We start from the raw sequence: 41246 nt of genomic DNA, 5'->3' as shown, positions 1-41246 counted from the left end.
AATTATTCAAAAAGGTCGGATCCTGAACTTCGGTTCGGGGTCCGGCCTTTTTACGTTTTCCTTAACGTGTCGTTCATGTCGCGCACCCAGCATCCAGCACATGGGAACTGCTGCAATGCTCAGGGCCGCCGGCGTCGGCCTCGGTGACGAGGTCGTCGTACCCGCCTTCGGGAACGTCGAAGTCGCCGAGGCCGTGACCCTGGCCGGTGCGCAGCCGGTGTTCGCCGACATAGACCCGGTGACCTACTGCCTCGACCCCGTCGCCGTAGAGGCAGCCGTAACTCCGCGTACCGCCGCGGTCGTTGTCGTACACCGCTTCGGACGGCAGGCCGACCTGCGGCGGTTGCACGGGCTCGGGCAGCGGCACGGCGTGCTGGTGCTGGAGCAGGGCGAGTCCGAGGTGCCGTACGACGAGATAGCCCAGCGCAGGGAGCGGGCCGCCTACCTCGACGGCAAGCTCAAGGGCGTACGGACGCCCGACGGCGGTGACGGCCACACCTACCAGCAGTACGTCGTGCGGGTGCCGGGCAACGGCCGGCCGGACCGGGACGCCTTCGCGATGGCCCTGCGGGCCAAGGGAGTTGAGTGCCGGGTGCCGGTCAAGACGCCCGTGCACCGGCTGCCGGAGTTCCGCCGCTGCGTGTCCCTGCCGCAGACGGAGCTGGCCGCCGACGAGACGCTGACGCTGCCCGTGGACGCCGCGCTCACCAAGCGGGAGATGCAGCGGATCGTGTCCGCGTGCAATGCGCTCGGCGGACTGCTGCAGCCCGCCTACTGAGCGGGTTCCGAACGAATTTGGGAAGTCGGGCCTGCTCGGGGTACAGTTTCTCCGTCGCCGCGAGGGAAACCTCGGAAACGACAGGCCCCTATAGCTCAGTCGGCAGAGCGTCTCCATGGTAAGGAGAAGGTCAACGGTTCGATTCCGTTTGGGGGCTCAACAAGAAAGACCCCGCCCTTCCGGGCGGGGTCTTTCTCATGCTCTCACGCGTCCTTGTGGATTCCCGGGACGCGCATCGCCAGGATAGCCATGTCGTCCGACGGGGCGTCCGACGCGAAGCGTTCCACCGCCCGCATGATGCGTGCCGCGACCGCGCCCGCCGTCAGACCCGTGCAGGTGGTGAGGACGTCGGCGAGGCCGTCGTCGCCCAGCATGCGCGCGCCCTCACGGCGTTCCGTGACGCCGTCCGTGACGCAGAGCAGTACGTCACCGGGATCGAGGGTGACGGTCTCCTCGTGCAGCTCCAGGTCCTCGATCACGCCCAGCAGCGGCTGCGGCTCGGCGGCCGGCGTCACCGTGCCGTCCTGGCGCAGGCGCAGCGGAAGCGGGTGGCCGGCGCAGACCACCTTCAGCTCGGCGCTGCCGTCCTCCTGCGGGCGCATCTCGCCGTAGAGCAGGGTCAGGAAGCGGCTGCGGTCGCCCTCGTCGAGGATCGCGGAGTTCAGGCGCTGCAGGACCGCCGGTCCGGACAGGCCCTCGCGGGCCAGTAGGCGCAGGGCGTGCCGGGCCAGGCCGGTGACCGCCGCCGCGTTCGGGCCCGTACCGCAGACGTCGCCGATGGCGAAGCCGTAGGCGCCGTTGCCGATCGGGAAGAGGTCGTAGAAGTCGCCGCCGACCTCGTTGCCCTCGCCGGCCGCGCGGTAGATGACCTCGACCTCGACGCCGTCGATGTTCGGGGTGCCGGGCGGGAGCAGACTGCGCTGGAGGGCCTGGCTGATGGCCGTGCGCTCCGAGTACAGGCGGGCGTTGTCCAGGGCGAGCGCGGCCCGGCGGGACAGGTCCTCGGCCAGTTCGAGGATTTCCTGGCGGAAGTGTTCGTCGGTGGGCTTGCCGAGGACGAGCATGCCGATGACGCGGTTGCGGGCCACGAGGGGCAGGACGACCGTCTCGCCGCCGACCGCGGAGGCCGTGGCGAGGGTCGGGCCGATGCCCGAGGAGATCTGGCGCGTGGGCCCGCCGGACAGGCCGAGGCTGCGCATGGAGCTGCGCAGGGCCGCCTGGTGCGCCACCTCGCCCGGGGTCGTCCAGACCCGGGCGCCGGGGGTCGGTACCGGGTCCGGCGGCGGGACCTTCGACAGCAGCGCCTTGATGCCGTCGATGAGTTCCTCGTCCTCGTGCAGGACGTACGACAGATACGGCTCGGAGGCCTGGTCGGCGATCGTATAGACGGCGCACCAGGTGGCCAGCGTGGGGACCGTCATCTGGGCCATCAGGGCCAGCGTCTGGTCGCGGTCCAGGGTGCCCGCCAGCAGGTCGGAGGCCTCGACCAGGAAGCTCAGGGAGCCGCGGCGCAGCCGCTCCAGCTCGCCCAGGCGGGCCGACTCGACGGCCAGGGCGATCCGGTCGGCGGCGAACTGCAGGCGCAGCGCCTCCTCGTTGGAGTACCGGCCCGGTGCCTCGGCCGCGACGCCGAGGGAGCCGGTGAGGCGGCCCTCGACCTTCAGCGGGACGGTGACGACCGAGCGCATGCCGGTGCCGGACAGCAGGGGTACGGCGCCGGGAACGGCGGTGAGGTCGTCGTGGACGGCGGGCATGCGTGCGGAGCCGTAGCGGCCGGGGCCGGCCTCGACGGGCACGCGCGCGAAGCGCTGGCGCGCGGAGGGCAGGCCGGTGGAGGCGCGGACCTCCAGCTCGGTCTCGTCGTCGGTGGCCAGCAGCAGGAACGCGGAGTCGCCGTCGAGCATGTCGCGGGCGCGCTCCACCGTGCGCTGCAGGAGGCCGTCGAGGTCGTCCGGGGCGGGGGAGCCGATGAAGACCTCGAAGGGGTCGGCGCCCTGGCCGTCGGAGGACTGGCCCTGGTCGCCGGCCGGGACGCGCGGCGGGGTCTGGAGTACGGCGCGCTCGTGCTCGCGGACCAGGAGACAGACGGTGGAGGGTTCGCCGCCGGTGTCGCGGACCCGGAGATGCGAGGCGTAGACCGAGGCGACCCGGCCGTCGGCGCCGCGGATGCCGTAGCTGCCCTCCCAGCGGGAGAGCTGCAGGGCCTCGGCCACGCCGGTGCTGGTGCCCGGGGTGTGCGGCCAGGCCGCCAGCTCGGTGAGGGGCCTGCCCATGACCTCGGCGGCCGGATAGCCGAACAGTTCTTCGGCGTCCTCGTTCCAGGAGGTGATGGTGCCCTTGCGGTCGACCTGGATGACGGCGACGCGGACCCGGCCGTCGGCCAGCGGGAGCAGGTCGGCGGGGAGGGACGGGCCGGCGGTGCGGGTGCCGACGGGGCGTTCGGGGAGGTTGAGCTGGAACCAGACGTTCTTGTGGGTGGGCGTGTAGTCGACGCCCCAGCGGGTGGCCAGGGCCGCGCACAGCTGCAGGCCGCGGCCGCCCTCGCGGTCGGGGCTGCCCATGGTGGCCGCGGCGTTCTGGAGGGGGACCTCGCGCTCGGGGTAGCGGTCGGAGACCTCGATGCGCACGCCGTCCTCGGCGCGCAGGCACAGGACGTCCGCGTGCGTGCCCGCGTGGACGACCGCGTTGGTCACCAGCTCGCTGGTGAGGACCACGGCGTCGTCGACGATGTCGGCGAAGCCCCAGCCCTGGAGGGTGTCGCGGACGAAGGACCGGGCGGTCGCGACCGATCGCCCGACGGGCTCGAAGGTGGCGGCCGCGCGCGCGGTGATCACAGAACTCCTCGGCCTGTTGTCGACGGGCAGGGCTGCCTGGCCGGCCGGCTCGCTGCGCTGCTGAGGCAACAGCTCGCCTGTCGGCTGTGGCTCCGGGGGCTGTCCCCCGGGGATGACTCCGGTGGTCATGGTCTGCGGCCGCCCCTCCGATGCCCGCTCGTTCTCGTGCCACCGCCCAGACCGGTCGCACCGGTGCGGCTGGACAGCCGCATGCAAGGTTACTTACCTTCGCCGTCCGAGCGGATGCCGGTCGCCGGTGTTCACCCCCCGAGGGGTGTGCGGACGATGTGCGAAGCTGCCGAACTGTTATGGCCTGGTTGGGCCGGGGTGAAACACTGGGCAAGCTTCTGATGAAGGTCGGGTCAGCCTGCGTGTGTTCCGTGTACGGCGGGCAGCAGCCTCTGGTGTGGCCGGATCTCGTCTGGCAGAAATACGCAGCAGTAACCGGTACGCGGAAGTATCCGGTATGCCGATGACGGGCATGCCGGGCCGAAGCGGTCGAGTACGGCAGTAACGGTCTACCCCTCCGGGAGGGACACAGTGGAGTCTGGCGCGGCGACGCGTGGCACGAAGACGCGCGCGAAAGGCGGACCGTCCCTGGGCAAGCGCGGCGACACCACCGCCGTGGACACGGCTGCCCTGAACCGGCTGCTGGCGGCTCTCGTCTCGATGCGTGACGGAAACTTCCGCAAGCGGCTCACGGTCTCCGGGGACGGCGTGATGTCGGAGATTGCGGCCGTCTTCAACGAGGTGGCCGACCGGAACCTGCATCTGACCGGTGAGCTGTCCCGGGTACGGCGCATGGTCGGCCGTGAGGGAAAACTCACGGAGCGGCTGGAGACGGGGGCCTGCGAGGGCTCCTGGGCGTCCGCGATCGACGCCTCCAACGCGCTCGTCGACGACCTGGTGTGGCCGGTGTCGGAGGTCGGCCGGGTGCTCACGGCGGTCGCCGAGGGTGATCTGTCGCCCCGGATGGAGCTGCGCACGCAGGCCCTGGACGGTGGCACCGGGCATCCGCTGCGGGGCGAGTTCCTGAAGGTCGGCCGTACCGTCAACAACCTGGTCGACCAGCTGTCGACGTTCACGGACGAGGTCACGCGCGTGGCCAGCGAGGTCGGCACCGAGGGCAAGCTCGGCGGTCAGGCCCGGGTGCGCGGAATGTCGGGTTCGTGGAAGGACCTGACCGAGTCCGTCAACACCATGGCGCGGCAGCTGACCGCCCAGGTGCGCGACATCGCGCTGGTGACGACGGCCGTGGCCCGGGGTGACCTGTCACGCAAGGTGACCGTGCAGGTCGCCGGCGAGATGCTGGAGCTGAAGAACACCGTCAACACGATGGTGGAGCAGCTGTCGTCCTTCTCCGTCGAGGTGACCCGGGTCGCCCGTGAGGTGGGCACCGAGGGCATCCTGGGCGGTCAGGCGCAGGTACCGGGCGTGGCCGGCGTGTGGAAGGAGCTCACCGACTCCGTCAACACGATGGCGGGCAACCTGACCGCTCAGGTGCGCGGGATCTCGCAGGTCACGACGGCGGTCGCCAACGGTGACCTGTCGCAGAAGGTGACGGTTCCGGCGCGCGGCGAGGTGGCGCAGCTCGCCGAGACGATCAACCAGATGACCGAGACGCTGCGGATCTTCGCGGACGAGGTCACGCGCGTGGCGAACGAGGTCGGCGCGGAGGGCCGGCTGGGCGGCCAGGCGAACGTGCCGGGCGCCGCCGGTACGTGGAAGGACCTGACGGACTCCGTCAACACGGTCTTCCGGAACCTGACCATCCAGGTGAGGGACATCGCGACCGTGACGACCGCCGTGGCCAACGGTGACCTGTCGCAGAAGGTCACGGTCGACGTGGCCGGCGAGATGCTGGAGCTGAAGAACACCGTCAACGGGATGGTGGACCAGCTGTCGGCGTTCGGCGCCGAGGTGACGCGGGTCGCGCGGGAGATCGGTGTCGAGGGCGAGCTGGGCGGTCAGGCGCAGGTGCCCGGTGCGGCCGGTGCGTGGAAGGACTTGACCGACTCCGTCAACACCGCGTTCCGCAACCTGACCGGGCAGGTGCGCAACATCGCCCAGGTGACCACGGCGGTGGCCAACGGTGACCTGTCGCAGAAGGTCACGGTCGACGTCTCCGGCGAGATGCTGAAGCTGAAGAACACCGTGAACACGATGGTGGACCAGCTGTCGAGCTTCGCCGACCAGGTCACGCGGATGGCCCGGGACGTGGGTACGGAGGGCCGGCTGGGCGGTCAGGCCCGGGTGGACGGCGTGTCGGGCACGTGGAAGGAGTTGACGGACTCCGTCAACTTCATGGCCGGCAACCTGACGTCCCAGGTACGGCAGATCGCCCAGGTGACGACGGCGGTGGCCCGCGGCGACCTGTCGCAGAAGATCGACGTTGACGCGCGCGGCGAGATTCTTGAGCTGAAGAACACGATCAACACGATGGTTGATCAGCTGTCCGCCTTCGCCGACCAGGTGACCCGGGTGGCGCGTGACGTGGGTACGGAAGGGCGGCTCGGCGGTCAGGCGCAGGTGCCCGGTGTGGCCGGTGTGTGGCGGGACCTGACCGACTCCGTGAACGGCATGGCCGGCAACCTGACGGCCCAGGTGCGCAACATCGCGCAGGTTGCCACCGCAGTGGCCCGCGGTGACCTCTCCCAGAAGATCACCGTGGACGCGCGCGGCGAGATCCTGGAGCTGAAGAACACCCTGAACACGATGGTGGACCAGCTGTCGTCGTTCGCCCAGGAGGTCACGCGTGTGGCCCGTGAGGTGGGTACGGAGGGCATGCTCGGCGGTCAGGCCGAGGTGCAGGGTGTCTCCGGCACCTGGAAGGACCTCACGCAGTCGGTGAACTTCATGGCGAACAACCTGACGATCCAGGTGCGCAACATTGCCGAGGTCACGACCGCGGTCGCCAAGGGCGACCTGTCGAAGAAGATCACTGTTGACGCCAAGGGTGAGATCCTTGAGCTCGTCACGACGGTCAACACCATGGTTGATCAGCTGTCCAGCTTCGCCGAGCAGGTGACCCGGGTGGCCCGTGAGGTGGGCACCGAGGGCATCCTGGGCGGCCAGGCCCATGTACCGGGCGTCACCGGTATCTGGAAGGACCTCAGCAACAACGTCAACCTGATGGCCAACAACCTGACCATGCAGGTGCGGAACATCTCCCAGGTCGCGGCGGCCGTCGCCAACGGTGACCTGACGCGGCAGGTGACGATCGAGGCGCGGGGCGAGGTCGCCCAGCTCGCCGACACCATCAACATCATGGTCAAGACGCTGAGTTCGTTCGCCGACCAGGTCACCAAGGTGGCCCGTGAGGTGGGCACGGACGGCATCCTGGGCGGCCAGGCGCACGTACCGGGTGTGGCCGGCACCTGGAAGGACCTCACCGAGTCCGTGAACCAGATGGCCTCCAACCTGACCGGTCAGGTGCGGAACATCGCCATGGTCACCACGGCCATCGCCAAGGGTGACCTGACGAAGAAGATCGACATTGACGCGCGCGGCGAGATCCTCGAGCTGAAGACGACGATCAACACGATGGTCGACCAGCTGTCCAGCTTCGCCGAGGAGGTCACCCGCGTGGCCCGCGAGGTGGGCACGGAAGGACAGCTCGGCGGCCAGGCACGCGTGCGTGACGTCGACGGCACCTGGCGGGACCTCACCGAGTCGGTGAACGAGATGGCCGGGAACCTGACCCGGCAGGTGCGTGCCATCGCGCGCGTGGCGACCGCGGTGACCCGTGGCGACCTGAACCTGAAGATCGACGTCGACGCGTCCGGCGAGATCCAGGAACTGCAGGACTACATCAACAAGATGATCGCCAACCTGCGCGACACCACGATCGCCAACAAGGAGCAGGACTGGCTCAAGGGCAACCTGGCCCGTATCTCCGGACTGATGCAGGGCCGCCGGGACCTGGAGGACGTGGCCTCGCTGATCATGAGTGAGCTGACGCCGGTGGTGTCCGCGCAGCACGGCGCGTTCTTCGTGGCGATGCCGCTCATGGAGGGCAAGGACGCCCCCGACGGCGAGGACAACTACGAGCTGCGGATGCTGGGCTCGTACGGCTACTCGATGGGCTCCATGCCGACGTCGTTCCGGCCCGGTGAGGCGCTGGTCGGCACGGCCGCCGAGGAGAAGCGCACGATCCTGGTGGAGAACGCGCCGAGCGGCTACCTGAGGATCTCCTCCGGCCTCGGCGAGGCCCCGCCGGCGCAGGTGATCGTGCTGCCGGTGCTGTTCGAGGGCAACGTCCTCGGCGTGATCGAGCTGGCCTCCTTCACGCCGTTCACGCAGATCCAGAAGGACTTCCTCAACCAGCTCGCCGAGATGATCGCGACGAGCGTCAACACCATCTCGGTCAACACCAAGACCGAGCAGCTGCTGAAACAGTCGCAGGAGCTGACCGAGCAACTGAGGGAGCGGTCGGCCGAGTTGGAGAACCGGCAGAAGGCGCTGCAGGCCTCCAACGCCGAACTGGAGGAGAAGGCCGAGCTGCTGGCCCGGCAGAACCGCGACATCGAGGTGAAGAACACCGAGATCGAGGAGGCCCGCCAGGTCCTGGAGGAGCGCGCCGAGCAGCTCGCGGTGTCGATGCGCTACAAGAGCGAGTTCCTCGCCAACATGTCGCACGAGCTGCGCACGCCGCTCAACTCGCTGCTGATTCTGGCCAAGTTGCTCGCCGACAACGCCGAGGGCAACCTCTCGCCCAAGCAGGTGGAGTTCGCCGAGACCATTCACGGCGCCGGTTCCGACCTGCTCCAGCTGATCAACGACATCCTCGACCTGTCGAAGGTCGAGGCGGGCAAGATGGACGTCTCCCCGACGCGTATCGCGCTCGTACAGCTCGTGGACTACGTGGAGGCCACCTTCCGCCCGCTGACCGCGGAGAAGGGCCTGGATCTGTCCGTACGGGTCTCCCCGGAACTGCCCGCGACCCTGCACACCGACGAGCAGCGGCTGCTGCAGGTGCTGCGCAACCTGTTGTCGAACGCGGTGAAGTTCACCGACTCCGGGTCGGTGGAGCTGGTCATCCGGCCGGCCGGCGCGGACGTGCCGATGGGCATCCGGGAGCAACTGCTGGAGGCCGGCTCGCTGACCGATCCGGACGCGCCGCTGATCGCGTTCTCGGTGACGGACACCGGCATCGGCATCGCGGCCAGCAAGATGCGGGTGATCTTCGAGGCGTTCAAGCAGGCGGACGGCACGACCAGCCGCAAGTACGGCGGCACCGGCCTCGGCCTGTCGATCTCCCGGGAGATCGCTCAGCTGCTCGGCGGTGAGATCCACGCGCAGAGCGAACCGGGCCGCGGCTCGACGTTCACGCTGTACCTGCCGCTGCACCCGAGCGAACTGCCGCCGCAGGGCTACCAGCAGTCCGTGCCCCCGCTGGAGGCGGGGGAGCTGCTGGCCTCCGAGGCCGAGCGGTCCTCGAAGCTGTCCGCCGTGGAGATCGAGACCCCGGCCGAGGTGAAGTCGTACCACGAGACGCAGAACGGCCCGGCGGCGCTCTTCCGGCGTCGGCGCAGGGGCCTGCCGCAGGGCGAGCAGCGGCCGGAGCACTGGGCGGCGGTGCCCGAGCAGGAGAGCACGCCGCACTCCGCGCGCGGTGTGCGGTTCGGCGGCGAGAAGGTGCTGATCGTCGACGACGACATCCGCAACGTGTTCGCCCTGACCAGTGTCCTGGAGCAGCACGGTCTCTCGGTGCTGTACGCCGAGAACGGCCGCGAGGGCATCGAGGTGCTGGAGCAGCACGACGACGTGGCGGTCGTGCTGATGGACATCATGATGCCGGAGATGGACGGGTACGCCACGACCACGGCGATCCGCAGGATGCCGCAGTTCGCCGGGCTGCCGATCATCGCACTGACCGCCAAGGCGATGAAGGGCGACCGGGAGAAGGCGATCCAGTCCGGTGCCTCCGACTACGTGACCAAGCCGGTCGACCCGGATCATCTGCTGGCCGTGATGCAGCAGTGGATGGGTGGAAAGTGACGAGATCCGGCCACCGGGATGTGAACACACCGGGAACCCTTGGCATGGTTCGGGAGTTGCCCACTTGAGGTGATGGCGAACGTTCGACTTGAGGTGGCGTGCGAACGTATGGGAATGCCGGATTCCGGGAACCATCCCGGCCCCCGCCGCGTTTCCGGTACGTGCACAGTGACATCGCGGTGACAGGGTGTGGCGACAGGCGGGGTGCGGCTACGATGACCGGCACAAGGACGGGCGGCGAAAGGGAGTCGTCCCCTGGGGCGGCGCCCGGTGTACCGCCGGGGCGAGGAGGGCGGGCCATGGTGCAGAAGGCCAAGATCCTCCTGGTCGATGACCGGCCGGAGAATCTGCTGGCGCTGGAGGCGATCCTCTCGGCGCTCGATCAGACGCTGGTGCGGGCATCGTCCGGGGAGGAAGCGCTCAAGGCACTGCTCACGGACGATTTCGCGGTCATTCTGCTCGACGTCCAGATGCCGGGCATGGACGGGTTCGAGACCGCCGCGCACATCAAGCGGCGCGAGCGGACCCGGGACATTCCGATCATCTTTCTCACGGCGATCAACCACGGCCCGCACCACACCTTCCGGGGCTATGCGGCGGGGGCGGTCGACTACATCTCCAAGCCCTTCGACCCGTGGGTGCTGCGCGCGAAGGTCTCGGTGTTCGTCGAGCTGTACATGAAGAACTGTCAGCTGCGGGAGCAGGCGGCGCTGCTGCGGCTGCAGTTGGAGGGCGGCGGCAAGGGCGCGGTCGGCGGCAAGGAGTCCGCCGGGCTGCTCGCGGAGCTGTCCGCGCGGCTCGCGGCAGTCGAGGAACAGGCCGAGGCGCTGTCCAAGCAGCTGGACGACGATTCGGCGGACGCGGCCGCGGTGGCCACGGCGGCCCATCTGGAGCGCAAACTCACCGGGTTGCGGCGCGCCCTCGACGCCCTGGAGCCGGGTGCCGGCCCCGGCGGCTCGTCGGTGTCGGCGCAGAACTGACGTACACCCGGGCGGCGGTTGCCGATGAGCGTGCGTCAGTTCCGGTCCCCGTCAGGGGCGACACGAACGGGTGAAGCTGTGGGCACACGTGTCCGCTGTCGTCTCCCCCGGTAACCTCACACCCATGGCCTCACGTCCCTCCGCAGCCAAGAAGCAGCCCGCGAAGAAGGCGGCTGCTCCGGCGAAGGCTCCGGCGAAGAAGGCCGCAGCGAAGAAGGCCCCGGCAAAGAAGGCGCCCGCCAAGAAGGCCCCGGCCAGAAAGGCCGCGCCGCCGAAGCCGGCGCCCAGCCCCACCGGGGGCGTGTACCGGCTCGTGCGCGCCCTCTGGCTGGGCCTCGCGCACGCCGTCGGCGCCGTCTTCCGCGGCATAGGGCAGGGCGCGAGGAACCTCGATCCGGCCCACCGCAAGGACGGCATCGCGCTGCTGCTGTTCGGCATCGCGCTGATCGTCGCCGCCGGCACCTGGGCCGACCTCAAGGGTCCCGTCGGCGACCTCGTGGAGATCCTCGTCACGGGCGCATTCGGCCGGCTCGACCTGCTGGTGCCGATACTGCTCGCGGTGATCGCCGTACGGTTCATCCGGCACCCGGAGCAGCCCGAGGCCAACGGCCGGATCGTGATCGGCCTGTCCGCGCTCGTCATCGGCGTGCTCGGGCAGGTCCACATCGCGTGCGGCTCGCCCGCGCGCAGCGAGGGCATGCAGGCCATAAGGGACGCCGGTGGCCTCATCGGATGGGCGGCGGCCACCCCGCTGACGTACAGCATGAGCGACGCGCTCGCCGTACCGCTGCTGGTGCTGCTGACGATCTTCGGGCTGCTCGTGGTGACGGCCACCCCCGTCAACGCCATCCCGCAGCGGCTGCGGTCGCTCGGTGTGCGCCTGGGCGTGCTGCACGACCACGAGGCGGAGGAGTTCACCGAGGAGGACGCGCGCTACGACGAGCAGTGGCGCGAAGCGCTGCCCGCGCGCCCCCGAAAGCGCTCGTCCGCCCCCAAGGCGTACGACCCCGACAGCGCCGAGGAGGAGGCCCTCTCGCAGCGCCGTGGCCGCCCCAGGCGCTCCGCGGTGCCCCAGCCGGATCCGCAGCGCCGGATGGACGCCGTGGACGTCGCGGCGGCCGCAGCCGCGGCGCTCGACGGCGCGGTGCTGCACGGCATGCCGCCCTCCCCGCTGGTGGCCGACCTCACCCAGGGCGTCAGCGTCGGCGACCGTGAGGAGACCACTCCGGTGCCCACTCCGGCGCCGGCTCCCGAGCCCGCCCCGGCGCCGGTCCCGGCCGCCCGCCCCAAGCAGGAGAAGCTCAAGGCGGGGGTCGTCCCCGACCTGACCAAGCAGGCCCCCGAGGAGCCGCGCGACCTGCCGCCGCGCGCGGAGCAGCTCCAGCTCTCCGGGGACATCACCTACTCGCTGCCGTCGCTGGACCTGCTCACGCGCGGTGGGCCCGGCAAGGCGCGCAGCGAGGCGAACGACGCGGTCGTCGCCTCGCTCACCCAGGTCTTCACCGAGTTCAAGGTCGACGCCGCCGTCACCGGCTTCACCCGCGGCCCGACGGTCACCCGTTACGAGGTCGAGCTCGGCCCCGCCGTGAAGGTCGAGCGGATCACCGCGCTGACCAAGAACATCGCGTACGCCGTGGCCAGCCCGGACGTGCGGATCATCAGCCCGATCCCCGGCAAGTCCGCGGTCGGCATCGAGATCCCGAACACCGACCGTGAGATGGTCAACCTCGGCGACGTACTGCGCCTCGCGGAGTCCGCCGAGGACGACGACCCGATGCTGGTCGCCTTCGGCAAGGACGTCGAGGGCGGGTACGTGATGCACTCGCTGGCGAAGATGCCGCACATGCTGGTCGCCGGTGCGACCGGCTCCGGCAAGTCGTCCTGCATCAACTGCCTGATCACCTCGGTCATGATGCGGGCGACCCCCGAGGACGTCCGGTTGATCCTGGTCGACCCCAAGCGCGTCGAGCTGACCGCCTACGAGGGCATCCCGCACCTGATCACGCCGATCATCACCAACCCCAAGCGGGCCGCCGAGGCCCTCCAGTGGGTCGTACGCGAGATGGATCTGCGCTACGACGACCTCGCGGCGTACGGCTACCGGCACATCGACGACTTCAACCAGGCCGTCCGCGACGGCAAGGTCAAGCCGCCCGAGGGCAGCGAGCGCGAGCTGCAGCCGTACCCTTACCTGCTGGTGATCGTGGACGAGCTGGCCGACCTGATGATGGTCGCCCCCCGGGACGTCGAGGACTCGATCGTGCGCATCACCCAGCTCGCGCGCGCGGCCGGCATCCACCTGGTGCTCGCCACCCAGCGCCCGTCGGTCGACGTGGTCACCGGCCTCATCAAGGCCAACGTGCCCTCCCGGCTGGCCTTCGCCACCTCCTCGCTCGCCGACTCCCGGGTCATCCTCGACCAGCCCGGCGCCGAGAAGCTGATCGGCAAGGGCGACGGCCTGTTCCTGCCGATGGGCGCGAACAAGCCGACCCGTATGCAGGGTGCGTTCGTCACCGAGGCCGAGGTCGCGGCCGTCGTGCAGCACTGCAAGGACCAGATGGCGCCGGTCTTCCGGGACGACGTCACGGTCGGCACCAAGCAGAAGAAGGAGATCGACGAGGACATCGGCGACGACCTGGACCTGCTGTGCCAGGCGGCCGAGCTGGTCGTCTCCACCCAGTTCGGGTCGACCTCCATGCTCCAGCGCAAGTTGCGCGTCGGCTTCGCCAAGGCCGGGAGGCTCATGGACCTCATGGAGTCCCGCAACATCGTGGGCCCGAGCGAGGGATCCAAGGCACGTGACGTTCTTGTGAAGGCTGAAGAGCTGGACGGCGTGCTCGCCATGATTCGCGGGGAGTCTGAGGAGTAGGGCGAAGGGCCGTCCGGCGGACGCCGGTCACGCCGGGCGGCGGTGCGTCGTGATCCACCCGTTAGAGAACGGCGAGCAACCGTTTCCCTTCGTCGTACGTCCAGTTGAGCGAAAGGACAGATAGGCATCCCACCATGGGGTACCTGCCTGTCGAATCATAGGAATGTCCGGCCATTCCTATGGTGTCAAAGTCCGACCGCCCGGTTGCCCCACCCTTTCGTACCCCCCCTAGACTGAGCTTCCAGCACAGGTGGCTACACGCTCGAAAGGCGCCCCCGTGTCCATCGGCAACTCCCCTGAAGACGAGCGTCCGTTCCAAGACGAGTCCCAGGAACCCCGTGTCTCCGTGGGCCGCGCCCTGCAGCAGGCGCGGATCGCGGCCGGGCTCACCGTGGACGACGTCAGCACTGCCACTCGTGTCCGTATCGCCATCGTCCACGCCATCGAGGCGGACGACTTCGCGCCCTGTGGCGGCGATGTGTACGCCCGCGGGCACATCCGCACGCTGGCCAGGGCCGTCCACCTCGACCCCGCACCCCTGATCGTCCAGTACGACGCCGAGCACGGCGGCCGCCCCGCTCCCACCCCGGCAGCGCCCCTGTTCGAGGCCGAGCGGATCCGGCCCGAGCGGCGCGGGCCCAACTGGACCGCCGCCATGGTCGCCGCGATCGTCGTGGTGATCGGCTTCGTGGGCTTCACCGCGGTCAAGGGCGGTGGCTCCGGAAACGATGCGAAGTCGCAGGTCGCCGGGGGCGGCGGTACGCCCGCCGCGAGCAAGTCCGCCTCGCCGAGGCCGACGAAGGACAAGCCCGTCGCGCCGAGCCCCGCGCCCTCCGACAGTGCCATCGCCGCCGCGCCCCAGGACAAGGTGACCGTCCAGGTCAGTGCGCCCAACGGACGCAGCTGGATCTCGGCCAAGGACCACAACGGCCGGATGCTCTTCGACGGGCTGCTGAACAAGGGCGAGTCCAAGACGTTCCAGGACAGCTCGAAGATCAACCTGATCCTCGGTGACGCCGGCGCCATCGAGCTCTACGTCAACGGCAAGAAGATCGACGACAACTTCCAGCCGGGCCAGGTGCAGCGCCTCACCTACACGAAGGGCGACCCCGTCGCGGGGTAGGCCGTTTCCGGGGCGGAACGGATGTGACGGGGTCGGCCAAGATCGGCCAACCCCGTCGACGTGGGCTGTCAGTGAGACGAAGTACTCTTGAGCCCATGCCTGAACGCCGCACCGTCGCACTCGTCACTCTCGGCTGCGCCCGTAACGAGGTGGACTCGGAGGAGCTCGCAGGCCGTTTGGAGGCGGACGGCTGGCAGCTCGTCGAGGACGCCGCGGACGCAGACGTCGCCGTGGTCAACACCTGTGGCTTCGTCGAGGCCGCGAAGAAGGACTCCGTCGACGCCCTCCTGGAGGCCAACGACCTCAAGGACCATGGCAGAACCCAGGCCGTCGTGGCGGTGGGCTGCATGGCCGAGCGGTACGGCAAGGAGCTGGCCGAGGCGCTGCCCGAGGCCGACGGCGTTCTCGGCTTCGACGACTACGCGGACATCTCCGACCGCCTGCAGACCATCCTGTCCGGCGGCATCCACGCCTCCCACACCCCGCGCGACCGTCGCAAGCTGCTCCCGATCAGCCCGGCCGAGCGGCAGGAGTCGGCCGCGTCCGTCGCCCTGCCCGGACACGGTCCCGCAGACCTCCCGGAGGGCGTCGCGCCCGCCTCCGGCCCCCGCGCGCCCATGCGCCGCCGCCTGGACGGCTCCCCGGTGGCCTCGGTGAAGCTCGCCTCCGGCTGCGACCGGCGCTGCTCCTTCTGCGCCATCCCGTCCTTTCGCGGCTCCTTCATCTCCCGCCGCCCCAGCGACGTGCTGAACGAGACGCGGTGGCTGGCCGAGCAGGGCGTGAAGGAGATCATGCTGGTCTCCGAGAACAACACCTCCTACGGCAAGGACCTGGGCGACATCCGCCTGCTGGAGTCCCTGCTGCCCGAGCTGGCCGAGGTCGACGGCATCGAGCGGGTGCGGGTCAGCTACCTGCAGCCGGCCGAGATGCGCCCCGGCCTGATCGACGTACTGACCTCCACCCCGAAGGTCGCCTCCTACTTCGACCTGTCCTTCCAGCACTCCGCGCCCGGCGTGCTGCGCGCCATGCGCCGCTTCGGCGACACCGACCGCTTCCTGGAACTGCTCGACACCATCCGCTCCAAGGCGCCCGAGGCCGGCGTGCGCTCCAACTTCATCGTCGGATTCCCCGGCGAGAGCGAGGCGGACCTGGCCGAGCTGGAGCGCTTCCTGAACGGCGCCCGCCTGGACGCCATCGGTGTCTTCGGCTACTCCGACGAGGAGGGCACGGAGGCGGCGACCTACGACAACAAGCTCGACGAGGACGTCGTGGCCGAGCGCCTGGCCCGGGTGTCCCGGCTGGCCGAGGAACTCGTCTCGCAGCGCGCCGAGGAGCGCGTCGGCGACACCGTGCGCGTCCTGGTCGAGTCCGTCGACGAGGAAGAGGGCGTGTACGGCCGTGCCGCGCACCAGGCGCCCGAGACCGACGGCCAGGTCCTGCTCACGAGCGGCGCCGGGCTGAGCGTCGGACGTATGGTCGAGGCGAAGGTGGTCGGTACGGAAGGTGTCGACCTGGTGGCCGAGCCGCTGACCGGCTCGCTCGCGTGTAGTGAGGAGGCGGGCAGATGACCGGAGTCCCGGCATCCGCCGCGGGTGGCTCCTCCGGCGCGCACGGGGCCCGGGGTTCCGCCGCTGCCGACGACGCCCGGTCCGAGGTCTCCGGTTCTGCTCCAGGTCCCGACAGCGGCGGCAAGGCCCCGCGCGGCGGGAAGATCGCGGCCGCGGCCGTCAACCAGGCGAGCGTCTGGAACGTTGCCAATCTGCTGACCATGCTCCGGCTGGTCCTGGTGCCCGGCTTCGTGGCGCTGATGCTGGCGAACGGCGGCTACGACCCGGCCTGGCGCTCGCTGGCCTGGGCGGCCTTCGCCATCGCCATGATCACCGACCTGTTCGACGGGCATCTGGCGCGCACCTACAACCTGGTCACCGACTTCGGGAAGATCGCCGACCCCATCGCCGACAAGGCGATCATGGGGGCGGCGCTGATCTGTCTGTCGGCCCTGGGCGATCTGCCGTGGTGGGTGACCGCCGTGATCCTCGGCCGGGAACTCGGCATCACGCTGCTGCGTTTTCTGGTCATTCGCTATGGCGTGATCCCGGCCAGCCGTGGAGGCAAGCTGAAGACCCTCACCCAGGGGGTGGCGGTCGGGATGTATGTCCTGGCGCTGACGGGATGGCTGGCCACGCTGAGGTTCTGGGTGATGGCCGTGGCGGTCGTCCTCACCGTCGTCACAGGACTCGACTACGTAAGACAAGCCATTGTGCTGCGCAGGCGGGGAATCGCCGAGCGCGCGGCGGCGTTGGAGGAGAAGGAAGCGTGAGCTCACAGGCCACCGAACTGGTGCGACTACTGACCGTGAGGGGCGAGACCCTCGCTGTCGCCGAGTCGCTCACCGGTGGTCTGGTGGCGGCGGAGATCACCTCTGTCCCCGGGGCGTCCAAGGTGTTCCGGGGCTCGGTCACCGCCTACGCCACCGAGCTGAAGCACGAGCTGCTCGGCGTCGACGCCGCCCTGCTCGCACAGCGAGGAGCGGTGGATCCGCAGGTCGCGGGCGACATGGCGGCCGGCGTACGGAAGGCCCTGGGAGCCGACTGGGGCGTCGCGACCACCGGAGTCGCCGGCCCCGAACCACAGGACGGCAAGCCCGTCGGGACGGTCTTCGTGGCCGTCGACGGGCCGCTCACCGACCGCCCCGGTTGCGCCGGTGGCGGAAAAGTGGAGGCTCTGCGGTTGAACGGCAGCCGTGCGGAAATTCGTATGGAGAGTGTACGGAGCGTGCTCGCAGTGCTCCTCGAGCAGCTTGCGGGCGAACAGACCGGTAATGAGCGGGCACAGGATACGGAACGGAACGGGGGGTTTTGATGTTTGCAGCCCTGAGTGAACACGACATCGCTCCCCGCACGGCCGCAGCGCGAGGCGGTACGGTGGGGCGAGAAGGATGCGGCTACGCGGTCCGAGGAGGGAGCCACCGATGATTCTGCTCCGTCGCCTGCTGGGTGACGTGCTGCGTCGGCAGCGCCAACGCCAGGGCCGTACTCTGCGCGAAGTCTCCTCGTCCGCCCGAGTCTCACTCGGCTATCTCTCCGAGGTGGAGCGGGGGCAGAAGGAGGCTTCCTCCGAGCTGCTCTCCGCCATCTGCGACGCGCTGGACGTACGGATGTCGGAACTCATGCGGGAAGTGAGCGACGAGCTGGCGCTCGCCGAACTGGCCCAGTCCGCCGCGGCCACCGAGCCCGTGCCCACGCCGGTCCGTCCGATGCTGGGTTCCGTCTCGGTGACCGGTGTGCCACCGGAACGGGTGACCATCAAGGCGCCCGCCGAGGCAGTGGACGTGGTCGCCGCGTGACGTACGCGTGCGCGGCTTAGCGAACGTGTGAAGCCCCGGCCGGCCTTCTCTGATGAACCCGAGAAGGTCGGCTGGGGCTTTCGTTTTGCCGACCGCATGTGCGATGTGCGTCACTTTTGTGCCCGTTTGCCGGGCTCGCTCGGTGCGGTCATGGTGGAGGGACGTGACGGCGCCGAAGCACCGGAGGAAGCGGATGTACGTCGTGAAGAGCCCGTTGGCCGACGCGGACCTGAAGACCGTGTCCGAGGCGCTGCAGGGCGCCCTCGTCGACCTGGTGGACCTCTCCCTGGTCGCCAAGCAGATCCACTGGAACATCGTCGGACCCCGTTTCCGCTCCATCCACCTCCAGCTCGACGAGGTCGTCGCCTCCGCGCGCACCCACTCCGACACCGTGGCCGAGCGGGCCTCGGCCCTGGGTGTACCGCCGGACGGGCGCGCCGCCACCGTGGCCTCCGGCAGCGGCATCGGCACCACTGCGGCGGGCTGGGTCAAGGACGGGGACGCGGTCCGGGCGATGGTGGAAGCGCTCGGCGCGGTGATCACCCGGATGCGGGAGCGGGTGGCGGCGACGGGGGAGCCGGATCCGGTGACCCAGGACATCCTCATCGGGATCACGGCGGATCTGGAGAAGCACCACTGGATGTTCCAGGCCGAGAACGCGTGAGCGGTTCGGCCGGTGGCGGCTGCCGGTGCCCCCCTCGGCGGGGGTGCCGGACTCGTCTTCGTGCACCGGTGAGCCCGAGATGCGCCTCCCGTGCGGTTCGGGCGGCGGTCTAGCGTCCCGCAGGAGGTGGTGGCGGCCATGGTGGGACGGATAGCGAGCTGGACGGTCGGGCTGGGACTCGGAGCCCTGTGGTGGTGGGCTGTGCTGCGGATCACCCTGGGGCAGGGCGCAGGCGTGCTGGAAGGCGCCGTCGCGGCCGGCGGCTGGGGGCTCGGCCTGCTGCCCGTGCACTGCGTTCCCGAGGGGCAGGCCGTGGGTGCCGTGCGGAAGGGGCGCTGGGCGGCCGCCTGGCGGGCGGGGGACGCTACCAGGGCATCGCGACGCCTCCGTTCGGGCGAAGTATCTGGCCCGTGGTGAACGCCGAGGCGTCCGACGCCAGGTACAACACCGCGTGAGCGACGTCGTCCGGCTCACCGACCCGGCCCAGCGGCGCCATCCGGGCCATCACGCCCTCGGTGTGCGCCTGCGCCTCGCGGTCGTGGCGGTCGGTCATGGGGGTGCGGATCCAGCCCGGCGCGATCGCGTTGACCCGGATACCGTGCCGGCCGACCTCGGTGGCCAGCGTCTTGGTCAGCTGGACCACGGCCGCCTTCGCCACGCCGTAGCAGAGCAGCCCCGGCCCGCCGGTGTCGACCGCGCCGGAGGCCATGGTGACGATGCTGCCCCGCGTGTCACGGGCCAGCATCGAGCGGGCCGCCTCCTGGCAGGCGTACAGCACGCCCTTGAAGTTGACGTTCAGCACCCGGTCGAGATCCTCGTCGCGGGTCTCCAGCACGGGGCTGCTGTGCATGATCCCGGCGATCGCCGCCATCACGTCCAGGCGCTCGCAGGACTGGACGGCCTCGGCGAGCCGGGCCCGGTCGGTGACGTCCAGGACATGGGTACGGGCCGTGCCGCCGCGTTTCTCGATCAGCTCCGCCGTGCCCTGCAGGCCGAACGTGTCCCGGTCGGCGCAGTGCACCGTCGCCCCCGCCTCGGCGAGCAGCACGGCAGAGGCCCGGCCGATACCGCCGGCGGCTCCGGTGACGAATGCGGTGCGTCCGGTGAGGTCGTACGCCGTGAGGGGCATGTAGCGACGGTACGAGGGTTTCTGACGGATCGTCAATTCCTGTGCGGGGACTGGCTCGGCGTGCGCGCACAGGCCGGGGTCGCGGGTGTCTCCGGGGTTGTCGCCGGAGTGCGGACCGGCTGTCGCCGGGGCCTGGGACGGGGGACGACCGGGGTGCGGGCGGCGCGGATCCTGGTTGCCTCGGCGTCGTCGGCTCGGGAGTCGGCGGGCTCGGGTGTGGGAGCTCGGGTGTGGAAGGGCTCGGGTACCGGGTGACTTGGGGTACTGGGCGGCTCGAGGCACAGGAGGGCTCGGCGTACGGGAGGGTGGGCGTAGGCGGCTTGGGTGCGCCTGGCCGGGGTCGGGCGGGGGCGTGGATGTGACGGGTGGGTGCGGGGTGGGGCGTCAAGTGGTGCGGCGGGGCCGGCGGTCTCGGCGGTGTTGCGGTGAGCCGGGGCCCGGGGCGGGGCCCGGCTGGCAGGTGGGGCACCAGTAGGTGGGGCGTTCCCGGGAGCCGTCGCCCTGGTCGGCCATGCGGACCGGGGTGTGGCAGCGCAGGCAGGGGCGGGGCGCGCGGCCGTAGACGAACAGGTCGTGCCGGTGCAGGCCCGTGGTCTGGCGTACCGGGCGGTCGCGGTTCGCCTCCAGGAGTCTCTTGGCGAGCGCGGGCAGCTTCTCGGCGCGGTCCGCGGGCAGTGCGCCGACCGGCAGCCACGGGGTGACGCCCAGCAGGAAGCACAGCTCGCTCTTGTAGATGTTGCCGATGCCGGCCAGGTTGCGCTGGTCGAGCAGGGCCTCGCCGAGCGGGCGGGCGGGGTCGGCGAGGAGGTTGGCGAGGGCGCGCTCGGGGTCCCAGTCCGGGCCGAGCAGGTCGGGGCCCAGGTGGCCGACGACCCGCTCCTCCTCGCTCGTGCGCAGCAGCTCCAGGACCTGGAGCCGGTAGCCCACGGCCGTGCGGTCGGCGGTGCCGAGGATCGCCCGGATCTGGTGTGCCGGGCCGCCCCGCCAGCGCTCGCCGGTGCCGTACACCTTCCAGGTGCCCTCCATCCGCAGATGCGTGTGGAGGGTCAGACCGCCCTCGAACCGGGTGAGCAGGTGTTTGCCGCGCGGGACCGTGCTGAGCACCGTACGACCGGTGAGGTCGACCGTGGCGTACTTCGGCACCCGGAAGTCGCTGCGGGTCAGCGCCTTGCCCGCGAGGGCCTCGTGCAGCCGCCTCGCGGCCTGCCAGACCGTGTCACCTTCGGGCATGGGTCAAGGGTGCCACGCGCAGCGCGTCAAGCGGCGGGGGACCTTGTCGATGTGCGGCTCCGCCGCGCGGGCCTGACCAGCGACGATGGTGCCGCAGGCAGACGACGGCACATCGCGGCAGGTGCACCAGCCGAGGCACTTGGCGGAGCGTCACGCTCTCAGCCGCAGGCCGCGCGGCGTGGCCACGAAGCCCGCTGCTTCGAGCAGGGTGCCTATGGGTGAGGTCAGGGCCTGGGCGCCGTTGATCCGCTCGACGGTGACCGTGCCGAGGGAGCCCGCGCGGGCCGCCGCGGCCAGGGCTTGAGCGGCCGTACGGAGACGGGCGTCGTCCGGGGCCGCGGTGTCCGGGCCGGCGGGCCAGGCCAGCAGGGTCTTGCCGCCGCGCTCCATGTACAGCGTCAGCTCGCCCTCCACCAGGACGACCAGCGAGCCCGCCTTGCGGCCCGGCTTGTGCCCGGCACCCGTCGGTGGCTCGGGCCAGGACAGGGCCGCGCCGTACGCGTTGGCGGGATCGGCCGCGGCGAGGACCACGGCACGCGGGTCGGGTGGGGTCGTGCCTGTACGACCGCTGCCGTACCCCCTGTGCACCGGTGAGCCGTAGGCGCCGGCCCCGCCTCCTCGGGGGCCGCCGTAGCCGGGGGAGGCGAAGGGGTCGGCGAGGTCGCGGGGCGAGACGTAGTCACCGGGGGCGGGCCGGGGGTCCGCCGGCGGCCAGGTGAAGTCGCCGTCGAGGCCGGGGTGGGCGAAGCCGCCGTCCGCCCCGTCGAAGGTGCCGGGGAGGGGGTGTTCGTGGGGTGCGCCGTCGCTGCCGCCGAAGTCGTTCGGGAACGCCGGTGCGACAAAGCCGTTCGAGGAACTCGGGAAGCCGTTCCCGGGAGCCGCGGCGGACAGGCTCTCGCCGCGCTCGCGGGCATTGGACACCGCGCGGAGCCGGTCCACCGCACCGTCCATGGCGAACTGGGCCGCGCCCAGGCCCTCGACCACATAGCCGCGCCGTGCCTGGCCGCTCTCCTCGAACGCGGTCAGCACGCGGTACACCGCCGAGAAGCCGCCCTCGACCCCCTCCGCGGCGACCGCCCCCCGGGTGACCACGCCGTGCCGGTCCAGCAAGGTGCGGGCCAGCGCGTGCGCGCGCACGGTGGCCTCCGGCTCGGCCGCCGGGAGCAGGGACCAGCGGCCGGCGACCGTCGGCGGGCCCGTACGGGACGCGGTGCGTGCGGCCGCCGTCAGGGAGCCGTAGCGCCCGCGCGGGACGGCACGCTTGGCGCGGTGGGCGGTCGAGCCCGCCGTACGGCCCGAGCCCAGCAGGGAGCGCATCGGCGCGAGGGTGTCGTTGGTGAGCCGGCCCGACCAGGCCAGGTCCCAGAGCGCGTCGGCCAGTTGGGGGTCGGTGACGTCGGGGTGGGTGGTGGCACGGACCTGATCGCCGATCTGGCGGAAGAACAGGCCATAGCCACCTGAGAGCGCGTCCAGGACGGACTGGTGCAGCGCGGTCAGCTCCAGCGGGTGGGGCGGCGGGAGCAGCAGCGGGGCCGCGTCCGCCAGATAGAGGGAGACCCAGCCGTCCTTGCCGGGCAGGGCGCCCGCGCCGGCCCACACCACTTCGCCGGCGGCGGTCAGCTCGTCGAGCATCGAGGGCGTGTAGTTCGCCACGCGGGAGGGCAGGACCAGCTTCTCCAGGGCGGAGGCGGGCACGGAGGCGCCCTGCAACTGCTCGACGGCGCGCACCAGTCCGTCGATGCCACGCAGACCGTGCCCCTTGCCGATGTGCTGCCACTGGGGCAGGAACTGGGCGAGCGCGGCCGGAGGCACGGGCTCCAGCTCATGGCGTAGGGCCGCCAGGGAGCGGCGGCGCAGGCGGCGCAGTACGGCCGCGTCGCACCACTCCTGGCCGATGCCCGCCGGGTGGAACTCGCCCTGCACGACCCGGCCGTTCGCGGCGAGCCGCTGCAGGGCGCCCTCGGTGACCGCCACGCCCAGGCCGAAGCGGGCCGCCGCCGTGGCCGACGTGAACGGGCCGTGCGTGCGGGCGTACCGCGCGAGGAGATCGCCCAGCGGGTCCTTGACCGGCTCGGTGAAGGCCTCGGGCACGCCGACCGGCAGTGCCGTGCCGAGCGCGTCGCGCAGCCGGCCCGCGTCCTCGACCGCCGCCCAGTGGTCGGCGCCGGCGATGCGGACCTTGATGGCCCTGCGGGCGCCGGCCAGCTCGCGCGCCCACTGCGGATCCGCGCCCCTCGCCACCAGCTCGGCGTCGGTGAGCGGGCCGAGCAGCCGCAGCACATCGGCCACGCCCTCCACGTCCTTCACCCGCCGGTCCTCGGTGAGCCACTGCAGCTCGCGCTCCAGCTCGGTCAGCACCTCGGCGTCGAGCAGTTCGCGCAGCTCCGCCTGGCCCAGCAGCTCGGCCAGCAGCCGGGAGTCCAGGGACAGCGCGGCGGCGCGACGCTCGGCCAGCGGGGAGTCGCCCTCGTACAGGAACTGGGCGACGTACCCGAACAGCAGGGAGCGGGCGAACGGGGACGGCTCCGGGGTGGTGACCTCGACCAGGCGGACCTTGCGGGACTCGATGTCGCCCATCAGCTCGACGAGCCCGGGGACGTCGAAGACGTCCTGGAGGCACTCGCGGACGGCCTCCAGGACGATCGGGAAGGAGCCGAACTCGCTGGCCACCTGGAGCAGTTGGGCCGCACGCTGGCGCTGCTGCCACAGCGGGGTGCGCTTGCCGGGGCTGCGGCGCGGCAGCAGCAGCGCACGGGCCGCGCACTCGCGGAACCGGGAGGCGAACAGCGCGGAGCCGCCGACCTGGTCGGTGACGATCTGGTCGACCTCGCCCTTGTCGAAGCCGACGTCCGCCGCGCCGACGGGCGCCTGGTCGCTGTCGTACTCCGTGCCGGCCTTCATGGGCTCCTGGTCGAGCAGGTCCAGGCCCATCAGGTCGGCGTCGGGCAGGCGCAGCACGATACCGTCGTCGGCGTGCATGACCTGCGCGTCCATGCCGTACCGCTCGGACAGGCGGGCGCCGAGCGCGAGGGCCCAGGGGGCGTGCACCTGGGCGCCGAAGGGGGAGTGGACGACGACCCGCCAGTCGCCGAGCTCGTCGCGGAAGCGCTCCACCACGATCGTGCGGTCGTCCGGGACATGGCCGCAGGCCTCGCGCTGCTCGTCCAGATACGACAGCACGTTGTCCGCCGCCCAGGCGTCGAGGCCCGCCGCCAGCAGCCGCAGCCGGGCGTCGTCCCGGGACAGCGCGCCGACCTCGCGCAGGAACGCGCCCACCGCGCGGCCCAGTTCGAGCGGGCGGCCCAGCTGGTCGCCCTTCCAGAAGGGCAGCCGGCCCGGCACGCCGGGCGCGGGGGAGACCAGGACACGGTCGCGCGTGATGTCCTCGATGCGCCATGAACTCGTGCCCAGCGTGAAGACGTCGCCCACGCGGGACTCGTAGACCATCTCCTCGTCCAGCTCGCCGACCCGGCCGCCGCCCTTCTTGGGGTCGGCACCGGCGAGGAAGACTCCGAAGAGGCCCCGGTCGGGGATCGTGCCCCCGGAGGTCACGGCGAGGCGCTGGGCGCCCGGGCGTCCGGTGATCTCGCCGGTCACGCGGTCCCAGACCACGCGCGGTCGGAGCTCCGCGAAGGCGTCGGACGGATAGCGGCCCGCGAGCATGTCGAGGACCGCCGTGAACGCCGACTCGGGCAGCGACGAGAAAGGTGCCGCACGGCGGACCAGGGCGAGCAGGTCGTCGAACTGCCAGGTGTCCAGCGCCGTCATCGCGACCAACTGCTGTGCGAGCACGTCGAGCGGGTTCGCGGGCACCTTCAGGGACTCGATCGAGCCCGAACGCATCCGCTCGGTGACCACCGCGGCCTGGACGAGGTCACCGCGGTACTTGGGGAAGACGACACCGGTGGAGACGGCGCCCACCTGGTGCCCCGCGCGGCCGACGCGCTGCAGCCCGGAGGCGACCGACGGCGGGGACTCGACCTGCACGACCAGGTCGACGGCGCCCATGTCGATGCCCAGCTCCAGGCTGGACGTGGCGACCACGGCGGGCAGCCGGCCCGCCTTCAGGTCCTCCTCGACCAGGGCGCGCTGCTCCTTGGAGACCGAGCCGTGGTGCGCGCGGGCGATCACCGGTGGTGCGCCCTGTGCCGCGCCCGAGCCGCCCATCAGCTGGGCCGGGGCGTGGTGTTCGTCCAGGGTCTCGCCGGTCGCCCGCTCGTAGGCGATCTCGTTCAGCCGGTTGCACAGCCGCTCGGCGAGGCGCCGGGAGTTGGCGAACACGATGGTGGAGCGGTGGGACTGGACCAGGTCGGCGATCCGCTCCTCCACATGCGGCCAGATCGACGGCCGCTCGGCGCCCTCGGCCGAGTCCGCCGCCGGGGAGCCGCCCAGCTCGCCCATGTCCTCGACCGGGACGACCACGGACAGGTCGAACTCCTTGCCGGACTCCGGCTGGACGATCTCGACCTTGCGACGCGGCGAGAGGTACCGGGCCACCTCGTCCACCGGGCGGACGGTCGCCGACAGGCCGATCCGGCGGGCGGGCTTCGGCAGTAGTTCGTCCAGCCGCTCCAGGGAGAGCGCGAGATGGGCGCCGCGCTTGGTGCCCGCGACCGCGTGCACCTCGTCCAGGATCACCGTCTCCACGCCCGTGAGCGCATCGCGTGTGGCCGAGGTCAGCATCAGGAACAGCGACTCGGGGGTGGTGATCAGGATGTCCGGCGGGCGGGTGGACAGGGCGCGCCGCTCGGCCGCCGGGGTGTCGCCGGAGCGGATGCCGACCCTGACCTCGGGCTCGGGCAGGCCCCGACGCACGGACTCCTGGCGGATGCCGGTCAGCGGGCTGCGCAGGTTGCGCTCGACGTCGACCGCCAGGGCCTTCAGCGGGGACACGTAGAGCACCCGGCAGCGTTTCCTGGGGTCGGCCGGGGGCGGGGCCGAGGCCAGCTGGTCCAGGGCGGCGAGGAACGCGGCCAGCGTCTTGCCCGAGCCGGTCGGGGCCACCACCAGCACGTCCGAGCCCGCACCGATGGCCTGCCACGCGCCGGCCTGGGCCGCGGTGGGCGCGGAGAACGCCCCCGTGAACCAGCCGCGGGTCGCGGGGGAGAAGCCGTCGAGGGCTCGGTGTGCGGAGCTGACCATGCGTCCATCCTGCACCCGGCCACTGACAATCGCGCTGACCTGGTCAAACGCCGTGCGGCGGGGGAGGGGCGGGCGGGAGCCGGGCGCGGGGAAGCTGCGGGCGGGGTGCGGGATAGCCGACGGTGGTGGGCTGCGGTCGTGTGGCGGCGAGCGGGCCGAGGCTGGGCACGGGCCGAGGCTGGGCGTCGGGCGGTGGGCGGAGAAGGGGCCGAGGCTGGGCGTCGGGGCGGCGGGCGGAGAATGGGCGTATGGCGGGTGCGGCTCGGCGGGGCGAGGAACGGACGGCTGAGGGGACGGGTGGGCGTCGGCCGGTGGAGCGTGCGCGGCACTGGCGGTACGACGACCTGCCGGGCGTGGACCTGCTGCGGGCCCGGTACATCCACAAGACCTTCGTCCGGCACACCCACGAGCACTTCGTGATCGCGGCCATAGCCGACGGCGTCGAGGTCTTCCACCACCGCGGCTCCGACGTGTCCGCGGGCGCGGGAGCCCTCGCTCTGGTCAACCCGGACACCGCGCACACCGGCCGCGCCGGCGTCCCCGAGGGCTGGCGGTACGGCGCGGTCTACCCCTCACCCGAGGTGGTCGCCGCGATCGCGGCCGAGACCACCACCATCCGGGGCACACCGGGCTTCGTCAGCCCCGTCCTCGACGACCCCCACACCGTCCGCCTGGTCCACCAGGTGCTGCGCGCCGCCGAGGAGGGCAACGGACTGGCCGCCGACACCCTGCTGCGGGTCGCCGTGACCAGGCTGCTGCGGCTGAACGGCGGACCTCTGCCGCAGCGGCCGGTCCGCACGGCCGGAGCCGGTGTCGCGGCACGCGCGCGTGCCGTGCTGGACGAGCGGATGACCGAGCCGCCGACCCTGGAACGGCTGGCCGGCGACCTCGGCACCAGCCCGTTCGCGCTGCTGCGGGCGTTCCGTGAGGCCTACGGCATGCCGCCGCACGCCTGGCTGACCGACGCCCGGGTGCGCCGCGCGCGACTCCTGCTGGACGCGGGGTCACCTCCAGCCGAGGCGGCCGTAGCCGTCGGCTTCACCGACCAGCCGCACCTCAACCGGCACTTCACCCGGATCGTCGGCGTGCCCCCGGGGGCCTACCAGCGTGAGCGCAGGAAAGCGGGAGAGCCGCGGAACATGCGCGGGCGCAAGAACGTACAAGACCCGGGGTGAGGGCCGTCCGTACCGTCCGGGGCGTGGCACAGCAGACAGCATTCGCGCACATGACCGCCGACGGCGCGGACAAGCCCGACCGGGCCGTCGTACGGGACGCCCTCGGGGTCGGCGTCGCCGTGGGCCTGTCCGGATTCGCCTTCGGGGTGACCTCGGCCGGCAGTGGGCTCGGCCTGCTCCAGAGCTGCGCGCTCAGCCTCCTGGTCTTCACCGGCGCCTCCCAGTTCGCCCTGGTCGGAGCGCTCGCCGCCGGAGGCAGTCCGTTCACGGCGGCCGCCGGCGCCTTCTTCCTCGGCGTCCGCAACGCCTTCTACGGGCTGCGGCTGTCGCAGCTGCTCGCCCTCCCGCGAGCGGTGCGGCCGTTCGCCGCCCAGTGGGTGATCGACGAAACCACGGCGGTCACCCTGGCCCAGCCGACCCGGCGCGCCCGGCGGATCGGCTTCACCGTCACCGGGCTCACGCTGTATGCGCTCTGGAACCTCACCACGCTGTTCGGCGCGCTCGGCGCCAAGGCCATCGGCGACACGCGCGCGTGGGGCCTGGACGCGGCCGGACCCGCCGTGTTCCTGGCGCTGCTCGCGCCGATGCTGAGGACGACGACCACCGAGCGAGTGGTCGCGGGCCTGGCGGTCCTGCTGGGCCTCGGTCTGCTGCCCGTCCTGCCGGCCGGCGTCCCGGTCCTGGTGGCGGCCCTGGCCGCACCGGTCGCCCTCGTCGCCGAGGGCCGCCGACGGCCGCGTGGCCCGCGGGGCGAGCCAGTGACCGGACCGGACGGCGGCGCCGTAGCGGAGGGAGACCGGTGAACACCTGGATCGCCATCGGCTTGACCGCCGTCGGCTGCTACGCCGTCAAGCTCGCCGGGCTGCTGGTGCCCGCGGGCGCCATGGAGCGGCCGTTCGTACGGCGGCTCGCCGCCCTGCTGCCCGTCGCCCTCCTCGCCGCGCTCACGGCTCAGCAGACGTTCGCCGACGGGCACGGGCTCGTGCTGGACGCACGGGTCGCGGGGCTCGGCGCGGCCGCCGTGGCGCTGGTACGGCGCGCACCGTTCCTGCTGGTCGTCGCGGCGGCCGTGCTGGTGACGGCGGGTGTACGGGCTCTCGGCGGGTGACGCGTCACCGGCGCGGACCGGCACGGCTGCAGACCGGCACGGCCCAGGCGGCGGTTCCGCGCGCGTACCGGTTTGGTTCGGCGGGCGCGCGGGATGCGATCACCCGCCGTACGCCATCGGCTCAGCCCACGAAACGGCCGTACGCCCGCAGGGTGCGCAGTGCCTCGATCGTCACCAGGGGACGTGCCTCGAGTGCGGGCGCCGGTGCCCACCGGCGCCAGCGGATCGGCCAGCCGCCGTCCTCCTGCTGCTCGGCGGCCAGGTGGTCCAGGGAACGTGCAATCTCGTCGTCCGTGAACCACGCGCGCGCGAGTGACTCCGGCGTCCTGGCGAAGTCGTGCGGGAAGTGGTGCTCGCCCGGGGCGTAGCCGGACGCGACCGGGTACGCGTCGAGCCGGTCCGGCTCCAGGGCCGCGAGCCGCTGCTCCCGCACCAGGCGGCCGAGCCGGTCCGCGGCGGCCTCCGCGCGCGAGCGGTCGGGAGCGGAGTCGAGGAAGGCCACGGCGGCCTCCACCTCGTACGGGTGGGACTTCTCCAGGGACTCCACGGCCTGCCAGCAGAAGTCGGTGGCCCGGAAGAGCCAGGCGTGCCACACCTCGTTGCGGTGGAGCAGCCCCACCACCGGTCCTGTGGCGAGCAGTTCGCTGGGAGGGTCGTCGACGACCGGGACGAACGGTGCCACCGGATACCCGCGCTGGCTGGGATGGATCGCCGGCAGGGCGCCGTCCGCGGTGGAGACCGAGGTCAGATAGCGGCACACGCGCTCGATCCGCTGCCCGCCGCAGCGCCCGACGGCATCCAGGACGCGCAGCGCGTGCGCGGTGTGCAGCGGCTGGCTCACGGGGCCGCGCAGGTCGGGCTCCAGCGCGTGCCCGTACCCGCCGTCGTCGTTGCGGTAGGCGTCCAGCGCCGCTTCCACCGCGTCCGGGGTGCCGTGCAGGAAGTGGTACGCGAAGAGGCGCTGTTCCAGCACGCGCGCGGTGAACCATACGAACTGCTCGGCGCGGAAGAGCGGGGAGCGCGCCGGGGGCGTGGAGGGGAGTGGGGAAACTCCTGTGTCGGCCATGCGTCAGACCGTAGGGCGGAAAGCGGTCTCGGCAAGCGGTCCCGGCCGGGGCCCACCCCCAGGGGCGGGATACTGGAGTCATGCGGTTGACGGTCTTCTGGCAGCGGATGGCGGAACACTTCGGTCCGGGGTACGCCGACACCTTCGCGCGCGATCACGTCATGTCGGAGCTGGGCGGGCGCACGGTGAACGAGGCGCTGGACGCCGGCTGGGACGCGAAGGACGTGTGGCGCGTGGTCTGCACGGTCATGGACGTGCCGGGCGAGCGGCACTGACGCACGGCCCGAAACATCCCGATTCGCCTGTGAGGAGGTCGGCCGTACGGCACCGATCGGTCACGAAGATCGCAGGTGGGCGCGGGTTGTCGGTGGCATGGGCGAGACTTGGCCCGTGGCACCCACTGACGAGGACAACGAGCCGCTGACCCGGGACGCGGCACCGACCGGCACGACACCGTCCGAGCGGCCCACGGCCCCCGGCGCCGTCGCCGCGGGCGGCCGCATGCCGCGCTGGCTGCCGCGCGCCATGGTGCTCGCGCTCGCGCTGATCGCCGCGTTCCAGCTCGGCAGCTGGGCCTTCCACCAGCTGACCGGGCTGTTGATCAACGTGTTGATCGCGTTCTTCCTGGCCCTCGCGATCGAGCCCGCGGTGAGCCGGATGGCCGCCCGCGGCATGCGCCGGGGGCTGGCCACCTTCCTGGTCTTCCTCGGGTTGACGGTCGCCGTCGCCGGGTTCGTCACCCTGCTCGGCTCCATGCTGGCGGGCCAGATCATCAAGATGGTCGAGGGCTTCCCCAACTACCTTGATTCGCTCATCAACTGGATCAATGAGAGCTTCCACACCGAGCTCCGGCGCGTGGACGTCCAGGAGGGCCTGCTCCACTCCGACTGGCTGCGCAAGTACGCGCAGAACAGCGCCGCCGGTGTCCTCGACGTCTCCGCGCAGGTGCTCGGCGGACTGTTCCAGCTGCTGACGGTGGGGCTGTTCTCCTTCTACTTCGCGGCCGACGGCCCCCGGCTGCGCCGCGCCCTGTGCTCCGTCCTGCCGCCCGCACGCCAGGCGGAGGTGCTGCGCGCCTGGGAGATCGCCGTCGACAAGACCGGCGGCTATCTCTACTCGCGCGGCCTCATGGCGCTCATCTCCGGCATCGCCCACTACATCCTGCTCCAGGCCCTCGGTGTGCCGTACGCGCCCGTGCTCGGCGTCTGGGTGGGCCTGGTCTCCCAGTTCATCCCGACCATCGGCACCTACCTCGCCGGCGCACTGCCGATGCTGATCGCGTTCACCGTCGACCCCTGGTACGCGGTGTGGGTGCTGGTCTTCGTGGTGGTCTACCAGCAGTTCGAGAACTACATGCTCCAGCCCAAGCTGACCGCCAGGACGGTCGACATCCACCCCGCGGTCGCCTTCGGCTCGGTCATCGCCGGCACCGCGCTGCTGGGCGCCGTCGGCGCGCTGATCTCCATCCCGGCGGTGGCCACCCTGCAGGCCTTCCTCGGAGCGTATGTGAAGCGGTACGCCGTCACGGACGACCCCAGGGTGCACGGGCACCGCGGCCGGGGCACGGGCGGTCCCGGAGTGCTGGTACGCACATTCCGGCCGCGGGCCGGCCGGCCCGAGCCGGAGGAGTCGTCGTAGACCGGCGCGCCCCGGAGGCGGGCGTCGCAGGCCGGTGACAGGAGAGAAGAGCTGGTGGGCCGGTGACCGGAGAAGACCGTGATGGGCCGGTGCCGCCTCGGTCCCGTCATCGGTACGTGAGCACCGCCCACACTCCCGCTCCGGCGACGGCCGCCGTGTAACAGCCGACCGCCGTGGCCACGATCCGCCGGCGTGTCCCTTCGCCCCAGTGCGAGCGGGAGAGCAGCCAGGCCAGCGCGGGCAGGACGAGGACGGCGTGCAGGCTCACGCCGTGCAGGGGCTTGAGCGGGGCCGTCGAGTGGTAGGCGGCCTCCTGGTGACCGGTCCGGGTCAGTACGACCCCGCGCGCGATCATCGCGGCCCCGGAGGCCAGCGCCACCAGCAGGATCGCGAACCCGGAACGCACGGCGAGCGGCATGCCGGCCGGGCCTGTCGGCCGGTGCCGGAAGGACGCGACGGCGAACACCGTGAGCAGGGCGACCAGGACGCCGCCGCCCACCGCGAGTGTCATGGACACCGCCGTGTCGAAGGGGGACTCCATGTTCAGGTGCGAGGGCACCCGGCGCCACGCCTGGAGGGTGATCCCGCCGACCTCCACCACGCAGTCGGCGGCGAAGATGAGCAGCAGGGCCGAACGCAGCCGCGGGCCGACCCGCAGATACGACGTGACCCAGGTGATCGCGAGCAGCGTCAGCCCGAAGGAGAGCCCGAAGGTGACGGGCTTGCGCCAGGAGACCGGACCGACCCACGGGCCCCCGTCGACCGCGAACACCACCAGGTGCACGAGACCGGACAGGACGAGGAGCAGTCCGGTTGCATGACAGAGGCGGTCGACGGCGCGCGGATTCTTCATGGGCCAAGGCTCGCGGGAGCGGCCCGCCCGGTCGTCGTCCGTCCGAAGACACCCGCCGTACGCCGTCGGCAGTAGCGGCGCCGGCTGTTGAAGCATGAGTTCCCGGCACCTCAGGCTGCGCTTGACACCAAAATCGAACATCCATTCTCATGGAGGCTCAGGCGAGGCTTCGCGCAGCGGATTTCGTCCCGTTTCAGGGGAAGAAGTCCCATGGTTATCCACAGGCTGGACCTGCGTCGGGGCGCATTGTCAGTGGCAGGCGTTAGCGTCTTTGACGTGAAGCGATCGACTCAAGCAAACCGGGTGGAACCCATGGCAGGAACCGACCGCGAGAAGGCGCTCGACGCCGCGCTCGCGCAGATTGAACGGCAATTCGGCAAGGGCGCGGTCATGCGCATGGGCGAGCGGTCGAGGGAGCCCATCGAGGTCATCCCGACCGGGTCGACCGCGCTCGACGTCGCCCTCGGCGTCGGTGGCCTGCCGCGCGGCCGTGTCGTCGAAATCTACGGCCCGGAGTCCTCGGGTAAGACGACCCTGACCCTGCACGCCGTGGCCAACGCCCAGAAGGCCGGCGGCCAGGTCGCCTTCGTGGACGCGGAGCACGCCCTCGACCCCGAGTACGCGCGCAAGCTCGGCGTCGACATCGACAACCTGATCCTCTCCCAGCCCGACAACGGCGAGCAGGCCCTGGAGATCGTGGACATGCTCGTCCGCTCCGGCGCTCTCGACCTCATCGTCATCGACTCCGTCGCCGCGCTCGTCCCGCGCGCGGAGATCGAGGGCGAGATGGGCGACAGCCACGTCGGTCTCCAGGCCCGGTTGATGAGCCAGGCTCTGCGGAAGATCACCAGCGCGCTCAACCAGTCCAAGACCACCGCGATCTTCATCAACCAGCTCCGCGAGAAGATCGGCGTGATGTTCGGCTCCCCGGAGACCACGACCGGTGGACGTGCGCTGAAGTTCTACGCCTCGGTGCGTATCGACATCCGCCGCATCGAGACCCTGAAGGACGGCACGGAGGCGGTCGGCAACCGCACCCGCTGCAAGGTCGTGAAGAACAAGGTCGCCCCGCCCTTCAAGCAGGCCGAGTTCGACATCCTCTACGGCCAGGGCATCAGCCGCGAGGGCGGCCTGATCGACATGGGCGTGGAGCACGGCTTCGTCCGCAAGGCCGGCGCCTGGTACACGTACGAGGGCGACCAGCTCGGCCAGGGCAAGGAGAACGCGCGCAACTTCCTCAAGGACAACCCCGACCTGGCCAACGAGATCGAGAAGAAGATCAAGGAGAAGCTGGGCGTCGGTGTCCGGCCGGAGGAGCCCGCCGCCGAGCCGGGCGCGGACGCTGCGGTCGCCACCGCTGCCGCCGACGACGCCAAGACGGCGCCCGCCCCGGCAGCCGCCAAGGCCACCAAGCCCAAGGCCGCCGCAGCCAAGAGCTGACCGTGACACGACGAACCGACTGGGCCGAGTACGAGTACGTCACCCCCGGTGCCCCACGGGGGAGGGGCACCGGGGGCCACCCGGCCGCCGCCCCGGGCGGTGGCGACGGTTACCCGGACGACGGTTACCAGGGTCACGACGGGCACGACGAGTACCACGGCACCGGTGCACACGGGGATGCCGGCGCCGCCCACCCGGGCGACACGGGCGACGAGCCGTACGGGGGTGGCTCGCCCGGCCGCGGCTCCCGCGATGGCGTCGGCCCGCGGGGCGGCCGGGGGCGCGGCCGGCGGCGGCGCGGCTTCGGGGACGCGCCTGGTGAGGAGGACGAAGGCTCCTCTGCCTCGTCGAGGGCCGAGCGGGGGGAGTCTTCAGGGGACCCGGCTGAGCGGGCACGGGCGATCTGCCTGCGCCTGCTCACCGGGACCCCGCGCACCCGCAAGCAACTCGCGGACGCCCTGCGCAAGCGGGAGATCCCCGAGGACGTCGCCGAGGAGGTGCTGTCGCGGTTCGAGGAGGTCGGGCTGATCGACGACAGCGCGTTCGCGGACGCCTGGGTGGAGTCCCGGCACCACGGCCGGGGACTAGCCCGCCGGGCACTCGCCCAGGAACTGCGCACCAAGGGGGTCGACCCGACACTGATCGACGAGGCCGTCTCCCAGCTCGACTCCGAGCAGGAGGAGACGACGGCCCGCGAACTCGTGGCCCGCAAACTGCGCGCCACCCGTGGCCTCGACCGTGACAAACGGCTCCGCCGCCTCGCCGGCATGCTCGCCCGCAAGGGCTACCCCGAGGGCATGGCCCTCCGCGTAGTCCGTCAGGCCCTGGAGGAAGAGGGCGAGGACACGGAGTTCCTCGGCGAAGGAGGCTACTGAGTCCGGCGGAGGAGACGTCCGAGTCCTCGGCGCGCAGGGCGGGGAGGTCGCCCGGTTCTCCCAACCATCCGCGTCCGCGGCGGAGTTGACGCCCGCCGAAGAGGCCGGGCCGCCACAGCGCCCTCCCCGCCACGCGCGGGCGAGTCGTAACCCGGGGCTTCCCGGGGCTGTTCCGGGTCAGGGCGACGCCGGCTCCACCGGGAGGCCCTCCGTCCGCCAGGCCTGGAAGCCACCGACCAGGTCCGTCGCCCGGTGCAGCCCGAGCTGGTGGAGGGAGGCGACGGCGAGGCTGGAGGCGTAGCCCTCGTTGCAGATCACCACGACGCGCAGGTCATGGCCGGTGGCCTCGGGGACGCGGTGGCTGCCCCGGGGATCGAGGCGCCACTCCAGTTCGTTGCGCTCGATGACGAGAGCGCCGGGGATCAGCCCGTCGCGCTCGCGCAGGGCCGCGTACCGGATGTCGACCAGCAGCGCCTCGCCCGTCCGCGCCGCCTCGTGCGCCTCCCGTGCCTCGATGCGCCGGTAGCCCGCGCGTACCTGCTCCAGCAACTCGTCGATGCCGGCCGGTGGTTGACCGTTGGTGCCGCTCACTGCCAGTCCTCCGGGCGTTCGACCTGCTCCAGGCGCAGGACCTGACCGCTGCGACTGTAGCGGCGGATGCGCGGCAGGGGCGGGTAGTAGGCGTGCACGGAGATCGCGTGCTTGGTGCGGGACTCGTTGAAGACCTCGTGGACGTGGTGACGGCCGAAGGCACGGCCCTCGCCTGCGGGCAGCCGCCGCTCGAGGTCCACGCCCTCGCTGAGTTCCAGGGTCTTCCAGCCGTCGGTCGGCAGCCGGGCGGCGAGCGAGTTCTCCTTGAGCACGCCCGAGGCCGTGAGGAACGCGCCGACCGAGTCGGCGTGGTCGTGCCAGCCGGTGCCGGTGCCGGGCGGCCAGCCGATCAGCCATGCCTCGCTGCCGCCCGGACCCTTCAGCCGCACCCAGGTGCGGCCCTCCGGGTCGAGCGGAAGGGAGCCGATCAGCTCGGCGTCGGCGGCCGTACGCCGTGCGAAGTCGAGGAGGTCCGCCTGGGTGGGCACCGAGCCGACGGCAGGGGACACGGAAGCAGGGGAGACAGACACGTACACCGTCCTGAAGCCTGAAGAGGGTTCGCGGAACGGGCGCACACCGTGGCGCCCGGAAAGGAAGGGGATGCGAAGTCAGCAGGACGGGCGACACACGCAGCCCGCGTAGCGGACGAGGTCCATGTGGACCCTCCGCCACAGGCGCACGCAGGTGTCGGTCATGGTCCGGAGTACAGCATGCCGGTGTACTTCGGTCAACTCACCGTCACCATGTGGACAGAGGGTGACTGCTCTCGGGTCAGCGGGCGCCGGAGGCCGCCTGCGCCTCCTCCTTGGCCGGGCCGCCCACCGCCGCCTCCGCCGCCGCGTAGAGGTCGGCCGGACGGACGCCGCTCAGCGCGGTGACCAGGTGGCCGTCGGGGCGTACGAGCAGCACGCTGTGCGCGGGTGCGCCTGGGTAGCTCTCGGCGACCAGCAGTTCGGCGGGGTACGGCAGGGCGGTCACGGCCGCCGCGAGCCGGGGCATCACCCCGGCGGAGACCCAGTGCTTGCGGTCCCACACTCCCGTGCCGGGCGCGATCAGCACGACGAGGAGGGCGCCGCGGCCGAGCCGGTCGCGCAGTTGCACGAAGGAACCATCCTCCGCGGTGACCCGCACGTCGGTGACGGGTGCGCCGCGGGGGGTGTCGACCGGGATCTCGCCCTCCAGGTGCCGGGGCGCGAGCGGCGACTCGGCGTACGCCCCCGGCGCGCTCAGTGGCCCGCGCCCAAGGTGACCTTCCGTGAGGAGCGTGTCGTGGCCCCGCGCCGCACCGGGCATGATCTGGCGCAGCCCGCCGGAGCCGCGCAGCATCGGCAGCACCTGGTCGGCGGCGCGCAGCCGGCCCGCGACCACCGCGCGCCGCTCGGCCTGGTAGCTGTCCAGCAGCGCCTCACGCGGGCCGTGGTGCCAGGCCGTGGCCAGCTTCCAGGCGAGGTTGTCGGCGTCCCTGAGACCCTCGTCCAGCCCCTGGGTGCCGAGCGCGCCCAGCAGATGGGCCGCGTCCCCGGCGAGGAAGACCCGCCCGACGCGCCACCGGCGGGCCAGCCGGTGGTGCACCGTGTGCACACCGGTGTCGAGCAGGTCGTACACCGGTGTGGGGCCGTCCGTCCAGCCCGCGAGCGTCTCGCGGATCCGGGCCACCAGGATCTCGGGCGTGACCAGGTCCTTGCCCGGGGGCAGCAGCCAGTCAAGGCGCCACACGCCGTCCGGGAGGGGGCGGGCGGTCACCTCCCCGGCCGAGGGCCCGGACTGCCGCCACGGTGGCGTTCGATGGAGCAACGCCCAGCCCTCCCACGGAAGTTCCACGCGCAGCGCGGCCACCGCGTGCCGCTCCACCGCCGTACGGCCCGGGAAGCGGATGTCCTGGAGTTTGCGCACCGTGGAGCGCGGTCCGTCGCAGCCGACCAGGTAACTGCCCCGCCACCAGGTGCTGTTCGCGCCCCGGGTGTGCGCCGTGACGCCGGAACGCTCCTGCTCGATCGAGTCCAGACGGCTGTCCACCGCCACCTTCACCAGCGGCTCGTCGGTGATGGCCGTGCGCAGGGCGCCCGTGAGGATGTGCTGGGCGACGTGCAGCGGCGCGGCGGGGTCCCCCTCCTCGAAGGTGCACTCGCTCATCACCTGCTTGCGCCTGAGAGACCGCCATCCGGCCCAGCGCATGCCCTGCTCACCGAGCGCCACCCCGGTCAGCCGCTCCAGCAGGCCGGCCGTGTCCTCGCGCAGTACGACGGTGCGTGCCGGGCGGGGTTCGTCCTTGCCGGGGCCCTCGTCCAGGACGACGGACGGCACCTCCTGGCGGGCCAGCGCCAGGGCGAGCGTGAGCCCGACCGGCCCCGCTCCGACGATGATCACCGGGTCCATGACGCGGCGCCCCCTGCCCGTGACGATGCCCTGACGGAGACAAGTGAACAGGAAGGGGGAGCGGGGTGCACGATCACACAACGTATGCAACCCATTGGCAGAGTTTGCGTCAAGCGAACGGAGGCAGTGGCGATCACGCCACTGCCTCCGGGTGATGCTTTCGGCCCTGACCGGGTGTCAGGCGGCGGTTCCCGTTCCCGCGTGGCCCGCGACACCCACGGTGTCCTCGACCGTGAGCACCGCCCCGGTCGACTTCTTGCCGCGTCGCAGCCGGCCCTCCAGCCAGCTCGCGAACGAGGTCAGGGAGAAGTTGATGACCACGAAGATCACGGCCACCACCGTCAGTGAGGCGATCATGTTGCCGTAGTAGCCCGCCATCGTGTTGGCCGAGGTCATCAGTTCGGGGAAGGTGAGGACCGCGCCGCCGAGGGCGGTGTCCTTCACGATGACCACCAGCTGGCTGACGATGGCCGGGAGCATGGTGGTGACCGACTGCGGCAGCAGGATGAGCCGCATCATCTGCCCCTTGCGCAGGCCGATCGCCAGGGCCGCCTCGGACTGTCCCTTCGGCAGGGCGAGGATGCCCGCGCGGACGATCTCCGCGAGCACCGACGCGTTGTACAGCACCAGTCCGGTGACGACCGCGTAGAACGGACGGTCGTCCGAACTGACGTCGGTGTACTGGGCGAAGAGCGCGAGCCCGAAGATCATCAGGACCAGGACGGGGATCGCGCGGAAGAACTCGATCACGATCGTGGCCGGGACGCGCACCCACAGGTGGTCCGAGAGCCGGGCGATACCGAGGACGGCACCGAGCGGAAGGGCGACGACCATCGCCAGGGCCGCCGCTTCCAGGGTCTTCTGCAGACCGGGCCAGATGTATGTCGTGTACGCCTCGGTGCCGCTGAAGAAGGGCTTCCACAGGGCCCAGGCCAGCTGTCCCTTGTCGTCGAACGACTTGTACACCCACCATGCGACGGCCGCGAGGGCGATCAGGAAGACCGCCGTGTACAGGACGTTGCGCCGCTTGGCACGGGGTCCCTGGACGTCGTACAGGACCGAGGTCATCGCTTCACCGCCACCTTCTTGCCCACCCAGCCGAGGATCAGACCGGTCGGCAGGGTCAGGCACACGAACCCGAAGGCGATGACCGCGGAGATCGCCAGCAGCTCCGCCTCGTTCTCGATCATCTTCTTCATCAGGAAGGCCGCCTCCGCCACGCCGATCGCGGCCGCGACCGTCGTGTTCTTCGTCAGCGCGATCAGGGCGTTGGTCAGCGGACCGACGGCCGCGCGGAGGGCCTGCGGCAGCACGACCAGCCCCAGCACCTGGGGAAAGCTCAGGCCGATGGCCCGCGCCGCCTCCGCCTGGCCGACCGGCACCGTGTTGATGCCGGCCCGGATCGCCTCGCACACGAAGGCCGAGGTGTAGACGATCAGACCGAGCACGGCCAGCCGGAAGTTGATCGTGTCGAAGTCATTCGCACCGAGGCTGATGCCCAGATTCTGGTTCAGGCCGAGGGAGGAGAAGAGGATGATCACCGTGAGCGGGATGTTCCGCACGATGTTCACGTAGGCGGTGCCGAAACCCCGCATCAGCGGCACCGGACCCACCCGCATGGCGGCCAGCAGAGTGCCCCAGACCAGGGAGCCCGCGGCCGACAGCAGTGTCAGCTGCACTGTCGTCCAGAAGGCGCCCAGCACGTCGTACTTGTCAAGAAAGTCGAACACGATCTCCCGCGCTTCCGCGTGTAGGGATGCCCCGGTGCGCCGCCGTGTTCAGGGGCGGCGCACCGGCGGGGCGTTGCCTCAGCTCTTGATGTCGCCGATCTTCGGGGCGGGCTCGTTCTTGTAGCCGGCCGGGCCGAAGTTCTTCTTCACGGCCGCCTCCCAGGAGCCGTCGGAGACCATCTCCTCAAGAGCCTTGTTGATCTTGTCCTTGAGGGGGCTGCCCTTCTTGACGCCGATGCCGTAGTTCTCGTTGGTCATCTTGAAGCCGCCGAGCTTGAACTTGCCCTTGAACTGGGCCTGGGCGGCGTAGCCCGCGAGGATCGAGTCGTCCGTGGTGAGGGCTTCGATGGCGCCGCTCTGCAGACCCCCCAGACAGGCAGAGTAGGTCGGGTACGTCACGAGGTCGGCCTTGGGAGCCAGCCTGTCGTGGAGGTTCTGCGCCGAGGTCGAGCCGGCCACCGAGCACAGCTTCTTGCCGTTCAGGTCAGCCGGGGACTTGATCTTCGTGTCGTCCGCGCGGAGCAGCACGTCCTGGTGGGCCAGCAGGTACGGTCCCGCGAAGTCGACCTTCTGCTCACGCTCCGGAGTGATCGAGTAGGTGGCGGCGATGAAGTCGACGTCACCGCGCTGCAGCATGGTCTCGCGGTCGGCGCTCTTCGACTGCTTCCACTCGATCTGGTTCGCGCTGTAACCGAGCTTCTTGGCGACATAGGTGGCCACGTCCACGTCGAAGCCCGCGTAGCCCTGCGGGGTCTGCTGGCCGAGGCCCGGCTGGTCGAACTTGATGCCGATGGCGATCTTCTTGCCGCCACCGGAGCCGTTGTCGTCCTTCTTGCCGCCGCCGCACGCGGTGGCGGACAGGGCGAGGGCGAGGACGGCGGCCGAGGCGGCGGTGACCTTGCGGAGCTTCATGGTGAACATCCTTTGAAGTGGTGCGGAACGAGGTCCGTTGGAAAAGGCGACCCAGGGGCGTGGGGCGGGGCCTGCGCCGTCAGTGGTGCAGGATCTTGGACAGGAAGTCCTTGGCCCGGTCGCTGCGCGGGTTGCTGAAGAACTGGTCGGGCGCAGCCTCTTCGACGATCCGGCCGTCGGCCATGAAGACCACGCGGTTCGCAGCCGATCGTGCGAAGCCCATCTCATGGGTGACGACCACCATCGTCATGCCCTCCCGGGCGAGCTGCTGCATGACCTCGAGGACCTCGTTGATCATCTCGGGGTCGAGGGCGGAGGTCGGCTCGTCGAAGAGCATGACCTTCGGGCCCATCGCCAGTGCCCGCGCGATGGCGACGCGCTGCTGCTGGCCGCCGGACAGCTGGGCGGGATACTTGTCGGCCTGGGTGCCCACGCCGACCCGGTCGAGCAGGGCCCGGGCCTTCTCCTCGGCCTGCTTCCTGTCCGCCTTGCGGACCTTGAGCTGCCCCAGCATCACGTTCTCGAGCACGGTCTTGTGCGCGAAGAGGTTGAAGGACTGGAAGACCATCCCGACGTCCGCCCGCAGCCGGGCAAGCTGCTTGCCCTCCTGGGGCAGGGGCTTGCCGTCGATGGCGATGGTGCCCGAGTCGATCGTCTCCAGGCGGTTGATGGTGCGGCAGAGGGTCGACTTTCCGGACCCGGAGGGCCCGATGACCACGACGACCTCGCCGCGGGCGATCGTCAGGTCGATGTCCTGGAGCACATGCAACGCGCCGAAGTGCTTGTTGACGCTCTTCAGGACGACCAGTTCGTCGGACGTGACCACGTCTTCCTTGGTCACCGATACATTGGTCATCGCTCTCGGGCTCCGTCCTCCTCGGTTTCGGAGGACAGTAGTGAGCGGCTGTGACCTGCGTCATCACATCTGAGGGAGATCTGAGCATCACGATCCGATAGCAATCGGACACGCGTGGTAGCACCTGCCGCCCGATGCGTATCGGCCGGATAACGGAAGCGACGGGCAACCGGAACCCTCTTGACGCCGTCCTTATCCATCGGCGTGACTGCCATGGTGCACGCGCGCGTGGCATACAGGACGCGCGAGAACCCAGACCGTACGACCGCTGAACCGGAGGGGGCCGGGATGAGACTGCTGCTCGTCGAGGACGACAACCACGTCGCCGCGGCCCTGTCCGCCGTACTCGCGCGACACGGTTTCGACGTCACCCACGCCCGCAGCGGCGAGGAGGCCCTGCAGGCGCTCGTCCCCGAGGGCAACGGTTTCGGCGTGGTCCTGCTCGACCTGGGCCTGCCCGACCAGGACGGCTACGAGGTCTGCGGCAAGATCCGCAAACGCACCAGCACCCCGGTGATCATGGTGACGGCC

At 71.2% G+C, this 41246-nt stretch carries 32 protein-coding genes and 1 tRNA gene (1 of these 33 cut by a window edge); 19 read left to right on the top strand and 14 right to left on the bottom strand.

Features of this window, described 5'->3' with window-relative positions:
• Window positions 1-115 precede the first annotated feature (115 nt).
• Window positions 116-778, top strand: coding sequence for a DegT/DnrJ/EryC1/StrS family aminotransferase (locus tag LMU33_RS02305; protein WP_228616879.1), 663 nt, complete (start codon window positions 116-118; stop codon window positions 776-778).
• Between the two features lie 84 nt (window positions 779-862).
• Window positions 863-935 (top strand) — tRNA-Thr (locus LMU33_RS02300).
• A 46-nt stretch (window positions 936-981) separates the two neighbouring features.
• Here the strand turns inward: LMU33_RS02300 and LMU33_RS02295 are convergent.
• Window positions 982-3741, bottom strand: a complete 2760-nt coding sequence (locus LMU33_RS02295) for a SpoIIE family protein phosphatase (protein WP_228616830.1) — start codon at window positions 3739-3741, stop codon at window positions 982-984.
• A gap of 411 nt (window positions 3742-4152) precedes the next feature.
• Between LMU33_RS02295 and LMU33_RS02290 the strand changes: the two genes are divergently transcribed.
• The 9 genes from LMU33_RS02290 to LMU33_RS02250 all read left to right on the top strand — a co-directional run bounded on the left by LMU33_RS02290 (window position 4153) and on the right by LMU33_RS02250 (window position 18594).
• Entirely contained in the window at window positions 4153-9612 is a 5460-nt protein-coding gene (locus LMU33_RS02290) for a HAMP domain-containing protein (protein ID WP_228616828.1), read from the top strand.
• A gap of 299 nt (window positions 9613-9911) precedes the next feature.
• Window positions 9912-10592 (top strand): response regulator, encoded by a 681-nt coding sequence (locus LMU33_RS02285; protein WP_228616825.1) that lies wholly within the window; start codon window positions 9912-9914, stop codon window positions 10590-10592.
• 124 nt (window positions 10593-10716) lie between these two features.
• Window positions 10717-13461, top strand: a complete 2745-nt coding sequence (locus LMU33_RS02280; protein WP_228616823.1) for a DNA translocase FtsK — start codon at window positions 10717-10719, stop codon at window positions 13459-13461.
• 277 nt (window positions 13462-13738) lie between these two features.
• On the top strand, window positions 13739-14584 hold the full coding sequence (locus tag LMU33_RS02275) for a helix-turn-helix domain-containing protein (protein WP_228616821.1): 846 nt from the start codon (window positions 13739-13741) through the stop codon (window positions 14582-14584).
• 95 nt (window positions 14585-14679) lie between these two features.
• Complete coding sequence (rimO, locus tag LMU33_RS02270; RefSeq protein ID WP_228616819.1) at window positions 14680-16152, top strand: 30S ribosomal protein S12 methylthiotransferase RimO; 1473 nt, start codon at window positions 14680-14682, stop codon at window positions 16150-16152.
• Window positions 16149-16904: a CDP-diacylglycerol--glycerol-3-phosphate 3-phosphatidyltransferase gene (gene pgsA, locus LMU33_RS02265; protein WP_228616817.1), complete on the top strand. Its 756-nt coding sequence runs from the start codon at window positions 16149-16151 to the stop codon at window positions 16902-16904. The genes rimO and pgsA overlap by 4 nt, the downstream gene beginning before the upstream one ends.
• Window positions 16901-17446 carry a CinA family protein gene (locus LMU33_RS02260; protein ID WP_228616815.1) on the top strand — a complete coding sequence of 182 codons (546 nt, stop codon included), beginning with the start codon at window positions 16901-16903 and terminating at the stop codon, window positions 17444-17446. Before pgsA ends, LMU33_RS02260 begins: the two co-directional genes overlap by 4 nt.
• A gap of 109 nt (window positions 17447-17555) precedes the next feature.
• The gene (locus tag LMU33_RS02255) at window positions 17556-17930 is read left to right on the top strand and encodes a helix-turn-helix domain-containing protein (protein ID WP_030178264.1); all 375 of its coding nucleotides are present in this window, start codon (window positions 17556-17558) and stop codon (window positions 17928-17930) included.
• Between the two features lie 193 nt (window positions 17931-18123).
• The gene (locus LMU33_RS02250) at window positions 18124-18594 is read left to right on the top strand and encodes a Dps family protein (RefSeq protein WP_228616877.1); all 471 of its coding nucleotides are present in this window, start codon (window positions 18124-18126) and stop codon (window positions 18592-18594) included.
• Between the two features lie 364 nt (window positions 18595-18958).
• Here LMU33_RS02250 and LMU33_RS02240 read toward each other — a convergent pair whose 3' ends face one another.
• The 3 genes from LMU33_RS02240 to LMU33_RS02230 all read right to left on the bottom strand — a co-directional run bounded on the left by LMU33_RS02240 (window position 18959) and on the right by LMU33_RS02230 (window position 26095).
• Window positions 18959-19723 (bottom strand): SDR family NAD(P)-dependent oxidoreductase, encoded by a 765-nt coding sequence (locus tag LMU33_RS02240; RefSeq protein WP_228616812.1) that lies wholly within the window; start codon window positions 19721-19723, stop codon window positions 18959-18961.
• A 384-nt stretch (window positions 19724-20107) separates the two neighbouring features.
• Window positions 20108-20953 (bottom strand): Fpg/Nei family DNA glycosylase, encoded by an 846-nt coding sequence (locus LMU33_RS02235; RefSeq protein ID WP_228616810.1) that lies wholly within the window; start codon window positions 20951-20953, stop codon window positions 20108-20110.
• Between the two features lie 150 nt (window positions 20954-21103).
• Complete coding sequence (locus tag LMU33_RS02230; protein ID WP_228616808.1) at window positions 21104-26095, bottom strand: ATP-dependent helicase; 4992 nt, start codon at window positions 26093-26095, stop codon at window positions 21104-21106.
• 248 nt (window positions 26096-26343) lie between these two features.
• On the opposite strand from LMU33_RS02230, the gene LMU33_RS02225 reads away from it, so the two are divergent.
• From LMU33_RS02225 to LMU33_RS02215, 3 genes are read left to right on the top strand one after another with little or no spacing between them, the layout of a single operon-like run.
• Window positions 26344-27270, top strand: a complete 927-nt coding sequence (locus LMU33_RS02225; protein ID WP_228616806.1) for a helix-turn-helix transcriptional regulator — start codon at window positions 26344-26346, stop codon at window positions 27268-27270.
• 23 nt (window positions 27271-27293) lie between these two features.
• A complete protein-coding gene (locus LMU33_RS02220) occupies window positions 27294-28073 on the top strand; it encodes an AzlC family ABC transporter permease (protein ID WP_372477849.1) in 780 nt (259 codons plus the stop codon).
• Complete coding sequence (locus tag LMU33_RS02215; RefSeq protein ID WP_228616804.1) at window positions 28070-28378, top strand: AzlD domain-containing protein; 309 nt, start codon at window positions 28070-28072, stop codon at window positions 28376-28378. Before LMU33_RS02220 ends, LMU33_RS02215 begins: the two co-directional genes overlap by 4 nt.
• 121 nt (window positions 28379-28499) lie before the next feature.
• On the opposite strand, the gene LMU33_RS02210 is transcribed toward LMU33_RS02215, so the two are convergent.
• Window positions 28500-29444 (bottom strand): hypothetical protein, encoded by a 945-nt coding sequence (locus LMU33_RS02210; protein ID WP_228616802.1) that lies wholly within the window; start codon window positions 29442-29444, stop codon window positions 28500-28502.
• A gap of 80 nt (window positions 29445-29524) precedes the next feature.
• Between LMU33_RS02210 and LMU33_RS02205 the strand changes: the two genes are divergently transcribed.
• On the top strand, window positions 29525-29719 hold the full coding sequence (locus LMU33_RS02205) for a DUF3046 domain-containing protein (RefSeq protein ID WP_228616800.1): 195 nt from the start codon (window positions 29525-29527) through the stop codon (window positions 29717-29719).
• Window positions 29720-29834: 115 nt separating this feature from the next.
• On the top strand, window positions 29835-31082 hold the full coding sequence (locus LMU33_RS02200; protein WP_228616799.1) for an AI-2E family transporter: 1248 nt from the start codon (window positions 29835-29837) through the stop codon (window positions 31080-31082).
• A gap of 106 nt (window positions 31083-31188) precedes the next feature.
• On the opposite strand, the gene LMU33_RS02195 is transcribed toward LMU33_RS02200, so the two are convergent.
• The gene (locus LMU33_RS02195) at window positions 31189-31935 is read right to left on the bottom strand and encodes a hypothetical protein (protein ID WP_228616797.1); all 747 of its coding nucleotides are present in this window, start codon (window positions 31933-31935) and stop codon (window positions 31189-31191) included.
• A 312-nt stretch (window positions 31936-32247) separates the two neighbouring features.
• Between LMU33_RS02195 and recA the strand changes: the two genes are divergently transcribed.
• Both recA and recX read left to right on the top strand, forming a co-directional pair.
• Window positions 32248-33375, top strand: a complete 1128-nt coding sequence (recA, locus tag LMU33_RS02190; protein ID WP_228616795.1) for a recombinase RecA — start codon at window positions 32248-32250, stop codon at window positions 33373-33375.
• A gap of 2 nt (window positions 33376-33377) precedes the next feature.
• Window positions 33378-34250 (top strand): recombination regulator RecX, encoded by an 873-nt coding sequence (gene recX, locus LMU33_RS02185; RefSeq protein ID WP_228616793.1) that lies wholly within the window; start codon window positions 33378-33380, stop codon window positions 34248-34250.
• 177 nt (window positions 34251-34427) lie between these two features.
• Here the strand turns inward: recX and LMU33_RS02180 are convergent, their stop codons facing one another.
• The 8 genes from LMU33_RS02180 to LMU33_RS02150 all read right to left on the bottom strand — a co-directional run bounded on the left by LMU33_RS02180 (window position 34428) and on the right by LMU33_RS02150 (window position 40715).
• A complete protein-coding gene (locus LMU33_RS02180; RefSeq protein WP_228616791.1) occupies window positions 34428-34841 on the bottom strand; it encodes a rhodanese-like domain-containing protein in 414 nt (137 codons plus the stop codon).
• Window positions 34838-35371 carry a cupin domain-containing protein gene (locus LMU33_RS02175; protein WP_228616789.1) on the bottom strand — a complete coding sequence of 178 codons (534 nt, stop codon included), beginning with the start codon at window positions 35369-35371 and terminating at the stop codon, window positions 34838-34840. The genes LMU33_RS02180 and LMU33_RS02175 overlap by 4 nt, the downstream gene beginning before the upstream one ends.
• A gap of 78 nt (window positions 35372-35449) precedes the next feature.
• Window positions 35450-35497 carry a hypothetical protein gene (locus LMU33_RS41870; protein ID WP_309506048.1) on the bottom strand — a complete coding sequence of 16 codons (48 nt, stop codon included), beginning with the start codon at window positions 35495-35497 and terminating at the stop codon, window positions 35450-35452.
• A gap of 115 nt (window positions 35498-35612) precedes the next feature.
• Complete coding sequence (locus LMU33_RS02170) at window positions 35613-37217, bottom strand: FAD-dependent monooxygenase (RefSeq protein ID WP_228616787.1); 1605 nt, start codon at window positions 37215-37217, stop codon at window positions 35613-35615.
• 177 nt (window positions 37218-37394) lie between these two features.
• A complete protein-coding gene (locus LMU33_RS02165; RefSeq protein WP_228616785.1) occupies window positions 37395-38285 on the bottom strand; it encodes an amino acid ABC transporter permease in 891 nt (296 codons plus the stop codon).
• Window positions 38282-38947 (bottom strand): amino acid ABC transporter permease, encoded by a 666-nt coding sequence (locus tag LMU33_RS02160; RefSeq protein WP_228616783.1) that lies wholly within the window; start codon window positions 38945-38947, stop codon window positions 38282-38284. Before LMU33_RS02160 ends, LMU33_RS02165 begins: the two co-directional genes overlap by 4 nt.
• A 78-nt stretch (window positions 38948-39025) precedes the next feature.
• Entirely contained in the window at window positions 39026-39859 is an 834-nt protein-coding gene (locus tag LMU33_RS02155) for a glutamate ABC transporter substrate-binding protein (protein WP_228616781.1), read from the bottom strand.
• Between the two features lie 79 nt (window positions 39860-39938).
• Entirely contained in the window at window positions 39939-40715 is a 777-nt protein-coding gene (locus tag LMU33_RS02150; protein WP_228616780.1) for an amino acid ABC transporter ATP-binding protein, read from the bottom strand.
• Between the two features lie 288 nt (window positions 40716-41003).
• On the opposite strand from LMU33_RS02150, the gene LMU33_RS02145 reads away from it, so the two are divergent.
• Window positions 41004-41246, top strand: partial view of a response regulator transcription factor gene (locus tag LMU33_RS02145; RefSeq protein ID WP_228616778.1) — the beginning only. Its footprint extends 444 nt past the window's final position; only the first 243 of its 687 coding nucleotides appear in the window; its start codon is at window positions 41004-41006; the stop codon falls past the right edge of the window.

This window comes from Streptomyces barringtoniae, from assembly GCF_020819595.1.
Classification (GTDB): Bacteria; Actinomycetota; Actinomycetes; order Streptomycetales; family Streptomycetaceae; genus Streptomyces; species Streptomyces barringtoniae.
This window is presented reverse-complemented; position numbering and strand designations above follow the sequence as displayed.

Excerpts from the sequence above, each read along its gene's own strand:
- LMU33_RS02305 (WP_228616879.1), top strand. The coding sequence starts at position 116 with ATGCTCAGGGCCGCCGGCGTCGGCCTCGGTGACGAGGTCGTCGTACCC.
- LMU33_RS02295 (WP_228616830.1), bottom strand. The coding sequence starts at position 3,741 with ATGACCACCGGAGTCATCCCCGGGGGACAGCCCCCGGAGCCACAGCCG.
- LMU33_RS02285 (WP_228616825.1), top strand. The coding sequence starts at position 9,912 with ATGGTGCAGAAGGCCAAGATCCTCCTGGTCGATGACCGGCCGGAGAAT.
- LMU33_RS02280 (WP_228616823.1), top strand. The coding sequence starts at position 10,717 with ATGGCCTCACGTCCCTCCGCAGCCAAGAAGCAGCCCGCGAAGAAGGCG.
- rimO (WP_228616819.1), top strand. The coding sequence starts at position 14,680 with ATGCCTGAACGCCGCACCGTCGCACTCGTCACTCTCGGCTGCGCCCGT.
- pgsA (WP_228616817.1), top strand. The coding sequence starts at position 16,149 with ATGACCGGAGTCCCGGCATCCGCCGCGGGTGGCTCCTCCGGCGCGCAC.
- LMU33_RS02255 (WP_030178264.1), top strand. The coding sequence starts at position 17,556 with ATGATTCTGCTCCGTCGCCTGCTGGGTGACGTGCTGCGTCGGCAGCGC.
- LMU33_RS02250 (WP_228616877.1), top strand. The coding sequence starts at position 18,124 with ATGTACGTCGTGAAGAGCCCGTTGGCCGACGCGGACCTGAAGACCGTG.
- LMU33_RS02240 (WP_228616812.1), bottom strand. The coding sequence starts at position 19,723 with ATGCCCCTCACGGCGTACGACCTCACCGGACGCACCGCATTCGTCACC.
- LMU33_RS02235 (WP_228616810.1), bottom strand. The coding sequence starts at position 20,953 with ATGCCCGAAGGTGACACGGTCTGGCAGGCCGCGAGGCGGCTGCACGAG.
- LMU33_RS02230 (WP_228616808.1), bottom strand. The coding sequence starts at position 26,095 with ATGGTCAGCTCCGCACACCGAGCCCTCGACGGCTTCTCCCCCGCGACC.
- LMU33_RS02225 (WP_228616806.1), top strand. The coding sequence starts at position 26,344 with ATGGCGGGTGCGGCTCGGCGGGGCGAGGAACGGACGGCTGAGGGGACG.
- LMU33_RS02210 (WP_228616802.1), bottom strand. The coding sequence starts at position 29,444 with ATGGCCGACACAGGAGTTTCCCCACTCCCCTCCACGCCCCCGGCGCGC.
- LMU33_RS02205 (WP_228616800.1), top strand. The coding sequence starts at position 29,525 with ATGCGGTTGACGGTCTTCTGGCAGCGGATGGCGGAACACTTCGGTCCG.
- LMU33_RS02195 (WP_228616797.1), bottom strand. The coding sequence starts at position 31,935 with ATGAAGAATCCGCGCGCCGTCGACCGCCTCTGTCATGCAACCGGACTG.
- recA (WP_228616795.1), top strand. The coding sequence starts at position 32,248 with ATGGCAGGAACCGACCGCGAGAAGGCGCTCGACGCCGCGCTCGCGCAG.
- LMU33_RS02170 (WP_228616787.1), bottom strand. The coding sequence starts at position 37,217 with ATGGACCCGGTGATCATCGTCGGAGCGGGGCCGGTCGGGCTCACGCTC.
- LMU33_RS02165 (WP_228616785.1), bottom strand. The coding sequence starts at position 38,285 with ATGACCTCGGTCCTGTACGACGTCCAGGGACCCCGTGCCAAGCGGCGC.
- LMU33_RS02155 (WP_228616781.1), bottom strand. The coding sequence starts at position 39,859 with ATGAAGCTCCGCAAGGTCACCGCCGCCTCGGCCGCCGTCCTCGCCCTC.
- LMU33_RS02150 (WP_228616780.1), bottom strand. The coding sequence starts at position 40,715 with ATGACCAATGTATCGGTGACCAAGGAAGACGTGGTCACGTCCGACGAA.